The organism is Arcicella sp. GW822-FHT02H01 (assembly GCF_058802005.1).
The window spans coordinates 115,344-173,014 of the sequence record NZ_JBXANT010000002.1 but is presented as its reverse complement, the minus strand read 5'-3'; the positions used below and the strand labels follow the sequence as shown (position 1 = coordinate 173,014).

At 35.8% G+C, this 57,671-nt stretch carries 41 protein-coding genes (2 of these 41 cut by a window edge); 14 read left to right on the top strand and 27 right to left on the bottom strand.

The genetic code is table 11. The annotated features are described in order from the left end of the window. Window positions 1–144, top strand: the 3' portion of a protein-coding gene (locus tag AC1RNE_RS21040) for a helix-turn-helix domain-containing protein (protein ID WP_492803888.1). It extends 738 nt beyond the left edge of the window; 144 of the gene's 882 nt are visible here — the last part of the coding sequence; the start codon falls outside the window, past its left edge; the stop codon is at window positions 142–144. A gap of 166 nt (window positions 145–310) precedes the next feature. Further along, the gene (locus tag AC1RNE_RS21035; RefSeq protein WP_492803887.1) at window positions 311–1,831 is read left to right on the top strand and encodes a gluconokinase; all 1,521 of its coding nucleotides are present in this window, start codon (window positions 311–313) and stop codon (window positions 1,829–1,831) included. Between the two features lie 52 nt (window positions 1,832–1,883). On the opposite strand, the gene AC1RNE_RS21030 is transcribed toward AC1RNE_RS21035, so the two are convergent. Next, window positions 1,884–2,117: a hypothetical protein gene (locus AC1RNE_RS21030; protein WP_492803885.1), complete on the bottom strand. Its 234-nt coding sequence runs from the start codon at window positions 2,115–2,117 to the stop codon at window positions 1,884–1,886. 279 nt (window positions 2,118–2,396) lie between these two features. On the opposite strand from AC1RNE_RS21030, the gene AC1RNE_RS21025 reads away from it, so the two are divergent. Next, window positions 2,397–2,879: a DinB family protein gene (locus tag AC1RNE_RS21025; RefSeq protein ID WP_492803883.1), complete on the top strand. Its 483-nt coding sequence runs from the start codon at window positions 2,397–2,399 to the stop codon at window positions 2,877–2,879. Window positions 2,880–2,946: 67 nt separating this feature from the next. Here the strand turns inward: AC1RNE_RS21025 and AC1RNE_RS21020 are convergent, their stop codons facing one another. After that, window positions 2,947–3,576, bottom strand: a complete 630-nt coding sequence (locus AC1RNE_RS21020; protein WP_492803882.1) for a 3-keto-disaccharide hydrolase — start codon at window positions 3,574–3,576, stop codon at window positions 2,947–2,949. 336 nt (window positions 3,577–3,912) lie between these two features. Here AC1RNE_RS21020 and AC1RNE_RS21015 point away from each other — a divergent pair, with 336 nt between their 5' ends. From AC1RNE_RS21015 to AC1RNE_RS21005, 3 genes are all read left to right on the top strand, one after another. Next, window positions 3,913–5,292 carry a cytochrome ubiquinol oxidase subunit I gene (locus AC1RNE_RS21015; protein WP_492803881.1) on the top strand — a complete coding sequence of 460 codons (1,380 nt, stop codon included), beginning with the start codon at window positions 3,913–3,915 and terminating at the stop codon, window positions 5,290–5,292. Between the two features lie 50 nt (window positions 5,293–5,342). Further along, the gene (gene cydB, locus AC1RNE_RS21010) at window positions 5,343–6,377 is read left to right on the top strand and encodes a cytochrome d ubiquinol oxidase subunit II (RefSeq protein WP_492803880.1); all 1,035 of its coding nucleotides are present in this window, start codon (window positions 5,343–5,345) and stop codon (window positions 6,375–6,377) included. A 475-nt stretch (window positions 6,378–6,852) separates the two neighbouring features. Continuing rightward, window positions 6,853–7,368, top strand: a complete 516-nt coding sequence (locus AC1RNE_RS21005; RefSeq protein WP_492803878.1) for a hypothetical protein — start codon at window positions 6,853–6,855, stop codon at window positions 7,366–7,368. A 6-nt stretch (window positions 7,369–7,374) separates the two neighbouring features. On the opposite strand, the gene AC1RNE_RS21000 is transcribed toward AC1RNE_RS21005, so the two are convergent. The 3 genes from AC1RNE_RS21000 to AC1RNE_RS20990 form a co-directional block, all read right to left on the bottom strand. After that, entirely contained in the window at window positions 7,375–7,740 is a 366-nt protein-coding gene (locus AC1RNE_RS21000; RefSeq protein WP_492803877.1) for a helix-turn-helix domain-containing protein, read from the bottom strand. Window positions 7,741–7,825: 85 nt separating this feature from the next. Continuing rightward, window positions 7,826–8,773, bottom strand: a complete 948-nt coding sequence (locus tag AC1RNE_RS20995) for an SGNH/GDSL hydrolase family protein (RefSeq protein WP_492803875.1) — start codon at window positions 8,771–8,773, stop codon at window positions 7,826–7,828. A 12-nt stretch (window positions 8,774–8,785) separates the two neighbouring features. After that, the gene (locus AC1RNE_RS20990) at window positions 8,786–11,491 is read right to left on the bottom strand and encodes an alpha-L-rhamnosidase (RefSeq protein ID WP_492803874.1); all 2,706 of its coding nucleotides are present in this window, start codon (window positions 11,489–11,491) and stop codon (window positions 8,786–8,788) included. A gap of 511 nt (window positions 11,492–12,002) precedes the next feature. On the opposite strand from AC1RNE_RS20990, the gene AC1RNE_RS20985 reads away from it, so the two are divergent. Further along, window positions 12,003–12,308, top strand: coding sequence for a hypothetical protein (locus AC1RNE_RS20985; RefSeq protein WP_492803873.1), 306 nt, complete (start codon window positions 12,003–12,005; stop codon window positions 12,306–12,308). Window positions 12,309–12,419: 111 nt separating this feature from the next. Further along, window positions 12,420–12,782: a VOC family protein gene (locus tag AC1RNE_RS20980; RefSeq protein WP_492803871.1), complete on the top strand. Its 363-nt coding sequence runs from the start codon at window positions 12,420–12,422 to the stop codon at window positions 12,780–12,782. 100 nt (window positions 12,783–12,882) lie between these two features. Here the strand turns inward: AC1RNE_RS20980 and AC1RNE_RS20975 are convergent, their stop codons facing one another. The 4 genes from AC1RNE_RS20975 to AC1RNE_RS20960 form a co-directional block, all read right to left on the bottom strand. Further along, window positions 12,883–16,380 (bottom strand): M1 family aminopeptidase, encoded by a 3,498-nt coding sequence (locus tag AC1RNE_RS20975; RefSeq protein ID WP_492803870.1) that lies wholly within the window; start codon window positions 16,378–16,380, stop codon window positions 12,883–12,885. Between the two features lie 4 nt (window positions 16,381–16,384). Then, window positions 16,385–17,260 carry an ABC transporter ATP-binding protein gene (locus AC1RNE_RS20970; protein ID WP_492803869.1) on the bottom strand — a complete coding sequence of 292 codons (876 nt, stop codon included), beginning with the start codon at window positions 17,258–17,260 and terminating at the stop codon, window positions 16,385–16,387. 89 nt (window positions 17,261–17,349) lie between these two features. Further along, window positions 17,350–17,556 carry a helix-turn-helix domain-containing protein gene (locus tag AC1RNE_RS20965; RefSeq protein WP_492803867.1) on the bottom strand — a complete coding sequence of 69 codons (207 nt, stop codon included), beginning with the start codon at window positions 17,554–17,556 and terminating at the stop codon, window positions 17,350–17,352. 2 nt (window positions 17,557–17,558) lie between these two features. Beyond that, on the bottom strand, window positions 17,559–18,074 hold the full coding sequence (locus AC1RNE_RS20960; RefSeq protein ID WP_492803866.1) for a hypothetical protein: 516 nt from the start codon (window positions 18,072–18,074) through the stop codon (window positions 17,559–17,561). A 135-nt stretch (window positions 18,075–18,209) separates the two neighbouring features. Between AC1RNE_RS20960 and AC1RNE_RS20955 the strand changes: the two genes are divergently transcribed. Continuing rightward, on the top strand, window positions 18,210–18,392 hold the full coding sequence (locus tag AC1RNE_RS20955) for a DUF1572 family protein (protein WP_492804076.1): 183 nt from the start codon (window positions 18,210–18,212) through the stop codon (window positions 18,390–18,392). Between the two features lie 78 nt (window positions 18,393–18,470). Here the strand turns inward: AC1RNE_RS20955 and AC1RNE_RS20950 are convergent, their stop codons facing one another. The 4 genes from AC1RNE_RS20950 to AC1RNE_RS20935 are packed head-to-tail and all read right to left on the bottom strand — an operon-like array spanning window position 18,471 to window position 26,664. Continuing rightward, a complete protein-coding gene (locus tag AC1RNE_RS20950) occupies window positions 18,471–20,768 on the bottom strand; it encodes a DUF5703 domain-containing protein (RefSeq protein WP_492803864.1) in 2,298 nt (765 codons plus the stop codon). A 13-nt stretch (window positions 20,769–20,781) separates the two neighbouring features. Further along, on the bottom strand, window positions 20,782–21,891 hold the full coding sequence (locus tag AC1RNE_RS20945; RefSeq protein WP_492803862.1) for an NHL repeat-containing protein: 1,110 nt from the start codon (window positions 21,889–21,891) through the stop codon (window positions 20,782–20,784). 27 nt (window positions 21,892–21,918) lie between these two features. Further along, window positions 21,919–23,439 carry a DUF1501 domain-containing protein gene (locus AC1RNE_RS20940; RefSeq protein WP_492803861.1) on the bottom strand — a complete coding sequence of 507 codons (1,521 nt, stop codon included), beginning with the start codon at window positions 23,437–23,439 and terminating at the stop codon, window positions 21,919–21,921. A gap of 3 nt (window positions 23,440–23,442) precedes the next feature. Beyond that, window positions 23,443–26,664 carry a DUF1553 domain-containing protein gene (locus tag AC1RNE_RS20935; RefSeq protein WP_492803859.1) on the bottom strand — a complete coding sequence of 1,074 codons (3,222 nt, stop codon included), beginning with the start codon at window positions 26,662–26,664 and terminating at the stop codon, window positions 23,443–23,445. A gap of 140 nt (window positions 26,665–26,804) precedes the next feature. On the opposite strand from AC1RNE_RS20935, the gene AC1RNE_RS20930 reads away from it, so the two are divergent. Next, window positions 26,805–27,680 (top strand): helix-turn-helix domain-containing protein, encoded by an 876-nt coding sequence (locus AC1RNE_RS20930; protein ID WP_492803857.1) that lies wholly within the window; start codon window positions 26,805–26,807, stop codon window positions 27,678–27,680. Window positions 27,681–27,694: 14 nt separating this feature from the next. Here AC1RNE_RS20930 and AC1RNE_RS20925 read toward each other — a convergent pair whose 3' ends face one another. Both AC1RNE_RS20925 and AC1RNE_RS20920 read right to left on the bottom strand, forming a co-directional pair. After that, window positions 27,695–29,359 (bottom strand): PepSY-associated TM helix domain-containing protein, encoded by a 1,665-nt coding sequence (locus AC1RNE_RS20925; RefSeq protein WP_492803855.1) that lies wholly within the window; start codon window positions 29,357–29,359, stop codon window positions 27,695–27,697. Window positions 29,360–29,367: 8 nt separating this feature from the next. After that, window positions 29,368–29,649 (bottom strand): hypothetical protein, encoded by a 282-nt coding sequence (locus tag AC1RNE_RS20920; RefSeq protein WP_492803854.1) that lies wholly within the window; start codon window positions 29,647–29,649, stop codon window positions 29,368–29,370. A gap of 388 nt (window positions 29,650–30,037) precedes the next feature. Here AC1RNE_RS20920 and AC1RNE_RS20915 point away from each other — a divergent pair, with 388 nt between their 5' ends. The 4 genes from AC1RNE_RS20915 (at window position 30,038) to AC1RNE_RS20900 (ending at window position 34,994) form a co-directional block, all read left to right on the top strand. Further along, entirely contained in the window at window positions 30,038–32,350 is a 2,313-nt protein-coding gene (locus tag AC1RNE_RS20915) for a TonB-dependent receptor (protein WP_492803852.1), read from the top strand. 6 nt (window positions 32,351–32,356) lie between these two features. Further along, complete coding sequence (locus AC1RNE_RS20910) at window positions 32,357–33,664, top strand: DUF4374 domain-containing protein (RefSeq protein WP_492803850.1); 1,308 nt, start codon at window positions 32,357–32,359, stop codon at window positions 33,662–33,664. A 4-nt stretch (window positions 33,665–33,668) separates the two neighbouring features. Then, a complete protein-coding gene (locus tag AC1RNE_RS20905; protein WP_492803849.1) occupies window positions 33,669–34,076 on the top strand; it encodes a hypothetical protein in 408 nt (135 codons plus the stop codon). A gap of 423 nt (window positions 34,077–34,499) precedes the next feature. After that, window positions 34,500–34,994 (top strand): Fur family transcriptional regulator, encoded by a 495-nt coding sequence (locus AC1RNE_RS20900; protein WP_492803847.1) that lies wholly within the window; start codon window positions 34,500–34,502, stop codon window positions 34,992–34,994. A gap of 66 nt (window positions 34,995–35,060) precedes the next feature. Here the strand turns inward: AC1RNE_RS20900 and AC1RNE_RS20895 are convergent, their stop codons facing one another. From AC1RNE_RS20895 to AC1RNE_RS20840, 12 genes are all read right to left on the bottom strand, one after another. Beyond that, a complete protein-coding gene (locus AC1RNE_RS20895) occupies window positions 35,061–35,999 on the bottom strand; it encodes a dihydrodipicolinate synthase family protein (RefSeq protein ID WP_492803845.1) in 939 nt (312 codons plus the stop codon). A 155-nt stretch (window positions 36,000–36,154) separates the two neighbouring features. Next, window positions 36,155–37,705 carry a sodium:solute symporter family protein gene (locus tag AC1RNE_RS20890; protein WP_492803843.1) on the bottom strand — a complete coding sequence of 517 codons (1,551 nt, stop codon included), beginning with the start codon at window positions 37,703–37,705 and terminating at the stop codon, window positions 36,155–36,157. A 168-nt stretch (window positions 37,706–37,873) separates the two neighbouring features. Further along, a complete protein-coding gene (locus AC1RNE_RS20885) occupies window positions 37,874–41,389 on the bottom strand; it encodes a malectin domain-containing carbohydrate-binding protein (RefSeq protein WP_492803841.1) in 3,516 nt (1,171 codons plus the stop codon). Next, window positions 41,389–44,205 (bottom strand): glycoside hydrolase family 95 protein, encoded by a 2,817-nt coding sequence (locus AC1RNE_RS20880; protein WP_492803839.1) that lies wholly within the window; start codon window positions 44,203–44,205, stop codon window positions 41,389–41,391. Before AC1RNE_RS20880 ends, AC1RNE_RS20885 begins: the two co-directional genes overlap by 1 nt. Before the next feature lie 129 nt (window positions 44,206–44,334). After that, the gene (locus AC1RNE_RS20875) at window positions 44,335–45,885 is read right to left on the bottom strand and encodes an MGH1-like glycoside hydrolase domain-containing protein (RefSeq protein ID WP_492803838.1); all 1,551 of its coding nucleotides are present in this window, start codon (window positions 45,883–45,885) and stop codon (window positions 44,335–44,337) included. A gap of 52 nt (window positions 45,886–45,937) precedes the next feature. Further along, window positions 45,938–48,703: an alpha-d-galacturonidase gene (locus tag AC1RNE_RS20870; RefSeq protein ID WP_492803836.1), complete on the bottom strand. Its 2,766-nt coding sequence runs from the start codon at window positions 48,701–48,703 to the stop codon at window positions 45,938–45,940. 329 nt (window positions 48,704–49,032) lie between these two features. Then, entirely contained in the window at window positions 49,033–51,216 is a 2,184-nt protein-coding gene (locus AC1RNE_RS20865) for an alpha-L-rhamnosidase-related protein (RefSeq protein ID WP_492803834.1), read from the bottom strand. Between the two features lie 26 nt (window positions 51,217–51,242). Then, on the bottom strand, window positions 51,243–52,829 hold the full coding sequence (locus AC1RNE_RS20860; RefSeq protein ID WP_492803832.1) for a sodium:solute symporter family transporter: 1,587 nt from the start codon (window positions 52,827–52,829) through the stop codon (window positions 51,243–51,245). Beyond that, window positions 52,826–53,914: a Gfo/Idh/MocA family protein gene (locus AC1RNE_RS20855; RefSeq protein ID WP_492803831.1), complete on the bottom strand. Its 1,089-nt coding sequence runs from the start codon at window positions 53,912–53,914 to the stop codon at window positions 52,826–52,828. The genes AC1RNE_RS20860 and AC1RNE_RS20855 overlap by 4 nt, the downstream gene beginning before the upstream one ends. Window positions 53,915–54,143: 229 nt before the next feature. Next, window positions 54,144–56,666, bottom strand: coding sequence for an L-rhamnose mutarotase (locus AC1RNE_RS20850; RefSeq protein WP_492803829.1), 2,523 nt, complete (start codon window positions 56,664–56,666; stop codon window positions 54,144–54,146). Further along, window positions 56,667–57,545, bottom strand: coding sequence for a sugar phosphate isomerase/epimerase family protein (locus AC1RNE_RS20845; protein WP_492803828.1), 879 nt, complete (start codon window positions 57,543–57,545; stop codon window positions 56,667–56,669). It lies immediately after the preceding gene. A gap of 4 nt (window positions 57,546–57,549) precedes the next feature. After that, window positions 57,550–57,671, bottom strand: partial view of an alpha/beta hydrolase gene (locus AC1RNE_RS20840; RefSeq protein ID WP_492803826.1) — the end only. 1,267 nt of this gene lie beyond the right edge of the window; only the last 122 of its 1,389 coding nucleotides appear in the window; its start codon lies off the right edge, out of view; the stop codon is at window positions 57,550–57,552.

Below are 57,671 nucleotides of genomic sequence, written 5' to 3'. Positions count from 1 at the left end.
GCCATTAAATTATTAAGTCGAAAAGATTTAAGTTTGACTGATATTGCACTAGAAACAGGTTTTTATTCATCACAACATTTTTCGTCGACATTCAAAAAACTAACTGGCTATACGCCTCGGGAGTTTAGAAAAAATACTGATTAGCTTTTGAGCTGTGAGTGATGAGCTGTGAGCCTTGAGCTTTTTTGTTATTATTCAACATAAAGCTCAAAGCTTATGGCTCATAGCTTAAAGCTAAAATTTTACCCAATTTTATAAACTTAAAAAAAGCTCACAGCTGATAGCTTACGGCTCATAGCTTAAACATACTATGGATTGTCTTATTACCATCGACATTAATACTTCTGCTGTTAAAGTTCATGCTTTTGATATGAATGGGCGACTGCTTTGTTGGAAAAAAGGTTCCTACCCAACCTTCCATCCTCAGCCAGATTATAGTGAACAAGACCCCGAGCAAATTTTTATTACTACCCTTTATATTCTCAAAAATCTATTGAACGAATATGTTCATCCTAAAAAATATAAAGTAACGGCTATTTGTTTTAGTTCGTCGATGCACAGTGTATTGGCCGTTGATAAAAATGGAACGCCCCTCGGGAATGCTATTATTTGGGCAGACAATCGAGGAGTAAAAGAAGCCGAAGCCTTAAAGCAATATCCTAAAGGAGAAAGTATTTTTAACACAACGGGAACGCCCATTCACCCTATGTCGCCCATTGTAAAGATTACTTGGATAAAAAACCATGACAAAGAGCGTTTTGCACAAACACATAAATTTATTTCGTTAAAAGAATATGTTATTAAACAGCTTACGGGCGAATATGTAGTTGACCATAGTATCGCTTCATCAACAGGTTTATTTGATATCCATCAGCTTAAGTGGAATCAAGATTCGTTGGATTTTGCAGGCATTACTGCTGACCGACTTTCTGAACCGCTATCTGTATTCAACACCAATTTATTTCTGAAAAAGGAATACTGTTTTACCTTGGGTTTGCCTGCCAAAACTACCCTGATTGTTGGGGCAAGCGATGGCTGTTTAGCTACGTTGGGAGCAGGCATTGTTGGGTCGGGCAGAGCTACCATCACCATTGGTTCGAGTGGCGCTGTACGTGTGGCTGGTAAAGAGGTACTAAAAGATGATAAGAACCGCTTTTTTAATTATTTACTAGCAGATGGCTATTATGTTTCGGGTGGGCCAACGAACAATGGTGGAGTAGTTTTTGAATGGTTTGCTCGACAATTCGGTGATTTCTCTGGTGACTTAGATTTTGAGGATGTCGTGAATGATTTATTCAAGGAAGCAGCCCAAGTAAAGGCAGGTGCTGATGGCTTATTGTTTTTACCTTATTTATTAGGGGAAAGAGCACCTCTGTGGAATGCCAATGCTCGTGGGATGTATTTTGGGCTGAATATCAGTCATGAACGAAAACATTTTGTACGTGCCACATTGGAAGGTATTCTTTTTGAAATTTATAGCATTGGTAAAATTCTTGAAACGCATAGGAATTTTGATAGCCTTTACATCAACGGAGCCTATGCGTCTTTACCTCTATGGACTCAGATTTTGACAGATATGTATGGTAAAACTATCTATGTAAACGACCATCATGATAGCGTAGCGTTAGGGACAGCTTTGCTAGGGCTGACACAACTAGGGGCTTATAGAAATTTGGAAGCGGCGGCAGCCACAGTAAAATCGAGCGAAACTTATCAGCCAAATCTTAAAAATCATGAAACCTATATGAAGTACTTCGAAATTTTTGAAAATTTAAGTTATAAGCTAAAGAGTGAGTTTGAGCAAATAGTGACGTTACAACAAAGCCTTTAAGCTAGAATCTCTCGTTCTAATAAATGTATATTAGAACGAGAGATTTACATTTTTATTCAGCTTTTGTCAAATACTTATTAGCGACAAGGTCTGCTAAGAAAGCTCCGTACGAAAGCGTACTAATTTTTGAACCATTTGATTTAAGATGTCTATTAGCAAAGCTAACCATAAATTCCAGCGTTGTTTGGTTGGCTGGAAACTCTAATCCATTACGAAATCCAACAATTATGTCAGGATAAGTCTCCCCTTCAAGCACCTCTCCATTTTGTGTTACATACTTCATCATAGCCAATTATTAAATTATGTTTTAGATATTGTAGGACAAACATAAGATTCTAAAGTCAGTGTGTCAAGTAAGGATTTATAAAAATTTCAACAATTACCTTATTAAATATTTAAAGACCACTATAAAGTAGCTTCAAATAGCTTGGGTTTTAGTACCAACGATACCATTTAAAAACGTACTTTTACGTTTTTAAATGCATATTTTTCAATTCAAATTTTTAAAGACAAAACTATGAAATCAGTTAAACTGTTAATGTCCCTAATATTTACTTTAGGTGTCATGAATTTTGCCCAAGCTCAAACATCAGTTGATGAAATTGTAAAAGAGTGGGAAAGAGCCAAAACGTATACAAAAGAATACCTAGATGCGATGCCCGAAACTGGCTATGCCCTGAAACCAACGCCTGAAATGCGTTCATTCGCTGAACAAATGCTCCATTTAACTGATGCTAACTATGGTTTTACCGCAGCGGCAACGGGCGAAAAAAGTCCAGTAGGGATGGGAGAATCGGAAAAGAGTACTGACAAATCAAAAGCAAACGTTACGAAATTGGTAATGGCAGGTTATGATTTTGTAATAAGCAGTGTAAAGAAAATGACTCCTGCTCAATTGAACGAAAATATAAAATTGTTCGGAAGATTTGAAATGACCAAAGGAATGGCATTAGCTAAGTGTTTCGAGCACCAAACTCACCACAGAGGACAAACTACTGTTTATATCCGCTTGGCAGGTGCAAAACCACCACAAGAGAAATTGTTCTAACGATAAAGTATTAAAACAGTAAAAGCCAACTCAATGGGTTGGCTTTTACTGTTTTTAATCAAAAATACTATTTCAAAAGCTTGATTTTAATATCTTTAAAATAGGCAACACTTTTAGGATCGTGTCCTTGTAAAGCGATTGTTCCTGAACTAAGTTTTTTCAAGCCACGGTCTGCTGGAAGTGTTTCTGGCTCAGTGTAATCAACAGCTACTTTATCATCAATTTTGATGATAATCCTCTTATCCTGCACAATGATATGATACTCATACCATTCATTATCTTTCGCTAGATTTTCTTTCACATCATTGATACCGTACAAACTACCTGTTTTACGCCAGTCGCCATGCGTTTGATTCACTTGCACTTCATAGCCTTTTTGTGGCCAGTCTGATGCTTGATAAGCCGTATGGATAAAAATACCAGAGTTTGAGCCAGGTAAAGTTTTTGCTTTTAATTTCAGTTCAAAATTCTTGAAATCATGATTTCCAACAGCACCTTCATAAAATAAGTGAGCACGTTCGCCTGCTACTTTTATCGTTCCATCTTCAATTGTAAATGTAGAAGGGTGTTCTTCATTTACATGCCAACCTGCAAAAGTTTTACCATCAAACAGAGAAACCCAGCCTTTTTCTTTTTTCTGAGAGAAAGCTAAATTAATTGATAATAAAAAACATAGTAATAATGATAGTTTTTTCATGATTGAATTAAGTTGAATCCCTTTTTGAGGAATGAATTTTATTAATAATCGCTAATTTACGAATTCATTTGGTCAGTAAACATCTAAAGTTGTTGTATAGGTTCCTGTAGGGTAATTCCATCTATACACATGGAATAAACTTTTGTATTATTCTCTATCCTCTGGTCGCCATCTAAACATTAATATTCCTATATTTTCTTGGGTCTGTCAAACTTAATCAGCCATGCTAAAATCAGCTATAAAATAGGTAAAAAAATACTTATATTTTTAGGCATTTTAAGCTAGAAATGATTCTTTAGGTCTTACTTTTGAGGAATCTTTTAATACACACAGCTTATGGAAAATGTAGAAATATTATCTCGGATTCAGTTCGCTTTCACCATCGCCTTTCATTATATCTATCCCCCTTTAAGTATTGGTTTAGCCCTCGTGATGGTTTGTATGGAAGGCTTGTATTTAAAAACAGGTGATAAAGTTTATGAACAACTAACACGTTTTTGGATTAAGATTTTTGCCCTAATTTTTGGTATTGGTGTAGCTACAGGCATTGTAATGGAGTTTGAATTTGGTACAAACTGGGCTTCTTATTCACGCTATGTAGGCGATATTTTTGGTTCTGCTTTGGCGGCAGAAGGTATTTTTGCTTTTGCTTTGGAATCGGGCTTTTTAGGCATTTTGATTTTTGGTTGGAATAGAGTAAGTCGAGGGGTACATTTTTTTGCTACTATTATGGTCACACTAGGTTCTATGTTTTCAGCCGTTTGGATTGTAGTTGCTAACTCTTGGCAACAAACCCCAGCGGGTTATCACATTGTGGGTGAAGGACTAAAAGCAAGAGCAGAAATTACAGATTTCTGGGCAATGGTTTTTAACCCATCTTCAGTAGATAGACTATCGCACGTTTGGATAGGTTCTTTCTTAGCAGGCTCGTTTTTAGTACTCAGTGTTCATGCATATTATATTTATAAAGAACGCCATGTAGCGCTTTCTAAAAAAGCCTTTAAAATTGCCCTTACAGTAGCCACTATTTCAGCATTAGCACAGTTATTTACAGGGCATCGGTCAGCTGATGGCGTATCTATAAATCAACCTGCTAAACTAGCAGCTTTTGAAGGTCATTATGATAGTTCAGCCGTAGCGGATATGTATTTATTCGGTTATGTAAATACCAAAACAGAGCAAGTATCTGGTCTGAAAATACCCAAAGGTTTAACATTTATATTACACCAAGACTTCACCACACCTGTAACTGGTCTCCGAGCATTTCCTAAACAAGACCGACCATCAGCAGTAAATTTTGTATTCCAGACATACCATTTAATGGTTTCAATAGGAATGGCTCTAATTGCTCTTACTTTATTAGCCTCTTTCTTTTGGTACAGGGGCACTTTATTTAAGCAAAAATGGTTGATGTTAGTCTTTTCTTTTTCGGTACTATTACCACAAATTGCCAATCAAGTAGGCTGGTATTCCGCTGAAGTAGGTCGGCAACCATGGGTAGTATATGGATTACTAAGAACCTCTGATGCCTTATCAAAATCTGTAAAAGCCAATCAGGTATGGTTTTCATTGATTATGTTTACCATCATTTACGTGTTACTCTTCTGCTTGTTTATTTATCTTTTGAATAAAAAGATAAAGCACGGCCCTGTTGAACATCATCACACTGACGAGATAATCCATTCGTCTAAGCGTAACAACCCTATTTTAGATTAAGAGATTTCTACAACTCTTTTAAATACAAAAAATTTAAACTCAAAAAGCTTATGGCTACTTTTTTAGGAATAGATTTGCCCACTTGGTGGTTTGCCGTCATTGGGGCAGTTTTTACTGGATATGCTATTTTAGATGGCTTTGATTTAGGGGCTGGTGCTATTCATTTACTCTTTAAAAAAGAAGAAAGTAGAAGAATTGCCCTCAATGCCATTGGCCCTGTTTGGGATGGCAACGAAGTCTGGCTAGTCATTGGTGGTGGTGCCTTGTTTGCAGGTTTCCCTGAAGTATATGCTACCTTATTTTCTGCCTTTTATATTCCCTTCATGTTATTTCTGATGGTATTGATTCTTCGTGCTATTGCCATTGAATTTAGGAGTAAAGAAACGATGCTTTGGTGGCGACAAATGTGGGATATTGTTTATTCTCTTGCCAGTACGCTGATTGCATTTTTATTAGGTGTTGTATTGGGTAACCTTATTCAAGGGATTCCGATTGATGAAAATTTTGAATATCAAGGAGATTTTCTGCAACTGCTAAATCCTTATGCTTTGCTGACGGGTCTTACTACTTTGGCATCTTGTACGATGCACGGTTCTATTTATTTAGTGATGAAAACCGAAAGCAGACTTTATACAAAGTTATCTATCATGGTGCGTGATACTAGTCGCTTTTTTGTGATTTGTTACATTATGCAAACGATGGTGACTTTGGTGTATTTTCCAAGTATGGCTGCTAAATTTAAGGCTCATCCTACGCTTTTTGCAGTACCGATGCTTACGGTTTTAATTATTATTAATACCCGTAGATTATTAGAAAAAGGAAAATATATGTTGGCTTTTTTGTCATCTGCTTTTACGATGGCTTCTCTTTTAGTAACAGTAGCCATCAATCTATTCCCTAAAATTATCCATTCTACGCTAGACCCTAAGAATTCTATTACCATTTATAATGGAGCTTCTTCTGAAAAATCCTTGTCGATTATCTTACTCTTTGCTGCGATTGGTGTCCCTATTGTAGCAACCTATACCTTTTTTGTATTCTGGACTTTTAAAGGGAAGGTGAAATTAGATGAGAGTTCTTATTGAGGATTGAGTGAATTGTGAATGAGTGATTTAGTGAATATTTTATACTTACTTTTTATAAACCCTACTCATGCCATGAGGAATATGGTAAAATATTAATTTGTCTAAATAATTTTAATTGTAGCAGTAACACTTGTGTTTACCGCTACCGTTACAAAGTAATAAATTTTACACTTGTCATAGGCAAACCACATAAATAATATGCAAAGATTTTTAATAGTAGTGATTTTATTATTTGGAATTACTATTTGTAATGGACAAGTTATTAGTAAAAAGGATAGTCTTTTAGTAATAAGAAACAACTTGGAAAGCCAATGAGTATGCCCTTGGGCATGAAGGAGCGCAGCTAGGTATTTACTTTTTAAAGGTTGACGAAGAATTTAAGTTTTCTGGCTTGGAAACTATTCCATAAATATCCTCAATAATTCAGCTCTCAGCTACACAACTATTACATACAATAGTCAATTTTAAAAATCGTATGAGAAAAAAAAACCTTATTGGTATTTTCTTTACTATTTTGTTCGCTTCTTGTGATGCAAATAAAATAGTAACTGGTCGGTATTGCTCAAGTTTTGCTCAATGGGGATTTTTTAAGACTGAAATTATATTAAAGCCAAATAGCACGTTTCATTATCAATTCTCAGGTGACTTAGTAAATACTGAGCTTGAAGGAATTTACAAAACTCATGAAAATAAGCTCTATTTACGATTTTATAAACTTAAAGAAGAGCCAAAAGACGCAATAAAAATTGTAGGAAAGGATACTATTGTTGATTTTGAAAAACTTTATAGTACCCATCCTTACGAATTAAAAAGAGAAAATGAAATTGAATATCACTTAAAGTTTAAAATATTAAAAAATAAGTTACAATCATATCGTATTGATAATAACAAACTTGTTAAAAGAATTAAAACTTATTCAGGTAGAAAATATATTCTTTTTTGGAAAAAGAATCATAGTAAGAAATATTTTTTAAAGAGAGTAGAAGTATAAAAATTCTTACATCGAAATTAAACTATTAGCAGAAATGCCTAAATTTTGATGCAAATTTTTAATCATTTTAAGGCTTAGCTGTCTTTTGCCATTTAACACTTCTGATACTCTATTTTCCCCTCCAAAATATTTAGCCACATCTTTTTGACTAAGCTGTAATTCAGCCATTCTATATCTTATCGCTTCAATAGGATTTGGTTTGGGCAATGAATAGTTTTTCTTTTCATATTCACTTGCTAAAATAGTGACAGCCTCTAATATTTTTTCTTCTTCAGAACATTCTGGACATTCTAATAGCAACTCAATAAGCTCATTTGCTTCAGCAAATTCTTTATCATTAGTAATTGGCTTGATTTGAATTTTCGTTTCCATTATTTTAAATATTTGAAATGTCTTTTATCTTGTCATATTCCTTATGAGTACCTAAAACACCCCATAAAAGTCTTCGTTAATTTCCTCACTTTATCATCGCTCGAATTTGTAATTCTATTTCTTGTGCTTTGGCTTGTGCTTCTTCTAGCGGTAAACCTTTATTCATTTCTGGGCGACGGTGTCCAATGCTTGTAAGCCATGCATCTTTCATGATATTTTGGCGTTGTGTAATCAACTTAATAAAAGCCTCTGGTTCAGTAATATTATTGAGCGTTGCTTGAACTGTTGGAGCTTTGGCAACGTCTAAAGCTCCTAGCTGCATTAAAATACTTTTTGCCATAATCCAGTGTCCTACTTCACCTGGATGTATACCATCATTTGCCAAAGTAAAATAACTTTCAATGCCTAATCTCTGGTCTAATCTTCGATGGGCATCTACTACTCTTTGCATGGGATAATGTACGTCTATCACTTCCCATTTTTCTTTTTTTCCTTGACTTAACAACCAGTCGGAATAGGCATCTAACACGTCAGAATAACCAATCTTTTTACCTCTTGCTTCATCATACATGGGTGGTGTAAGGTGAATAATTTTGGCTCCAGAAGCTACTACTTTATCATGCAACCATTGAATACCTTCTTTGAATTTTTGAAAACGAACTAAATCCAGAGGCAGATAAATACCATCATTCATGCCATAAGAAGCAAATACTAAATCTGGCTTGGTCTGTGCTAATACCCTCGACAAACGTTCATGCAAGTCAGGACGAGGAAATCGACCATCCGCATGCCCATCTTCCGAAAGACCAGACACCGTCTCACTAGGTAAACCAACATTGATAAATTCTATTTTCTGATTAGGGAAATGTGCTATACAATACGCTTCAATATCATTTACATAAGAACCTGCATAGGTAATACTATTTCCTAAAAACAACACTTTTTTTACTTCTGGTTTGAACAAAGGTGTTACTTGTGCAAAAGCTGTTGAATCTAATAAAATAAGGAATAAGAAGAAAACGCTTTTTTTCATAACTTAAATTATTTACTGAATCTCGAACTGATAAGTTCCTGCTGTTAGTGTATTAATTTTTAATTGCTTATGAGTATCCGACACTACTTTTTCTTCAACCGTATATTGTTTTTGAATATGCTGTGCTTTGTTTACAGTAAGTAAAACTGTTGCTGTGGCATTAGCTGGAATTGTAATATCATACAAAATTTTTGTGCCTACTCTTTTCCACGAAGAAACTATCTTCCCTTGTGGAGCATCATGTGAAGCTTCAAATTGCTTAAGATTTTCTACAAAATTAGGTGCCAAGATAATATTCTTAAATCCTGCTTGCGAGGCATCAGGTTTAATCCCTCCAATGCCTTTATACAACCAAGCCCCGATTTCTCCAAACATAATATGGTTCATCGAAATATCACTTTTAGCATCAATTGGCCAGTTTTCATAAAGGGTAGTCGCTCCATTGGCAATCCACCAACCCCATGAAGGAAAGGTTTCTTGCGAGGCTACTTTGTAGGCAACATCCGCATAACCATTCTCACTTAAAGCATTTAAAATGGCTTTTGTACCCAATAAGCCTACATCTAAATGATTATTGTCGGCTTCTACTCGCTTGGCTAAATTGGCGGCTACTTTCGCTTTCAATTCCTCAGGCACTAATCCCCAATATAGCGGAACACTTAATTCTGTTTGGACGCCATTACCATAAATACCCGTTGCTTTGTTTAAATATTTGTCGTTAAATGCTGTTTTAATCTTATCCGCCAAAGCTGAATATCTTTCATAATCAGCGGTTTTCCCGAATAATTTTGCAGTCTTTGCTAAGATGGTGACATCTACAAAATAATAGGCAGACGACGTTAGTTCTACAGGTGTTTTAGATTTAACAGGCACCCAATCGCCCAAGCCCCAAGTGGTTAAACCAGTTGGACTGATAGATTCTATGTGATTGACATAACGTTTAAGGTTTTCATAATTATCGGCCAAAATCTTCGTATCGCCATAAAACAAATAAATATTCCAAGGGATAATGGCGATGGTACTTGTCCAGTCTGGGCCATTTCCCCATTCATAACCCCAACCATCTGTAGGAATGATAGAGGGTAAAACACCATTGGCTTGTTGCTCGTCGCGGTGGTCAGCGAGCCATTTTTCATAAATTGTGATACCGTCAAAATTATACAACCCTGTTTCGCTAGCAATGTGGGCATCCCCTGTCCAACCGTTTTTTTCTCTTTGTGGACAGTCGGTTGGATAGCCAAATAGATTTGATAAATAAGCATTATTGGTAGCAGACCAAATTTTGTTAATCGTCGGGTTTGATGAATTAACTTTTCCAACAATAGGCACATCGCTATGCATAAAATAACCTACTAAACTTTCTTTTTTCAGCGTTATTGGTTCGGTGCTTGTTACCTCTACATATTGAAATCCTTTATAATTAAAATGAGGCATAAAGCTTTCTTCGCCTTTGCCTGATAACGTAATAATATCTACCTGAAAAGGGTCTTTATTATCAGTAGGGCGATAATGCACATCAATATTCGACAAATCAGCACGTCCATCAGGATACAGTCTCTCAGCGTATTTTAAGCGTAAAACTGTTCCTACTTTTCCCGAAACCTTGATTTTACTTACGCCCGAAATATTTCTGCCTAAATCAAAAACATAGGTAGTATCATTGATTTTATTCAAGCTTTTGGTCGTAATTTCTTCTACATTTCTAATCGGCTGCAAAGCCTGAGCGACGATATTATTAGAAGGAGCTGTTCTGAAAATAACATCTTTCCATTGTTTATCATCAAAATTGGCTTTGTTCCAATCTAGTTGCTCCAATCGGGCATCGTAGTGTTCTGCGGTGTAAATGCTATTGAAAATAATTGGACTCAAAGATGTTTTCCAGTCTTTGCCCGAAGCAATTACTTCGCTAGTACCATCGTCATATTTCACTCGAATATCCATACAAAACGTTGGTCGCCCACGCCAAGGTGCTTCGTGAAAATACCACACCGCAGTAGATTGATGATTATACCAACCATTGCCCAAGAGTACACCAATAGCATTTTTACCAGACTGCAATTGCTTCGTTACGTCATGGGTAACGTACAACGTACGTCTATCAAAACGCGTGTACATGGGGTCTAGGCGGTGATTACTAATTTTTTCACCATTGATATATAACTCGTACAAACCCGCTACGGCAATGTAAGCACGAGCAGAAACGATTTTCTTATTAGCATGAAAGGTCTTTCTAAAATAGGGAGCAGGCTTGGTATTTACATCCCTTGAATCGCTAATCCAAGCACCTTGCCAGTTGCTCATATTCATCATCCCCGTTTCAAAACTGGCTATTTCCGAACTGGTTTGCTGACCGTCCTTGTCCCATGCAATTACTCGCCAATAGTATTTTGTAAAAGGTTGCAAACTTTTACCTTGATAGCTTACCAAGGTTAGTGATGTCGTCTTTTTACCAGTATTCCAGTCTTTGCCAATGCCTTTTGTTAAAGCCAACGAATCGGTATTCACCAAAATTTGGTAAGCCGTCTGTTTTGCCCCTTGTCTGGCATCTATCAAGTGCCAAGTAAAACGTGGAGAGGTAACATCAATACCCAAAGGATTAATCAAATATTCACATTGCAGTCCTGTGACTTTGCAAGAGGTACTTGCAAAAATGGTTTGACCAAGCAATAAGAAATTCAAGAAAAGGAATAGACGAAAAGGTATTAATTTGTGCCTCATGGTTTTGGTTAAGAATGCGTCTGAATTAAAGAGGGAAATTACGGAGTAAATCTGGATAAACTATTCTCGGTTATGGGTTAGGGTTTAACTAATTAAATGTTGAGTTTTTTATTGAAAAATAAAGTTGTATTTTGGGAATTTGAAAATTTATCTATTTCAAGAATACAAAAAATATAACAAAATTTTCGGATATTGACGGTTACTTCAATTTTAATACGACTACAAAATGAATCGATATAAATATAATGACTTGATAATTGAAGTAATTGATTAATCGACCTATAATTTTGTTTCAACGGATAACACTTTCAAGTACGGTAAATATCACTTCGGTATCGGTGAACAGGAATATCATCCTACTTCTAAACACGGGGTTAAGATTTATAAAGACGACCAAATAATTAACAGCTGCTTAATAATAGGTTCAAGCGGTGCAACAGGTATTCATCAACAATCATCACTTATAAACTACAACAAATTATTAATTTGTTGTAGTGACACGGTCTTTTGTTTGACACTTACAAGCCTCAACTTAAATTGGAAGACACAAGTTGACCCAATAACCTGTTTTAAAATATTTAAACAACAAGAGGAATATATCATACATGGCGAACTTCAAATCACGAAACTTGATAAACAAGGAAATATTAAGTGGGAATTCAGTGGTGCGGATATTTTTGTATCAATAGACAATGAAGAAGAATTTAAAATTGAAAGTGATGGAATTCTTCTGACAGACTTTGCAAAGACAAAATACAAAATTGACTTTGACGGGAAGTTAATATGGGATTCCCAAGCTGTTTCAAGTCTTATTTGACTTGGAACGACAAATACAATTCAGTCTGAGACTGAATTGTATATTTACCACGAAGTCTGAGACTTCGAGGAGCTAAGAATAACAACTTCTAAATTTTAACAATATCACTCCATGAATTTTGAAAAATTAGTTCCTAATATTTTTTATGTTGACATTAATGATGGACTGACATTATTTGTAGACTGTTTAGGCTTTACTGTAGGTTACAATGAAATAAAATCCATCAATCCATTTTGTGTATTAGAAAAAGATGGTTTACGCATAAATCTCTTTCAAGATGCAGCACTTGCCAAGGAACATAATCCCGAATTTCGATTAGTCACAAAGAATATTGAGGAAGTTTATGAGAGAGTCTCTAAGTCTCATCCTCAATTCCTTCATCCAAATTTGAAAGTAATTACGCTTCGTCCATGGGGTGCTAAGGAATTCGCTTTGATGGATAAACAATTGGGGGTTATTATTCAAGAGTGGTAAACAAAATATAGCTAACAGCAGTTCTAAGTATTACGACTGTTCCCGCCATTGTTGGAGTTTGTTCTCCAACAACACGAGCGTAAGCAACCCAGCAATACTCCTACTCAGTAGGTTTTATCTCCAATGTCTGCTTTACCGATTCCTTCTTAATAAATTTAACATCGGGGTCAATTTCAATTTCTATAGGCTGTTCATCTAAAAGCATTTTGCCCAATATCTTATTGTTAATAACTGGGCACATCCACTTTTTCTCTTTCCCTTTTTTAGTATGAATGGATATTTCTATACTGTCATTCATAATTTTGGCAGATTGATGTCCCTTACCATCTTCATAGTATTGCTGTACATCGGCATCAATTATTAACTCGTATTGTTTCCTATTTTTCTTTACTGATGCATTCTTAATTTTAAAGTCATACAACGTAATTCTTTTAAATAAATCATCAATTTTATCATGTAATTTTCTATCAGTAACAGCATATAGTTCCTTGATAAAATCTGTTGAAACTGGCTTGAGGTTTGGATAAGCGTGCTTTTTTAGTAGTTGTCTCAAAGCCAAATTAATTTTTTCTTCCCCAATTAGCTCCGAAAGTTGATACATCACTACTAAACCTTTCGAATAGCTTAAATGAACATTCTGAGCTTGCATCTTAAATAAAGGTTGTTCATCTGTAAAACCTCTTTCATTCAAATACATTCCTAAATGCATATTAACATTTTCCATCACCCTAGCTTTTCTATGCATTCGTTTCACCAACATCAGTTCTGTATACATCGCTAAAGTTTCAGTAAGCATTACATCACCTTCTCTACTATCGGGTGCTATGGTATTATTACCCCACCACAAGTGGGATAATTCATGACCAGCCAATTCATTAATTACATCTTGTTTTTTATCTGCTCCAATGTTGGCATTAAAAATCATATCCTCCGTCATATAAATTGTAGCTGGATAAGCTGTTGCTGCAAAACCCTTTGTAAAAGCTGACATTTCTGCAAACCGAATGGTCTTAAAAGGCAACTTGCTAAAATTTGTATTACAATAGTCCATCGTTAATTGAGCGTTCTTTAACAAGTGGTCAACATTTTGGTAATGCGTAGGATGGTAATATACTTCTATTTTTTGTCCCTTGTATAAAGATGTTTTTACTGCATACTCAGCAGAGGAAACTGCAAACCGAAAAGGAACTGGGCGAGAAGTCTGATAACGAAAATAGTTCCTGTCGTTATCTTTCCAATGTTTTACTAAATCTCCCACGCCAATTGCTGTTTGTTGTTTATTAGTAGATATTGTCATGTCTAAGTTTATAAAATCATCCATCGAATCTTTCGGAGCATCAACTATGCGTAATTGAGTAGCTTCACCCAGATTAAACCTATCTCTGTCTTTTTTATGCTCTATTTCCTTGTCAGTAATATAACCTAGCGTTGGGAAATATCGACTAATGCGCATAAACGAGCCATTGGCTTGGATAACATTAAACGATTGGTGCCCATTCACTGCCGACCAATGATATGAAAATTTCGCTTTCAATTGTGCCTTCTCTTTTGGCAATAATGCTGTATTCAATTCAACAACTGTGTATTGATTAGTAATCTTAAATACTCGATTGCCTTTGATTAAATTCGTTTCTTGAATGGTTATACCTTCAGCAAAATTCACCAGAATCCTTTTAATAGGTTGCGAAGTTTTATTTTGTAGGGTGTACAAACAAGCAACTTGATAGCTATTTTTTTCTGGGAATAAATCAACCGTTGTTTTAACTTCCGTGATTGTTGGCTGTGCTTGTTTATGAAAGACACGATACTTTTTCTCGTAGTCGATTTGCGCTAATATATTAGCTTCTTCATCTTTAGGTTGATAGTCTTTTATTATTTTATCTGCTAACAAATAGGCCGTTCCCATCAATATGAGCAAACAGAGTGATGGCACGACTTTTAGTTTAAACCCTTTCAGTTGTGTTATTAATATTGCAAAAATAAGGACTATGGATAATCCGAAAAGGTGTTTCCAACAATACACAGTAAGATAAGTACCAAACCCATTCATATCGCTATACAAACCATTATAAGGCGTCTGAAACTTCAACAATGGATGTTTTAGAAGTTTACTGCTCAATGAGGTTGCTGAAAAAAATACAATGACAGATGATATGACTAAACCAACATATTTGTAGCTAATTAACTTCTGAATAATCAGTATTATACCAGCACTGACAATTAAGGGTAAGCTGTTAAAAAGATATACTCCTGCATAAGCCTGCCAGTCGATAGATGGATAGTTATATGATATTTGAAAAACAATGCCCAACATAATCATTAACGTTGTAAAAAAAACGATAATGAGACTGAGTGTAACCCATTTTGAGAAAAACAAAGCAGTATTGCTGGCTGGTGTAGCATTTTCAATCAATTGAAAGTTACTATTCCTACTGCGCCAAACAATTTCGTTGGCATAGTACAACAGAACGATTAAACACAAACCGTGAAAATTATCGATAATGGTTTTTGCCATTAAACCAGATGTAGCATATTTCTGAGGTAATCGGATACCCTTTTCGATAGAACCATATATTTCCATCCCCAAAGCAAATAACAAAGCAACACACGTTAATACAAAGGGGATACCTCTACTGATATATTTTAAATCAAGTTTTGTAAATGACATCAAGGTTAACCAATGCCTCAACCAGCTTTGTGATGGCTGTATATGTTTAAGGGTGGCATTCAAAAAAGAAGTTTTTTCTTCTTGATTATGTAATAATACTTTTCGCTTAACATTATCATTCATTGAAAATGTAAACGCTTTGAAAGTGACTATAAGTGAAAGTAAAGAGATAACTATTACGCCAAGTCGATTGAACAATAATGTACCAGAAAGTGGAATTAAAGCTGTATTTCGTTGAACAACTGACCATGTACTCGTCTGCATAAAATACGCCGAAAGTCCGAATGGATCTAACCTTGCTGAAAGCAAAATGGTTTCTGGCGACTGTGGCATCCCTTTAGCCATCAAGGGCGACCCCGAAAATATCAGCATCACCATATATAAGATATACAGCAACAGACCTGATACATATACCATTAATTTATTTTTACTCAACCAAGCGATACTACAAAGCATGGCTGAACAAAAAAAGCTATTTACCAAACCAAATACGAGCAGAGGATTCAAATAAAACATTAACCTAAGATCAGTGTATTGTCCTCTATCACTAGGCATGGTTTGCCCAACAGCAAAGCCTAATACAAACAACGCAAAACAGAAAAAATTCATTGAAAAAACAGCAATAAACCTACTTAATAAGAAATCACGCTTTCGTATAGGAGTGGCATAGAGTATTAGCGTAAAATTGGCATCGGTTTCTTTAAACAGTATTTGGGTAGTAAGTATGGTCGAAAAAAATATACACAATAAACTCATTATTCCTGTCATATAAGCTACTGTATAAGATGAATTTTTGAATATCTCTGGACTAATCGATATTGAAAAATTGGCTCCAGAAAATACCCCAAACAAAACAGTAAGTAACAAGACACCGTAGAACCATGTTTTTCTAAAAAAATGGTTCCATTCAAATTGTAATAAAACTTTCATGGGATTATTGGTGGCGGTTTAAAATCGAAAAGTAGGCATCTTCCAAACTTGGCACTATTGCTTCAAAATCATTCAGGGGATTAGCTTCTGATTGAATATGGATATTCAATTTGCCCATATTAAATTGTGTTGAAATCAACTGATAGTTCTTTTCATATTCGGGAGTATCATTTTTACTAATGGCTTTTCGCCATAATTTACCATTCAGTTCATTCATAAAATCAATAGGTTTGCCATAAGCTAAAACAGAGCCCTTGTCTATTACAGCCATTTCTGTACATAATGTTTTTACATCTTCGACCAAATGTGTAGAAAGAATAACGATAATATTTTCGCCTATTTCACTTAGTAAACTATTAAAACGATTGCGTTCTTCAGGGTCAAGAGCCGCAGTGGGTTCATCAACAATTACAATTTGTGGATTCCCCAATAAAGCTTGGGCTATGCCAAATCGCTGTCGCATACCTCCCGAAAAAGTATGGACATCTTTCTTTCTATATGAATATAGATTTACTTTATTTAATAAGGTTAATACCTGTTCTTCACGTTGTTTAGTATCAGTAAGTCCCTTTAAAACAGCCAAATGAGTCAGTAAATCATAGGCTGAAATTTTAGGGTATACGCCAAAATCTTGCGGTAAAAAGCCCAACTGCTTTTTTATAAATGTGGGGTCATTAAGTATATCTACCTCATTAAACAATATAGTGCCACTATCAGGATTTTGTAAACCTGCAATGGTTTTCATCAATGACGATTTACCTGCACCGTTTGGCCCAAGTAAACCAAACATTCCATTTTTTAATTCAAGACTGATATTATTGATGGCTTTAGTACCATTGCCATATGTTTTATTAAGATTTGTAATTTTTAGATGGTTCATGTTCGTATACTTAAAGTTTAGACAATATATTTCCATGCTCTCTTTCGAGTGCTTTTTTTTGATTCTGTATGTTGAGGATTTATCTTAGCTTATTCGGCTACATATTCTAATACATCACCTGGTTGGCAGTTTAATATTCTGCAAATGGCCTCAAGCGTATCAAAACGGATACCTTTGGCCTTTCCAGTTTTTAGAATAGACAAATTGGCTGGTGTTATTTCTAATTTTTCAGCCAATTCTTTGCTTTGCATCTTGCGTTTAGCAAGCATCACATCCACATTTACAATAATTGGCATGTTTATATAATTAAATCTTGTTCGTTCTGTAGGTTCAACCCTTGTTTAAAAATAGCAGCTAAAAAATAAGCAAACACCCCTATTATGGCATGTAATACTGTTACTACGATAGCATCATTTTCAGGGTCATCAATCATACTTACAACTAATACCATGATTCCCGGTACGAAAAGGTTGCCTAAATAAAATCTTTTTAAATGCATAATACCATTTTCGGTAAATAATTTAGGTTGAAAAAACACTTTAAAGACGTTGCTCAACCATAAAAAGAAAAGTCCATATAGACTTAAGGGCATTAAGAATTCAAAAATGATATAAGGTAAATTGTTAACGCCATTTAAAAATGGGGTTTGACTAAAGGGGAAGGTTACCTGAAAATATTTACCTCCCTCCCTTATTTTCAATGACCATCCACTGAGTAAAGCTATGGCAGCATGACTAGTCATAGCAAAATAGCCAATGGCAATAAGTCTGGTAAACCAGAATAAGATTTTAGAAACAATTTTTACATTATTCATTGTTAGAAGTTTAATTTATAGTGCAAAATTAATAATTAATTATTGTTTTACAATAATTAATTATTAATTTTAATTTTCAGGCACATGATTGTCCATACCTTAAATAGATATTTTTATTAATACAAAAAAGTAAGCATTGTAATTGGGCATTCAAATACTCTGAAAACATGTGCAGAACTTTTAGATAAATGTAATGAAGGATCGGTATGTTTGTTTAAGGCTTTAAATGATTTGACATCTGAAGATTTGCAAAAGGAAATTTACATTCGCAATCAGGGGCATACTATCGTCGAAGCTATCAATCGACAAGAGGTGTAAATTCTCCCGAGTTTATTTATTTAGATGAATTTGAGACTGGGTTTTGTAGAGGTTTAAATTATGAAACCTTATTTCTTTTTACTCTATAAGCACCAAATCACCTTTCCTAACCTCAGGAATTACTATCAGCTTCTCAAGCTTTCCATTTTTTACAATACCTTCAATCGTAGTATTATAAGGTGCATGTAATTTGAATTGAGCATTCCAGTCCTTTGGCCAAGCGGGTAATAGGTATATTTTTTTACCATCTACTTGCATCAACATTTCTTGCAACCCAATCATTGCCGAACCGCCCCAATTATGGTCGGGTGTCCAGTCGAAAGCAGGCCCCCAGAAAGTCGGGAAACGATGATTTGAGTCTTTGAATTTTTCTCTAGTAAGTTCCTGAGCTTCTTCTTTTAGTCCGAGACGTGCCGCAAAAATGCTATACTGACGCCAACCTATATGGCTTCTATATTTTTTCACATGTGGGTCTAACTGATAAGTATTGACAGCTACATCTAAATTAGGTTTGCCAACGCCATAAATCCCCCAAGGGAACACAGGATATAGTTGTGGGGCTTCTGAATTTTGTACCCTAGCCCAAGTTTGTGCAGGAGCAAGGGTTTTATGTCTTGCCATTTCCTGCAATGGAATAGGTGGAATGCGTTTTAACATTCCTGTCCACTTTTCTTTTCTGGTACTATCTAAATATTTTTCAGGTAACTCAACGACTCTTGTTAAAATCACTTTCAATGCCGAAATCACTGTTGTTGAATTGTAGGTCATCTTAAAGGTTTCGGCAGCAGAACTTGGATAAAAAATATACTGACCTTGCTCATCGAATGCTTTTACACCTCGTTTTTTCGCTAACAGTTGATAATGTTCATCATAAAATGTCAGGCAACTTTCTATAAAAGGCACATATTCCGAAATATCTCTTCCTTCATATCGCTGTGTTTCTAGCATCATTAAGCAGAATTCCAACACTGTTTCCCATTCATATTCAAGCCAAGCATTGTATTCCATACCTGCGTCATATCCTTCGGGACGCTTTAGTCCATATTCAAAAATATTAGGTAACCCAAAGTTCTCAACTTGTTCTGTAAAACAAGCTCCCGCATGATTCCAATAGACTTTACTGCGCAATTCTGCATTTTTGAGCGAATGTAAGTAAAAATCAAATTGGGGTTTCATCATATCAAAATCTCCACTTTTTATCATCGGAAAATAAACCAATCGTTGATTTTGTGCCGTCATCGTTCCGCCACCCCAAAGCCTAAAGTCAGCAGAAAAAGGATAGGTTTTATCGACATGAGTAGGGTCAAAAGTAAATAGCCCACCATTGAATTTAGTAGGCCATTTCCCATATGCATTACAAGCTAATTGATATCGGAAAAGTTGATAATTGCGAGAAATTGTGCTGTCGTTACCTTCGATATAAATGTAGCTCCTGTTCCAAAAATCCTTCCACCAAGCATTCGTTTTTGGTAAAGCTGTTTTGCTATTAATTGTGGCATCATTCAAAATATCATCTAAACCTTTTTGCCATTCCTCTAAGGTATTGGTCTGGGCAACATGCAAGGCAATATCTATCTGCTGTGAACGAGTACCTTTGATACTTTCGAGCGACCAAGCCTTAAATTCTGTATCTGCATATTTTCCTATGGAAGTATTTGAAGCTTTCAGGTTTTTTCCTGTTATTATTCCCCCAAAAGTATTATTTTTAATAGGGTCAAACAGTTGGTCTTTTACCATGTTCATTCCTTCCATCTTCACAGTATAATCGAAGACGTTTTCTATATCACTCCTATTTCTGTGGTAGAAAAGTATATTATTACCTTGAAAATCAATATTATCTTTAAAGGTGGTGACATCAAATTTTTGCTTGCTTTTATAAGAGTTAGCTCTTAATTCTTTGGCTTCTGTAATAACATGTTCTTCATTTCGCCACGATTCAAAAGAGGCTTTTATTTTAATGGCTTTTTCGCTCTTTAAATCAAAGTGTATTACTGGGCGAAAAACATCTACCCATATTTTCAACAATGTTTTGCCTGCACTGATGCTGACATAGCCTTCTTCTAAATGTAATTCTTGTTTAAACTCAGAGGAGTTAAAGGGGTTAGATGATAATTCTAAACGAACTCGACCTAGTTTTAAGAATGCATTATTTTCATCAAAAGTCCCACTTCTGGAAAGATACACCAATACATCTCCATTTTCCACCCAAACATTTAGCCCGATGTCTCCACCGCCACAAGGCATTGATTCAGAGGAGTTTTTACTCTGGCTATTCCAAACTACGTTGTAGGCTTTTAGCTGTTTGTTTTGTGCTTTACTGCCAAATGACAAACCTATCAAAACCAGAAAAAGGATACTTTTTATGATATAATACATTCCAATTTTTATTTTATACGCGAGTCAATTTTACGGGTGGCGTATGATTGGCATTCCATTGACAGATATAAAGATTCTTATCTTCGTCCACACACACATCATGCCCATGCTGAAAAATAGCGTTGGCTTGTTGAAGCGTAGGTTGCAAGATACCATTTTTATATATTGGGGCTGTCCCTCCTGGGCTAGCTACCACTTTATTGTTCTTATCCAGAATTGTCACAAACCCAGAATCTCCTCCTAATTTTTGCCCATTAGCGTCTTTCGACCAACATACACCTGCATAAATATTTTCTGCATCAAGTACGGGGCGACAAACGTACATACCGGGCAAATCAACTCTTTTAATAAACTTACCATCTAACGTAAAGAATTTAAAAGCATTTTCTTCTCTGGAAGTACAAATCAACACTGGTTTATTTTTATCTCGTAAATCAATGGCAACACCATGCGCATTATACAAATTATGTTCTTTATTAGCATTATGCTGTCCGCCAAAATGACGGATGTATTGCCCTTTGCTGTTGTATTGAATGATATAGTCAGAACCATAACCATCGGCTACATAAATATCACCGTTAGGTGCAACAGCCGTTTCAGTAGGCATAAAAGGTTCATTATCTTTATAAATACCTATCGTGCGCGGGTGACCAATCGTAAAAATTAGCCGACCATTTAAATCTGTTTTCAGCACTTGCCCTGCCTGAGGATTCCACTTACCAGTTTTGTCTTGATACCACCCACAGTCTACAATCAATAAAAAATCTTCTCCACCTTCTTTGGTTAACGTCAAACCATGTCCCCCAGGAAAAGCCGTTCCCCAAAAATCAAGGAGCTTGCCCGATTTATCAAAAATCAAGATATTATTTCTAATATCATCGCCCAACATAATCAATCGCCCTTTGCTGTCTTGCACCATTTCATGGCAATTGAAAAGCGGATTGGAGTTGGCACTAATTTTCGCCCAACTTTTATCCACTTTATATTGGTAATCTCCATGACCAATGATTAATTCTTCGGCTTTTTTGTCATTATGAAGGATAGAAAAACCAAAACTTGAGTTTGATAGCGCTGTTGCTGAGACTAAAGCTGTATTTTTAAGGAAATGTCTTCTAGTTGTCATCGTATTTTAGGTACTGTATTATTCAAATTAAGCTAATATATCTTTTACAACTTTCCCATGAACATCTGTTAAGCGAAATCTTCTTCCTTGAAACTTATACGTCAGCCGCTCATGGTCAACACCCATCAAATGCATTAATGTAGCTTGAAAATCATGTACATGCACAGGGTCTTTTATGATATTATAACTAAAATCATCTGTTTCTCCATAGCTCAATCCTGCTTTTACGCCTGCACCTGCCATCCACATGGTAAAACACCTTGGATGGTGGTCTCTGCCATAATCATTGGCACTTAGTTTCCCTTGAGAATACACTGTTCTACCAAATTCACCGCCCCAAATAACGAGGGTATCTTCTAACATTCCTCGTCTTTTCAAGTCTTTAATTAAGCCCGCTGTCGCTTGGTCAGTGCTTTTACATTGCTGTGCTATTCCTTGTGGAAGACTACCGTGTTGATCCCATCCTTGGTGATATAATTGTACAAACTTTACATCCTTTTCCAATAGTTTTCTTGCCAAAAGACAATTGGCTGCATACGTTCCTGCATCTCGGCTATCAGCACCATATAAATCAAATACTTCATCGGGTTCATCAGCAGTACTCATTACTTCTGGCACAGAGGTTTGCATACGATATGCCATTTCGTATTGTGCAATTCTCGCTTCAACTTCTGGGTCGGCATAGTTATCATTTTGTAACTTATTGAGTTTGGATAGATAATCCAACATCTCTTTTCTGTCTTTTCCATCATAACCTTCGGGGTCATTTAGAAATAAAACAGGGTCTTTACCCGACCTAAATTGTACTCCCTGATGTTTGGATGGCAAAAAACCATTTCCCCACAGACGAGCATAAAGTGGCTGGTCTTTTTGTCCATTTTTAGACACTAATACAATAAATATTGGTAAATTCTGATTATCAGAACCAAGTCCATAACTTACCCAAGAGCCTATTGATGGTCTCCCAGGAAGTTGATTGCCTGTCTGAAAAAAAGTAATGGCAGGGTCATGGTTGATGGCTTCTGAATGAATAGATTTTATAATACATAACTCATCCACCACGGCGGCAGTATGTGGTAATAGTTCGCTCACCCAAGTTTGATTTTGTCCATGCTGATTAAATTTAAAGGCAGACGGCACCATTGGTAAAGCACTTTGGTTGGCACTCATACCTGTCAGACGCTGTCCTTTTCTAACGGAGTCTGGCAAATTTTGTCCTGCCAAACTAATCAGTTTGGGTTTATAATCAAAGGTTTCAAATTGCGAAGGCCCACCACTCATGAACAAATACACTACCCTCTTGGCTTTAGGAGCAATATGTGGTAAAGCCTTTAGAATTTCTTCTTCCAAATTGGAGCTAGTATTTTCTTTGAGGCTCTTCTTAGGAGAATCAAAAAAACCACTTACGCCAGTCAACAAAGAGCCTACTGCCAGCGAACCTAGCCCCAAAGATGTTTTAGTCAAAAAACTTCTTCTGTCTAATTTATCATGTAAATGATTGAATTCGGGCGTATGAAGCCTAAATTCTTCGTCGTGATGATGTGCCATTTTCTATCTTTTAGTTAAAGTAGCATCTGAATTTAAAATCGTATTGGCCACCACAGTATTAGCGGCAATCATCGAAGTATCTAATTTCTTATCCACTACATACTGTCCCGCTTTCAATATTCCTTTTGCTTTTTGAGGATACTGTTGGAATTTAGCTCGCGACACTCGTTGCAACTGCGCTAATAAAGCTACCTCTTGGGGTTGTGGGGTTCTTCCTGTCAGTTTTCGATAAATGTAAACGATTCCCTTATTTACATCTCCTATTCTAGCCATTTGCTCACCCATTACTTTGCTTGCTTCCACAAAAGTTGGGTCGTTGAGAGTAACTAACGCTTGCAATGGTGTATTGGTTTTTTGCCTTCTTACCACACATGAACTTCGTGAAGTGGCATCAAAAGTAGCCAAAGTTGGATTCGGAACTGCTCTTTTTACAACCACATACAAGCTCCTGCGATAAACAGATTTACCAGAATCCGCTTTATAAGTGGTGTTGTTAATTTCCCAAAGCCCTTCTGGTTGATAAGGTTTCACACTCTTTCCGCCAATAATTGGATTCAGCAAACCACTAGCCATCAGCGCATTGTCACGAATCATTTCGGCAGTCATTCTATTAACAGGACCATGTGCTAACAACCGATTCTCTGGGTCTTTTTCTCGTGTTGCTTTGTTAACACGAGAATCCTGTCTATACGTTGCTGACATTACAATCAGCTTATTGAGTTTCTTAACATCCCACCCCGACTCTCTGAAAGTAATGGCTAGCCAATCTAAAAGTTTTGGGTGACTTGGCATTTCACCCTGATTACCAAAATCTTCGGTTGTTTTCACTAAACCTACACCAAAGAAATTTTGCCAAAAACGATTTACTGCCACTCTTGCAGTCAGGGGGTGATCTTCATGCGTAAGCCACTGCGCCAAGCCATAGCGATTTTTAGGTAAATCATCAGGGTAAGGCAATACCGATTCGGGGGTATTTGGGAAAACCTCTTCGCCAAAAGCATCATAATTCCCTCGTAGTAAAATATGGGCTTTTTTAGGTTTAGGCATTTCTTGCATTACCATTAATTCATCAATGCCTTCCGTAGAATCCGCCAACGTAGTTCGCAACTGTTCAAGTACTTTTTTTGAATGTTGTAATGCTGGATAAACAGCCGATAAATAATATGCTTTTAAAGATGATATTTCTGGAGCTGAGAGCTGATTGTTATTTTTAATAGCAATATTAGTCCAGCTAGCTTTTTGAGCAAGCACACTTATTTCATAAGGACTTAGTACGCGATTATACACAGAAATATCATCTACCTTTCCATTTTTAAATCCTAATCCACGCCACCAACCCCCAATTTGCAAACCAGGTTGTATGGCAGTGCGAAACAGAATATCTTTTTTCAATTGGTCTGTTTTAGTCTCCATACTCATTTCTTGCCCATTTTGGTATAGCCTAAAACCATTGGCTTTTGATGACCCATCATAGGTAATCGTCAACTGAATCCATTGATTACGAAGAACAGGTTGTTTGCTAAATTTAGTGATAGCATCGGATGGTGCCGTATGAGCCATATTTAGCTCTAATCTGTTGTCTTTCAGATACAAATGATACCCTCTGAAATTATACAAACGTTCCGCTTGACTTTTGTGTAGAATTACTCCTTCTTTCAATTCCTTTGGAATATTGACCCAAATGCCGACTGTAAAAGCTTGTGATTTACGAAAAACACCTACTTCGATCAAATCCAGAAAAACATCCCCATTCATTAGCATCATTTTTCCTTTTGGTGTGTTTTCCAAAACAGGCTTATCTCCCGTCTGCCCCGACTCCCTTTTCATTACAGCTACTTGTTTTGGGTTAACAGTATTTTTCAATGTGCCGTCTTCAAAAGTGTAAAGTGCTTGCAAGCCTATTTTGGGAATATTTTCTTTGGCTAATGTTTGATAGCTCTTATCGGCTATCCATTTTTGAAAACTACCGTCAGCCTCCTTACTTTGCTTGTCAATGGTTTTTTCTTGCTGAGCAATTTTAGTATTGATATAATGCAGTATCTGTTCCTGTCGCTTCGTTGGCAACATAATGGTTGGGGTGGGTAGGGCATCATCCCACGAAATTTGTCCAGCTTCTTTTACATTATTAAAAAAGCTAAACAACTGATAATAGTTTTTCTGCGAAATAGGGTCATACTTATGGTCATGGCATTTGGCACACCCCACCGAAAGTCCTAAAAAAGCATCTCCAAAAGTATTCGTCCTATCAATTACATATTCAGTTTGAAATTCTTCTTCAACAATACCGCCTTCCATATTTTGTTGATGATTACGATTAAAGGCAGTAGCAATCATCATTTCTTTGGTTGGTTTAGGCATCAAATCGCCTGCCAATTGCCAATGCACAAATTTGTCGTAAGACAGATTCTTATTAAATGCATTAATCACAAAATCCCGATAAGGCGACATATCTCTCAATCTATCTACCGTATAGCCGTGCGAGTCAGCAAAACGAGCTAAGTCTAACCAATCAACAGCCATTTTCTCACCATAATGTGGTGAATTCAACAAGCGGTTTACTTGTTTTTCATAAGCATTCGGGGAATTATCTTTCATGAAAGCATCCATCTCTTGTACTGATGGTGGCAAACCCGTTAAGTCGAGAGACAAACGACGCAGTAAAATTTCTCTGGAAGCTTCTTTTGAAGGGCTTAGTTGTTCTTCTGCCAACTTTTCTTGGATAAAATTATCAATCGGATTTTTCACCAATTCCTCCTTTTCTACTGCTGGCACATCAGGTATGGTTGGTTTTACAAAAGCCCAATGAGGTTTATATTCAGCTCCCTCTTTAATCCATTTAATCAATACAGCCTTTTCTTTGGCTGTCAAACTTAAATGCGATGAAGGTGTGGGCATTACATAATTGGGATCATCAGAAATAATTCTATGAAAGAATTCGCTTTTTGCTAAATTCCCTGGATTAATCGCTACTTTATTGGGGTTTTCTGGCAAATCGGCATAGGCAAATTCGGCTAAATCTAACCGTAAGCCTGCTTTTTGTTTGGCTTTGTCTGGTCCATGACAAGCAAAGCATTTATCTGAAAGAATCGGTTTTACATGAATGTTATAATCTAATGCTGCTGGGACTTCACGCATCGCTACCTCAACCTCTTCAGGTAATGTTGGCGAACATGAAAACAGCGCTAAACTCGCTAAAAAAATCAACAATATAAATATCCGTGTCATTATCATAAAATTGGGCAAACAATCTTACAAATGTATAATACAATATATTATTAATATTATACAAAACTGACCAATATTTTCACAAAGCCGACTTTTATTAATAGCTTTATGGCTATTATCATTCTCTTAAAATACTAAATATGCTTAGGAAATCATTGAAAAACACATTTTCGTTACTGAATGCAGATTATGTACAATTGAACAAAACTTGGAATTTCAAACATGTAATTAGTCCATTTTACAGAATGTATTTGATAGACGAGGGAGAAGGCATACTTTTTAATGCGCATGAGTCCCAAGTATTAGAACCTAATTATTTGTACTTAATTCCAAGTTTTACGGTTTGCAATTATCAATGTGAACGTTTTCTGAGCCAATATTATATACAATTTATCGAAGAATCCATCGACGGGAATGCCCTATTTTCAAACCATCAAAAAATCATCAAAGTACCTGCTCAAACGATAGATGTTGAGCATTTCAAAAGAATATTAGCATTGAATAAAGGACGAGGATTGACGCAATCAAACGACCCTAAAGATTATGAAAAACATCCTATTCTACAATCCTTCAAACAAATGAACGAAGCCTTAGATGCCTCGGCATTGATGGAAACACAGGGAATTATTATGCAGTTACTTTCTCGGTTTATGACCAAAGAATATTTCGATATTGAAGAGAAAAATGTAATTCCCTCTAAAATATTAGAGGCTATCAATTACATACAAACACATCTTAATACTAATTTAACGGTAGAACATTTAGCAGATAGAGCTAATTTAAGTCCCGATTATTTTTCAAGGATTTTCAATGAAAATACAGGAGAAAGACCTTTGAGCTATATTCAATATAAGCGAATAGAAAGAGCTCAGTTGCTGATGATTACAACTGAGCTCTCAATGAATGATATTGCTATCAAAACAGGTTTTGATAGTCTTTCTTATTTTTCTAGGATATTCAAACAAGTTATCCAACAAACTCCTAGTGAATACAAAAAGAACAACCGAATAATGTAATTCCTTGTTAGATTTTAGCTAAGAATAGGCTTTTCTAATACAGTACTGCCCTTTCTAGTCTTTTCTACTTTAGCCGATTTCCCATAAATACTCGTTGCAAGAAAGAAACTTATTGAGGCAATCAGTAACCAAAAAATATCTACAGCGGCTACATAAAATTGTTGATTAGCGAGTGACTTCCAAAGCCAGTCTCCTGTCGTAACCCCATTAGCAATAGGGACAATCAATGACAAAAATCCATTAATGTATAAATATCGCTTTGTTAAAACCGATTCATTTTTGCTAAATATGCCCACAATCATCAGTATCAACCATGATACAAAGAAAACAGTATTCACTAATGAACTATGGTTATTTAACGCCATTGGTATTACTCTTTCAGAGATAAATAAAATAGCTGTGGCTGGAAACAATCCAAAGCAAATAGCTAAATACCCCATTGTAATGCGGTGATGAAATCTTTTTTGTTTGTCGGTATATTCTTTCTTGTTCCTAGCTTCTTTCCAGATTAATACGCCACTAATAATGATAAAACAAGTAATGAGTGCTAGTATAAAAAACATGACTTTCAGGGCAATTCCTCCGAATTCTGCAAAGTGTATTGCCCCTATCGCTCCTAAAACAGCTTGTGTATAGGTTTTTTCTCTTGGCAATACTTCCATCACTCTTTTGCCATCTTTCAATGTAACGCCCAATACTCCATAGCCATTAAAAATAGTTTCGTCTTGTACATAAGCTGTTAAAATAGCATCTTCTCGGCCTAAATGCTTTACTGTTACTCTAGTTACTTCAATGTCAGGAATAGTCTTATAGAACTTATTCACCACACTATTAACACTCTTTAGGTTTGTATTGATGGGTGATTTCTCATTCACTTCAATTACTCTATCAGGTCTGAATGCTGCAAATGCCGCTTTTTGGTCCCCATTAAAAAACACAATCGTAGCAGGTGCTAATAACAAAATAGACAAACAATAAAATGCTCCAGTAACGGCGTACATCATTTGGAAGGGTAATCCGATGAGTCCGAAAACTGTGTGTGCATTTGTCCAAATTTGTTTCCAAGCGCCTTTGATAGAAAATCCATAAAACTTTGTAATGATATTTCGCCAGTGGATTAATACTCCAGTGATACTGGCAAATAGAAAGAAAAAAGCAACGAAACCAGCTAGGTACATTCCAATGATGGGAATTTGACTGAAATAATGCAAGCGAAACAATGTCTCACCGATGGTTGTTGGAGAGCTTTCGTGATTTTTCCCTTCATAAACTTGTAAGGTTTTGTTCACTGGGTGATATCCTAATTCTAAGAATTCGGCTCCTGTCTTTTTAACTTCCTTCTTTGAGTTTATATTTTTTTCGACCTTCTCTTTCATTGAAACCCAGACTGTCGTTAAAGGTTCTTTGGCTGTGCCAGGTTTGATAATAATGTCTTTTTCAGTATCTACCTCAGGGTATTGCTGCTTTACTTTTTGTATTATTTGGTCATATTCAAGACTATTTTCGGTCAATTGAATCCTTGCATTAGGGTTTTCCCACTGATAAAACTCCCCTCTAAAAATGGTAAATGCACCAGCAAAGAAAATAATATACAAGGCAAAGCTAATCACGATACCAGCAACAGTATGTGTATGGAAAAATATATTAAATGCTCTATTTGATAATCCTTTTAACTTCATTGTATGCTTTAGCGAATTAGGTAAATGATTGATGAACAAATTAGAATGCCTGCCAGATAGATACCCCATATTTTCCAACCACTTTTAGCTAAAAAAGCAATTGAAAGCAAAGCAGCCCATAATAAAAATGCAGTAAAAGTACCCGTAAGCATTACTGCCACCTTGTTTTGAAAGAGTATTCCTAATAATAAATGGATAGCAACAGATAGTAATAAACCACCTAAGATTCCTGCCGATACCTTCAAAAATCTTTGTCCTGAAGTAGATAAATATTCTTTTTTAGCTGGCATGTGTAAATAGGTTTATAATAAGGGTTACATGTATTAAAATCAGAAAACTATAAAACCATTTTTTCCCCAACACTGCAAATAACTGCACAACACTAGCAGATAAAATAAGGCTTGTGAGGTACATCAAACAACCAATTGTTCCACCCCATTGATATATAAAAACACCCAAGGAAACAATGAAAAGAAACAAGCCTATTGGCTTTTCATAAGAAAACGGAATTGTTAAGAGATCTTTTGGAAAGTATTTTCCCTTTGAATAGTACAATAAAATTCCGATTAAGTTAAAGTATATAGCAATCATAAAATATTTTTTTGCAAATATTATTTTTATTTAGACTATTTCCAAATTAAAGTCTAATTTTGTTGCACAATAATCCTAATCCAAAAAATGAGACTAATTTTCCTTTTTATGTTAATGAGCTTTCAGCTATTTGCTCAACAGAGCGCGGTTGATGGCGTAGTAAAAGATGCTCAAGGGCAGGCATTACCCTTTGTTACAGTATCGTTGAAGAATACGAAAAATGCAATTATTACCAATGCTGATGGGTATTACAAACTAACCAAGATTCCACATGGTGAGCATATCTTAGTTTTTAGTGCTGTGGGTTTTCAGACCTTAGAACATAAGTTCACAGTAAGCACTTCTTCTAAAACGGTTAATATTCAATTAGAAGCATCATCTAAAGAATTAGACGAAGTCACTGTCAAAGCAGCTGCGCAAGCTAAAGTGCAAGAAACAAAACCGCTTAGTATTAAAAGCATTGAAATTAAAGATGTTGTTAATCAAACTGTATTGTTAACAGACGTACTTGACAAAATTTCGGGCGTGCGTATTCGTAGGTCAAGTTCACTAGGCGAAGCTTCTGATATTTCAATTAACGGCTTGAGAGGGAATGCTATTAGGGTATATATCGACGGCATTCCAATGGAGTTTATGTATCCTTCATTTGATATTTCAAACCTACCCTTAGGAAATATCAAGCGTGTAGATGTTTATAAGGGTGTTTTGCCTGTTGACGTTGGTTCAGATGCCCTTGGTGGTGGTATTAATATTATCACTGAACAAAAGGCTTACAATACCTTCAAAGCTTCTTATAACATTGCCTCTTTCAATACCCACTTGACGGACATCAACCTTGGTCTGGCCAATAAAAAGAATTATTTCTTGAATGCTTCTTTCGGCTATAATTATTCAGATAATAATTACAAAATGAGAGCATTGGTGTATGAAACCAACAAATATGAACAAGTAAAACGTTTTCACGATACTTATCGCTTTTTGTATGGTAGCATTACAGTGGGTACTCATAGCAAACCTTGGGCTGATGAATTCAGACTTTCACTAAATTTATCGGGCGGAGACAAAGAATTACAGAATGGTGCAAGAATTACGAATACTGCTATAGGCGAAGCAAAATATACGGCAAGAAATTTATCTGCTGTATTAAAATATGAAAAGTCGTTCTTGAATGAAAAAATATTGTTGCGTACGCTTGGCAATTATACTGACCAATCTTTAAAATTTGTAGATACAACAACCAACGTATATAGTTGGAGCGGTAGCATCGTTGGTAAAAACCAAGCAGGCGAATATTATCTTGGAAATACTATCAATTATACGCAGGGGCTAACCAACAGAACGAGTATTGAATATCGAATCAATGACAAGCATAAATTGTTATTGTCGAACTTATACGCTAACCAGAAGTTAACGGGTGTTGATTATTTGAAAGAAAGTAGTGAAAGAGACTATTTAACGATACCGCAGTATTTAACTAAAAATATCGCTGGCTTACAGTATGAAGGGCTTTTCGGAGAAAAAACTACGTTATCTGGAGCCATCAAAAAATATGATTATATGTTGGATGGAGCAGAGAACAATACCTTCGCATTGGTCAAAAAGAATGGAAATTTTTGGGGTTGGAACATGGGTGCAAAGTATAACTTTAATGAAAACACTTTCATGAGGGCTTCCTTTGAAAGAGGATATTTAATCCCCCTTTTCACCCAATTTGTAGGAAATGGAGGCGATATTCTTAGAAACACTGATTTATTACCTGAAAGTAGTGATAACCTAAATGTGGGGCTTTCTAATAATCATAAAATAGGCGACAATATTCAGTTAAGTACCTCATTAAGTGGTTTCTATCGCCAACAATACAATATCATTTACCTAGGAAGTTCAGTATTTAGAAGATATGAAAATGCTGACCAAGTTAGAACCTTAGGTGGTGAAGGAGACATTTCTGTTTGGTATAAAAGAGCCGTTAATCTGAAAGCAAACCTTACTATCCTTAGTAAAACCTTTACGGCTGTTTTAGATACACGCAATAATTATTTAATTGGAACGGCTTTTCCAAATTACCCAACCACCTTTGGTAATGTAGAATTATCATGGCAACAAGCTAATTTCTTATCACAAAAAAACCTGATTCGCTTCTATACTTTTTATAACTATATCGGAGCATTCAATCACATTTTAGTAGCAGCGAGCAATTCTCCTACAACAACCCCAGATGCCTATGTACCCGTCCAGCATCGTGTTGATTTGGGTTGTTCTTATAAATTAAGCAAACAGAATCTTACCCTATCATTCAATATTCAAAATCTATTGAATGCAGAACTTTATGATAATTTCTTGGTGCCTAAGGCAGGTATCAATTTTAACGGAAAACTAATTTACGAAATCAATAATTTTTAAATCCTTATGAAAACGAATAAACTATTACTTTCTGTTTTACTTTTTGCTTCAGCTATCGCTTGTAAAACTGATGAACCCGTAGTAACAGAGGAATCTAAATATTTGGAAGAAGGCTATGTCCTTAGTACATTATCACAATCTACTGCCAGCAATGCTTTTTATATTGGTCATTACACCACTATCCCTGGTGATAATATGGATATGACGGCAAAGTCTTCTTATGAGTATTTTTATCCTAGAGCTACTTGGAAAAACTTTATGTTTGGCCAATCACTTAAAAATGAACAAACTCTTTCAAAGCAAGCTGTTTTAAAGTCAACAGGTTTAATGACCGAAGTTGCCTCTATTCCACTGCTAAGTTATGTTTGGGATGTTGAAATCATTAATGAAAACTTGGGTGTTTATACAACTGGTGTAAACCATTCGGTCCATTTATTTAACCCAACTACTATGGAAAAATTGGGTGATATAGATATGTCAAAAGCGATGGATATTCCAGCCAACGATCGTAATAACTATAATACCATTATTTACAGAAAACAGGATAATAAGCTATTCCTTCCATTATATACTGACAATTCTAAAACTGGTAATTTTTATGATTCTCAGAATGTTTATGTAGAAGTAATCAACCTGACAACTAAGCAATGGGAAAAAACATTGACAATAGAGCAAGCAATGTATCCGATTTCGAGAGGTTTGGAAAATAGCATGGTTGATGAATCTGGTAATATTTATATTCTTACACAAGGTTCGTATGGACTTGATAACCAATTAGGGCCAAATGCAGCGAAACGTTCTCGTCCCCAAATTTTAAAAATTCCTGCCAATACTACAGAATTTGATGCTACCTACAAATTCAATCCAGTTGATGGTATTGGCTTAAATAACCTATTAGTTCAATTAGCAATGGGTACTATTTATCATGAAAATGGTATTGCGTTTGCTGCTATATCAGGTCAATCAAACTCTGCAAGGGTACTTGAATTGGTTGGAAAATTAGCGAATGGCACTATCACAGCCGTTGAATACCAAGAATTATCTAACAGCGTATTCAATGACCCAGACCAACGTTGGGTAAAACTGGATTTGAATGCTAAAACAGCTGCTATTATTCAGGATATTCCGCTTACAGCCGCTTATGCTTATCCTTTTTCTTATAAATATGATAGCAAATTTTACTTCAATGTAAACAATGCAAATTTAGGATTAAACGGATATTACGTATATGACCCTGTTACGGGTAAGGCATCAAAAGCTATCAATATTGCTAAAGGTGGCGTTGTAAATCATTTTATTAAACTGACCAAATAAACTAATGAACAACGTACAAAAAATAATTACTCTCTGGATACTATTCGTAGTATGTATGATTCTCCATTTTAACTACCATGTTGGTGAACTGTTTTATGGAATAGAGATTAAAAGACCTAATGCTACAGGAGTTGTACCGCCTAGTGCTGCCATCATTAGATTTATCTTTGAAATTTTGCCAATGTCGTTGATAACTTTTATTCTATTTATCGAAAAGCCTATCATTCGTAAAATCAATTTTGGTATTGCTGTAATCTTTGCGTTGGCTAATTTGGCTCATTTAGTTGAAGAATTTATGAGTCCTAAGTTAGATTTATCTCAGTTGAACCTACTAAGCTTTGTATTCATTAGTAGTTTATTACTAACCCTAGCAAGCTGGAGATGGTTGAAAGAAGAAGATTTGAATGCTTAACAATGACTTAAAAATCATTGGGTTTGTTTTTCAGAAAGTTGTTACTTAAAATAAGTCTAAATAATTTTTGTTGTTTATTTAGATTTAGTCTAATATTGCATAATAATTAAAAGACTTATTTTAATTAACAGTTTTTAAGCTGAATCATTCTTAAACCAACATTTATGAAAAAGTTAACTTTCCTACTTACCTCTATTAAAGACTTGGTTTATGCATAAAATGCCCTTTAGATTTTAAAGGGCATTTTATGCATCCTTTTTGCTTTTTAGTCTAAATAAGGTTGTTTATTACGAACACATATATTCATAATATGCTGATTGTCAATTTATAATTTCTTTAATGGATAGTCTATCAACCTGATTACATTCTTCCCCTATTTTCCAAAAATAAGCAATTATAGAAAATCAACACGCAAACATTAATATGGCTCTCTCAAATTTAAATACTGTTAAAATCTTCTTTAAAGAATTTTTAGATGCTAAAGGCTATCGTAAAACACATGAAAGATTTACGATTTTAGAACACATCTATGAAAGGAATGACCATTTTGAAGCCGAAGAACTTTATATTGCCATGAAAGCCTTAAATTATCATGTCAGTAGAGCAACAGTTTATAATACCTTGGAGATTTTGGTTGAGGCTGAACTAATTATAAAACATCAGTTTGGCAATAAAATTTCATCAAAATATGAAAAAGCTTACGGTCGTCGACAACATGACCACGTAGTATGTACTGATTGTCAGAAAGTTACAGAGTTTTGTGACCCAAGAATACAAAATATTCAAAATATGGTTGGTGAATTTTTTAATTGTGAAATCCTTCATCATTCCCTTACTTTTTATAGCAAATGTAAACAACAAGATTGCAGTGAAAAGCTAAAAATGAATGTTAAAGAAGATAGAAAGAAAGGCGAATAATATAAATAATAGCATCTTTAAATCATTCAGTATTACTACTTTGATTCAAAGATGCTTGGCAAAATTTTAATAATTTAAGGCAGGTTTTAAATCAAGTTCATCTTGCAAAACCCCATAATTACTGTATAATTTTTCTATCTCTTTCGTAATAGTAGATGTAAATGTACCTACTTTTCTACGCGTAAAAGTAGAAATATCTAAACCTCTTTTTTGAAGGAAATATTTTGAAACTATAGGATATACGTTGTGCATTACATCCATGTTATCTATCAAGAATTTTTGCACTCGCGCTACTTCTTTTTGCTGTAATACATCGTCATAATTATCACACAACCATACTATCAATTCAGGAAAATAATTGCCTTGTATACACGAAAGCCCCGCCGAACCCGCCTTTAATGATTCTACTGCATGACCCATATAGGCATCATAAAGTCCGAATTTACGTCCCGCAGTCAGGCTTATTTTTTCATTTACTTGGTCAATATCCAGACAAGTATCTTTATGATAAATTACCCTGCCAGTCGCTACAAAATCTTTTAATTGGCATGGCGAAAGTACTCTTTTATAGGGAACAGGACATTCATAAAAGCCCACTGGAATTGAATCCGTTTTCGCTAATAAAGAAAATACCCTCTCGTTGAATACTTCATCCGCTTCATTTTCATCCGCTAATAAGCTGGTTATCAAGATGACAGCCTCTGTACCTGTGTCATTTACTTTTTTGACAAAGTCTGCTTGCTTTTCGATAGCACCGCCAAATGTTCCCGTGGCTACTACTGGTACAGCACCATTCACAACCTTGATCACGTGTTCGATTGACTGTATTCTTTCTTGATCTGAAAGCTCAAACATTTCACTTGAAAGACAATTGGCAAACAAACCACTTGCACCAGCCTCAAGATAAACTTCTGTTAGTTTTGTTAAAGCATCAAAATCTATATACCCATTGTCATTAAAAGGCGTAAGCATGACTGGGATAAATCCTTTTTTCGATTTTTCCATTTTTATTAAATTAGATAACCTGCTTTACCGATTCTTTTCAACAATAACAATGCATATAAGGCACGAAATCTTTGAAAAAATGGCACAGAGATTCTGGGGGGTAAAACAGTATTGTTTACCCCAAAAAGTTTAAAGTGAAAAAAAATATATTGTTTTTAACCTTGTTTTCTGTACTTAGTAATAAGAACTCCTGTGAGAAAAATGCTCAGAGTACCTATTACAATAATCATATTTTTATGTAGCGAACTTCTTAAAAAAACATATTCTTCTGGAATACTTGATGAAAAGGTCATCCAAACAATTACTAAAATCCCTACTATTGTAGCAATCAATGCTTCATGATTTTTGCTTTGGCGACTAATGATTCCTAACAAAAACAAGCCTAACATTCCTGCTGCAAAAATGCCTGACAACTGCCACCACACATCCAAAACACTCTTTACGCCAATCATCGCAATGCCCGTTCCCATCCCTAATAAACCAAACACTACTGTTGCGATATGCAATATTTTCATCTGTTGTTTTTCACTAACGTCTTTCTTGATATAACGTTGAAAAATATCAACAGAAAAAACCGTAGCCGATGAATTCATTCCTGAACTGATGGTACTCATCGCCGCAGACAAAATAGCTGAAATAATTAAGCCCATTAAGCCCACTGGTATTTTTGTTACCATAAAATGTGGCATTACTTTATCGCCATAATCTGCTGGCTGTAAAGTTGCCATGATTGATTTAATTTCCGTCACTGAACCATTAGGAAAGCGTTCTACTGCTACTTGATGCTTAACGGCTTCAATCAATTCAGGATGTACTTGATAATAAGCAAACAAACACGCCCCTATTATAAAAAAAATCAAAGACGCGGGTAAGTATAACCATACACAAAGCCAAAGCGATTTGGAAGCCTCTTTCTCTGACGACGTTGTATGATAACGTTGTATATAATTTTGATCCATCCCAAAATTATTGAGGTTGATAAAAAAACCATACAACAAAACCACCCAAAACGACGACTGTACAAAATCAGGAGAAAAACTCCCTAAACTAAATTTATGATTTACTTCGCCTATTTCTACAATTTTACTGACACCGCCCGGCATTTCATTCACAATCAGATAGAGTATTAATAATGCTCCAAATGTCTTGATAACTGCCTGAACTACTTCTGTCCAGATAACTGCCTCAATACCGCCTAACACGGTGTAAATAATAATACAAACACCCATTACTAGCATGATTAATTCCATAGAATAACCCGTCAGTGCTTGTAAGCTAAGGGCTATCCCAAAAAAGATTGAACCCATTCTAGCCAATTGTGTTAATAAAAAACATACTACCGCATAAGTCCGTGCCCAAGCACCAAAACGGTGCTCAAAGTGTGTATATGCTGATACTTCGCCCGTTTTTCGGTAAAATGGCACAAAATATTTTGATGCTACCCACGCTGCTAAAGGCATGGATAAGCTAAACACAAAGGCATTCCAATTACTCCCAAACGCTTTGCCAGGTACGCCTAAAAAAGTATTGCTACTCAAAAAAGTAGCATAGATAGATGCCCCTATTGCCCAACCTGGAATTTTACCAGAGGCTGTTGTAAATTGCTCAGCGTTTTTATTCTTTCTTGAAAAATAAAACCCTACCAAAACCATTCCTATCAAGTAAATAATAATAATGGCTAAATCAAAAACTGGAAGGTTTTTCATGTATTCTTAATACGGGATTGTATGATTATAAAACTGTATTTGGTTCTATATTCAACAGGACAAATATACAGTAGTATTTCTCTGATTATTTATAGGATTTTTCTTTAGTATTATACGATATTATCTTGTTACAAGTTTTTGCAAAGATTTTTTCAATAAATCAGCAATTTATTGCACATCAAGGGCGTCAATTGACAGGTTTTCAGCATCTTCCGAGGTCAGTTTTAACTGATAAGTCCCCGCATTTATCATCGTTCCTGTACTAGTATTATAGTAACTCCATTTACCTTTTTTGGAAGGAGGAAAAACAATCAAATCACCTTTTTTGATTACTGTACCATTGGTCGTAACCATATCAAGCCTAACTTTCAATGATTGTTCAGTAGGATTATAATACTTTATGGTTAAAGAATATGTATCTGCCACACCAACGCCAATGGTCCATTCCATCGCACCTGCGGAAGGCTTTTTGAAAGAAACTCTTTCCTTTTCCATTAAAAATTCTTTTACTATCCCTGCTCCTGATAATTGAGCATTGATAGCTTTATAACTCTTGATGGTTTTTAAGTCATAAGCTGGTTCTATCGTACTAGTTTGATTAATCATCACTAAATAATGTGGTGACTTTTCTGAATTAGCCCCAAGTACAACCTTCTCTCCTTTCAAAAAGCGTTTTCTCAATACTTTAAATGACACTCCATTTTGATACGTTGTTTGAATCAAAAGTCCTGTTTCTTCAAAGCTAGCAAGCCACGCTGGTTTTTGCATTACTGTTTCAGCTATCGCCACAAAAACATCAACATTTTCGTTGACTGTAAAAGTAAGCTTTTCTGATGAATCATTTTTCGTAAACTGTAAGGATTCTGACCCGAACAAATTGGCTGGTAATGATACTATTTTCGCTTCGTCATCGGCATATAGTTTGTCACCAGTATCTAGCCAATGCTGAATTTTGATTAAAGGTATTTCTTCCGATTGAATTAAACTCGAATTAGTAGCAGTTGCTTTTAATTTTTTATCTAAACTGGCTATCGCTATCGCTGAAATCAATGCTTGACCAGATTTGATATTCGGGAATGAAATGATTAATTGACCACCTGATATTTTTACTTTTATGGTTTTCTTCAAGGCTCCGTCATGCCCAGCTTCTTTCCAAATATCTAGGTTTTTCAATACTGTTTTTTCGTTCACTGCTACATCAAACAAACGCCAGCCTGTGCAATCCATTCCGCCTCCTGTACCCAACCAAGGTTCTGTAAAATATAATTCTACTAGATATTCTCCATCAGGCACATCAAAATGGTATTTTAATTTATCACGACCATAACGAAAGGTCTGGAATAATTTCCAATCAGACGTACCCTTAATTGGGTCAAATGTTCTTCGTTGACTTGCAAAAAAATTAGGGATTCCCTTAAAATCATCCGTCCATGAACTAGAGCCCCAAGTATTTTTATTTGTCTTGTGCTGATCTGCCAACCACTTATTCCCTTGCTTATCCGTCAATTGGTTTCCCCCACAGTTTACTCTGTATAAATAATGATAACCTTTTTGTGAGCTTACTAAGTCTTGTTTTCCTTGATAAAGTACCTTAAAATGTGGTGCCTCTGGAAGATGATTTAATACGATATAATCTTTGGCAACGGCTTTTCCATTAACATAAGCTACAGCACACAAAACATTGTATTGTATATCAACACCATCCCATTGAAAATGGCTACCTATTCCATTTCGTTTTCTTTTTCCCAAGGAAACATGATTTACGTCATTGAACAATTCTACTTCATCAGCATTAGAATATACGATGATGCTATCTTTTTTACCTGTAGTTGTCCAACGGTCTGGCCAAGTATGCGAGGCAATATAAACCATTGGCTCTGTTATTTTAGAAGCATAGTTTGCCCGAAACATATAAAAAACATCCAATGGTTCTTCCCAAGGCGTTAATAAGCCTTTGTAATTAACAGGCCCAACACGGTCTAATTCACGTAGACCTTCACCGCCTTGTACTCTCCCAGGATTTTCGTGCGAATTAAAAAGCCAAAAGAAGTGACCCGTGGTTTTATCTTTAGCAGCTTCTGCTAAACGCACCTTCAATTCCATCAAATTGGTCATTTTATCTTCACTAAAACCCTCGTTTTTATGCAAATCTAGGGTTCGCCAAGCACCGTATTCACCAATTAATACTTGTCTTTCTACATCCTGACCATATAAGTTAGGGTCACCCCCATAAGTACCTGTCCAGTTCTGAGGAACATCCCAATCAGTCCCTTTTCCTCCATTACAAGTAGTTATCTTGCGTTGTGAAGATGCTGTCGGGTCAAGTTGGCGAATAATATCGCTACATTCTCTGGCAAAATCCTCGGGTAAAGTACTTTCATTTTCTAAACCCCAGAGTACTATAGATGGACTATTTCTACGTTCTTTAATCCAGTCTTTTAAAAGTATCTTGAAGTTTTCTCTAAAAGCAGGTGTATCATACCACACATGAGCCGCCATTTGTGGCCACCAAAGTATACCCGATTTATCCCAATATTGTTGATAAGCTAAATTATGTGGTTGGTGAGCATCTCGAAAAGCATTAAACCCAGCCGACTTTATTTGCTGTACCCTAGCATAAATTTGCTCTTTGCTAAAGGCATGGCTATTTCCGATTAGGTGCTCATATTCAGCAATACCGTTGATAAAAACTGGCTTTCCGTTCAATAAAAACTGTTTTGAATCTTTTTTCCCAATTGGCCAACTAATCGTGCGGATACCATAATCTGTTTTTATTTCATCTATTTTTTTCCCATTTTCAAATATAGTTGTCCGTAATTGATAGAGATACGGGTCGGTTAAAGACCAAAGATGTGGGTGATTGATGGGGAAAAACTGTTGGTTAATGGTGACAGTAGCATTCGAAGCAACTTTCTCTTGCGTCTCCGCTTTTGTTATGGTTATACCTGTTTTATCGATTAGTTCATTCAGTATCGTAATCGTTGCCGATGTTTTTCCATAATTCTTAATCTCTGTTGTTAATTTCAGCGTAGCCGATTTTTCTGAAGCAGTTGAATCATTCCAGATATGAATACCAAAAGGAGCTATTCGTACTTCATTAGTAACGATTAAATGAACTGGTCGGAAAATACCTATGGGTTGGGAACCCTCAGAAAAGCCCCGTTCAGGCGAGCATCCCCCACAAACCCAAGGTAAATCTTGGATATTAGCAGGGTGGTCGGCACGAACTGCTAATGTATTTGGCTGATTATACGATAAAATATGTTCTGTAACATCTAATGTAAAAGTAGTTCTTCCACCCGAATGCGTACCCACTTTTTTACCATTTAACCAAACAGTGGCATAAGAACTCACCCCTTCAAAATATAAGAAAAAACGTTTCCCCAGTTTTTGTTCTTTTATTTTAAAGCTTTTGCGATACCATGCATAACCGTGCTTATTGCCATGTAGCATTCGTCTATATCCTTCGTACTGGTCCCAATTATGCGGAACATTTACATTTTTCCAAGTTGCGACTGAAAATGTATTTTGCTCAAAATGGGCAAAAGCTTTGCAAAGGGTATCGTTTGCTGTAGTAAACCAATTGTTATCTAATGAAATATCCTTGCGAAGAAGTGTTTGTGCTTCGGAATGATGGGACAAAAAAAGTGTCAGAATTAAAAAACGATATATGAATATTCTCATTATTGCAACGCTCCATTAAATGTATAAATTTTACCCTTCGTGGTTTTAAAATCAAGCACTTTATCCCCATACCTCAAAACACATTTTTCTCCTGCTTTTGATAATATTTTCAGACTTACCAACTTTCCTTCTTTCCAAATAAAATCTAATTCAAAGCCACCTCGTGCTTTGATTCCCTTTACAGTTCCTTCTTTTAAATCACTTGGTAAAGCAGGCAATAAATCAATATATTTTGTATGGCTTTGAATGAGCATTTCAGCAATACCTGCGGCACCACCAAAATTACCATCAATTTGAAATGGTGGATGCGCATCAAACAAATTTACATACGACCCTCCTGCTCCACTCGCTGGACGAATCAGCATTTTAATCATTTTCATGGTATGGTCTCCATCTTTGAACCTAGCCCAGAAATTGATTTTCCAAGCCAAACTCCATCCTGTTCCTTCGTCACCACGATAAATTAATGATTGTCGCGCCGCCTTCATCATATCTGGCGATGTTTCCCAAGTAATGTCATTGCCAGGATGAACTCCCCATAAATGCGACACATGACGATGTTTGCTAGTGGTATCATCTTTGTCTTCTAGCCACTCTTGCAACTGTCCGTATTTCCCAATTTGGTTAGGGGCTATCAGCTTATATTTAGTTAATAAAGTATCTCTAAAAGCCTTGTCAATTTTCAATACTTCACTGGCTTCAATACAGTTTTTGAATAAATTCCGAATGATTTGATGGTCCATCGTAGGACCTGCTACCAATCCCCCATTTTCTGGAGAATTAGAAGGCGTACTGATTAACCAACCCGTTTTAGGGTCTTTTACCAAGAAATCTACGAAAAACGCTGCCGCTCCTTTCATGATAGGATAAGCACGGTTTTTCAAGAAAGCTTTGTCTTGGGTAAATAAGTAATGTTCCCACAGGTGCTGACTCAACCATCCGCCCCCACTCACCCAAATACCATGATTTGAAGCATTGATAGGAGCCGTTCCACGCCAAATATCAGTATTGTGATGCACCAACCAACCTCGAGCATTATAATGCATTTTAGCAGTTTCAGCACCTTTTTTAGCTACTTCATCAATCATCTTGAAAAGAGATTCATGCATAGGCGATAGGTTCAACACTTCGGCTGGCCAATAATTCATTTCTGCATTAATGTTGGTGGTATATTTACTTCCCCAAGGTGGTGTCAGCAAGTCATTCCAAATGCCTTGTAAATTAGCAGGATTCGTTCCTAATCTGGATGAAGAAATTAGCAAATACCGCCCATATTGAACATAGAGGGCTGCGAAAGATGGGTCTGAATGATGTTGAAATTGTTGTATCCTTTCATCTGTCGGCAACTTGTCCATATTATCTTTTCCAAATTCAATCGAAAAAGTATTATAATATCGTTGGTATTCTTTCAGGTGGTTTTGTTTGATGGTAAGAAAAGCTTTTGGATTGGTAGCGGTAAGTTGTTGAATACTTTTTAACCTCTTTCTACAAATTTCTATTGGATTCGCAGATGTATTTGCATAATCAATAAAGTTGGTCGCAGCTACTAAATAGAGCGTTACATCATCTGATTGTTCTACTGAAATTTTATTGTCATTGACACTAATTTTCCCATTTTTAGCAACAATCAAGAGATTACTTTCTCCTTTCAAAACACCATTTCGAACTTTTACAGATAAGGATAAGGTATGATTATCAATTTTGTGAACTTCAAAGTATTTATGCGGACTTGTCAAACTAGCTTCAAAACTAATACTTTTCAGTTGACTGGCTGAAAGATGTACCACTATTGCCTGATTGGGTTCACTGGCAAAATATTCTCTGGTAAAGTTTACTCCTTTTGATGTATAGCTTGTTTTAGCAATAGCCTCTGATAGCGATAATTCTCTTTTATAGTTGGTATAATTTTCAGTTCCTTTAAAATCAAGGAATAAATCTCCAAAAGGTTGATAATCTGCTTGGTATTTTCCAATAGCTGGTGGCTCGTCGTTTTGAATAAAATATTTCCAATCTTTCACTAAAGATATTCTTTGAACGCCATTCTCTCCTGCTGGATAAATCCCGATATGTCTGGTAGTGTCTTTATACCCTGCTATTCCACCTTTATCAAAGTAATTAATTACCTGAATAGCGATGCTATTTTTTCCTACTTTTAATACTTCAGCAGGAATCTCATATTTTCTAATATCTATGCTATTGGTTGTATCGATTAATTTTCCATTTACATAAGTAAAATCATGGTCACGGACTCTGTTTAAATCTAATATCAAGTTTTTACCTTGCCAATTCGCTGGTAAATCAAAAGTAGTCCTGAACCAAAGAGCCCCATCTAGCCCTTCCAGCCCTACCGTTTCCCAACCTTCATAAGTTGGCACTTTGATAGTCTTCCAAGCAGTATCATCGAATTTTTCGTCCGCAGGATTTCCAGAAAATTCCTTTAATAACTTTAATCCCTTTAGCCAGTCTTCCCGTTGCCCTTCATTACTTTTCGTGCCCATGAATTTTTCTTGAGCCAACAGTTCAGCCTCTTTTTGCTTTCCTTCTTGTATTAATCGACGAATTTCGGCTAAGTGCTGGGCAGCATTTGGACGATTATAATTCCTTGGTTCACCTGTCCACAACGTTTCTTCATTAAATTGTATTCTATCTTTCTCTACTCCTCCAAAAACCATTGCACCCAATCTACCATTTCCGATTGGTAAAGCGTCCGTCCATTTTTCCGCAGGCTTTTTGTACCAAAGTTTATAAGCTTGGGCATTGGTAAGCAATGGTAAAAAAATAAAAAGAAGGCTTTTGAGTAAAGAAGTGGATTTCATGATGAATAGTCTATGGATTTGTCAGTTAAGGGATTTAAGTATAACATTATGTATAAAAATATTACTCAACTCTTACTATTAGGGGGCGACTTAAGTCGCCCCCTAATAGTAAGAGTTGACACTGATAACTTATAAATTCACCTTTAAATGTTTTAATTTTTTAGCTTTGGCTATTTGTTTTCCTTCCACAAATACTACAAAGCCTTTGCCTTTGGCATATTTTTTTCCTGTCTTATCCCAAAGAATTGTCAGATTTTTCCCGTGATAAAAAACGTTGTCTAAGCAAAACCAATCCCATTGTTTTTCAGGAATTAATGGATTGATTTCTAATATATTATCGGCTCTAGGCTTTAACCCTACCAAGTCATTAATAATCAAATCTGCAAAACTAGAATGATTGTAAAACTTACTTCTAGGATTATCTCCTTTTAGCCATTCTCCATTTTTTTCATCCTGATACTCACCCAAATACAACTTGCCATTCATTTGATGTGAATTGGCATATTTGAATAACTCATCATAAAAAACCTGTGAACTCATCGTTCCATGGTTTTTGTAATTAGTAAGCAAATTAGATAACCCTTTCAACGTTTGTGTGGTAGCGTAAGGCCAAAGAGGGCCGTCCCATTCACAACCATGACCAGAACCATGCGTTCTAAATAATGGATGACGACGTTCGGCAGTCGTTAATCCCCAAGGAGCTTTAAAGCCCAAAGTATCTGTCAATTGATTCCATGCACGATTAACGTTGGGTTTGTCTTCGGGTAAATTAAAATACCAAGGAATAAAACCGATAGCCTCGCGAGCATCCGAAAAATCGCTCGTTTTTTCAAGTTTCACTTTGAAGAAAGATGCCTTTTCGTCCCATAAATTATCGAGTACCAATTTTCTAAGTACTATTGCTTTTTCCTCATATTTTTTTGCCATCGTATCATTATGAACGAGGTTTGCCATAGCAGTTAATGCTTTGGCATTTCCGTACATATAGCTATTAATGGTAGGGCGAATATTCTTCTCTTTTCTTCCGCCACTGATAGATTCTTCCATGGCATCTTTTACGTCAAATTGGTAGAAAAGCTGATTAGGTAATTGTTTTTCCACTTCCCATTTTCGATAATCAGCTTCCAGTGTCAAAAGATTCTTTTCGATAAAAGCCTTGTCTAAATTTACCAAATAACGATTGTAGACTGCATTATCTATCCAACTACTAAATCCATGAAAGCGTTGGACAGTATGCTTAGGGTCGACATCCAACCAAAAAGTAATGTAATCGTTAATGTATTGTTGATTTCGTAGCCAACGTCCCTCATATATATGATGCCCTAAAGCACTACTGACAGCATTGTGTTTACCTGCATGGTTTACTTTGGTAATAAATTCTGTAAAGATAAATCCATCAGCAGTTTGTTTAAGATGCTTCCGCAATGCCCACCAACGATAATAATATACTTTCTGAATGACCGAATCTGGACATTCAAACAATGGAATATTCTGAGAAAGCCATTCAAAAGATTGAGCATTTGGCACATAATTTACCACAGCTTCATCATCTGATGCATTAAATTCTGTTACGAATCTTTTTAGCTTATCTGTTGATAATATGGTTGCTTTTTGAGCAGAAGTATGATACCCTTGCCAAAGCAAAATCATTAATAAAAAAGAAAATTTTAATTTCATCATTCAAATCTATGTTTAAACCAATAAGGTTTTTGGATTAAAAACTCAAAGCTCTTTACTCAAATAGCCAATCTATATTTTTCTTGTTGCCAGCCAAACCTGCATCTGAGATTGGTATTTCTTGATTCCCTTTCATGAAACCTAGTATTAAGCAAGCTCCTTTGCCGAGATTCAAGGTATGAGTTCCTGCTTTGAACGAATAAGCATGAATATTAACAGCTGGAAATCCAGCGATAAGTAAAGCATTAGAAATCTTAATTTCCGACTGTCCGTAATCATTAGCACTGGCATCTGTTTCTAATTCGGGTGCTTGCAAGAATTTACGGTTTTTATCATTAAAAAATCCTACTAACAACTTTACAGGTTCTGTCGTGGTAAAAGTTATGCTTGTGCCTACTGTTCGTTGTTTTTCTTTGCTAAACTTTATTCCTTTTAGTTTTTTTAATTCAACAGCCAAATCGCTAATAGCTGATAAAGTATCTGAAAATACCTGCTGACCTTTTTCATTTTGATACAAGCCTTCAATAGTTGAGGTAATTTTTACTTCAGCATTTTCGAAAAGTATAGGTTGCTTGATGGCAATATTTTTCTGAGACTTTAGCGAGTCTATCGAAAATTTAAAGCGTGTTAATTCTTTTTGATAAACAGGCAACATTTCTTTCCAATGGATAAATGTTGCATCAACACCACGCATCGGTATTTTACGCTGTTTAGTTTGCATACTATTGGCATACAAATACGCATTTTGGGTGTATTTCACTAAGTCGTCAAAATGTTTTACGCTACTTTCTAAATAGGGTAATGCCTTTTCTAAATCTTTTACATCATTAGAATTTTTATAGCGAAGTACAGCTAAGGATGCTCTTACTTTTTCTGCATAGAAATTTGCCATGGCATCATAACAATAGGTATCATTTTTCAAGCGAGCAAATTCTGCTTTATCCTTTGTTACAAATTTTGAAGCTTTATTGATGGCTACAACGGCTTTTCTACCATGTTCTACTACTTCATCGGCCACTCTTACGGGTGTTTCTCCTATGTGTTTTTCATTTTTCCACTCCTTTTCAGCATATTCAATAATCATTTCGCCTTCGGGTGCTTCCGATTCATACAACATTGTGAATAATCCATAGCGGAAAGGATTAATTAATTGTGTCATTAACATCCCCAAAGTAAGTGTTTGACGGTTACCGTCGGTAATACCATAACGTCTAAGCAATTTTGGTGAAATTTCTCCAACTTCTTCCATTGCTTCCAACACATTTTTTGCCTTTTCTTGTGGCAAACCATATTTATTGGCTAGTTCTTTTCCCCAATAATTTATTTCAGTATCACGTTTCCTGTGGGAATCCCATGCATACCTTGCCCAAGTTTTATACCACATCCAATCCCTGTCAATTTGCATCAAACGCTTGTTGCCCACTTTATCCGCCGCAAATGGCCAATCCCAATAAGATGCTTGTGGGTACAAATGCAGCCCATTAGCCTCATAAGTATTATGCATTGCCAATACTGATTTTTGGATAAAGTCTGGTGAGCTATAACGAAAAGGCTCAAGATTCGCTAGAATATGGACATTCTCTACATGAACCGTTCCGATTCTACTTAAACTTCTGTGCAATTCAGCCCATGAACCTCGTGGGGTATAAGTAGTCAGTGCTTCTCCGTTGAACTTTGCCATGGTGTATAGGTTTTTATATAACGGCAAAGCTACTTTCATTACTCTTGGTGCATCGGTATCATGCGCACGTAAAACGATAGGTGGCTCGGTGGTTTGTCCTAATGCCTTTAAACCATCTTGCACCCCAGGAATGATTGTCTTGGTAAACCAATCAACATCATCTTGCCCTACTCCTTCCATCGCTTCTCCTAACGTGATTAATAAACCTACATTTGGATATTTCTCCACAAAGGCTGCTATTGATTTACGCGTATAATCGGCAATAATAGGAATGATGGGACGATTACGGTCTTGTGTTTCTAAATGATGTTTTTCAGCAAAAGGTTTAGGAATAATAATGTTATAAAACATCTGTATTACCCAAATACCTCTTTTATCAGCTTCCTGTGTTAGAAAACGAAAAATCTCTTCATTCTTTTTGAAAGTTTCATCATCAACTTCTACCGCATATGGATATTCTTTTAGCTTCACTAAAGATGAAAAAGGGTGTCCATTCCATAAATACAAAGAATTATAACGGTTTTCTACCATCATATCTAAATACTGAATCCACATGGCTTTATCATAAAACCAAGGAAAACTCTCTGGCGTATACGGATATTCATACGTTCCCCTTCCTGGCAATAAAGTTGGCTTTTGTAAGCCTATGCAAGTACCACGCAAAACCATTTCTGGCTGTTCGGTAATGTTAATTTCTTCTGATACTTTTCTTTTTTCTTTGATTTCCTCTGCTAATGCTAAACATCCATACAATACTCCTGACGCATCTTTTCCAACAATTGAGATTGGTTTATTAAGTGCTTTAGCAATTGAAAAGCCTTCTTTCCTAAGCTCTTTATTATTGTCAAGATTGTATAAAGAAAACGCTTTTTGAAGCTTTTCATCAGATAAAGTACCTATCAAGATGACTGTTCCTTGTTCTTTTGTTTCAGAAACAAGCTTTACCGCTACTTGATAGCCTATTGCTGACAAACTTGTTTTGAGCTTATCAACACCAAATTTGACACGTACTTGACTAGAGTCAGCCAATAAAATAGTAGCTAACCGTTTTTTTTGTGGACTTTGCGAAGCTAATATTTGTAAAGAAAAGCTACAGAAAATCAGTAGGTTAAGGATAATATATTTCAAAAAATTATTCATACGATGATATAATATATTGATAAAGCGATTGGACAACTTTTCTATTTTCAAGAAAAATCTAATAAAGTATTAATAAAATTCAACTTGCCTAAAATAATGATACAAATTTATTGTTAAACCAAGACATTTTTTTCTATCATTTTTCCTAACTATTATACAATTTTATCTTATCTAAATAATGTTCAGATGATGTGAAAAATTATAACAAAACTATCTTTTACATTTATTAAAGAGGATTCTTTATTTAAGATACTCTTCTTTATGGTTTTTATAGGGATAAATAAAAAAACGGACGATATTCGTCCGTTTTTAATCAATACTCCTAAATATTATAATCCATAAGTCACTTCGTATGATTTACCTTTTTCCAAGGTTAACTCATACATATCGTTTGCTAACGCTTTGATAGTTCCTTCTTGGCAAGTTGGTTTTATTTGGCTTTTAAAACGTAAAGTACCTATTCCACCAGCTCCTTTTATTTTGATTTGTTTTGTACTACAATACACCTTTACATCGCCATCAGGTGTCGGCACAGCGCCTTCCATCCACTGCAAACCTCCTAATTGTGGTTCAACTAAATAAGTCTGATAACCCGCAGAGGTAGGCTTTACGCCTAAGTAATATTTACCTAATAAATAAATCGGACTTGCTCCCCATGCGTGACAAAGGCTTTTTCCGAAAGGACGACCATACATGGCATAATGTTCATCGCCTTTTTTGTTAGGATTATATTCTTCCCAGAAAGAAGTCGCTCCTAAATTCAACATCCCACCCCAATAGTCTTTCATTTCTTTCAACACATAGCTTTGTTCACCCAAGGCACAGAGCGCTTCTAATTCATAAAAACGCATGTATGGTGTTGTAATTTTCTGTATTTTGTCATTCAACAAAACATGTTTTTTAACATCTTGCTTTTTTGCTTCATCCAAATAATTAAAGAAAATCGCAAACATATTGGCATAACGAGTTACGTTATCAGTCTGTTTTCCTTCTACTCGGCTATGTACTAAAGCGTGCTTTTCATCATTCCAATAATTTGAGAAAAGTTTCGCTTTCAACTCCACGGCCAACTGATTGTACTTCTTTGCTCCTTCAGTATCATTTACAATATTCGCACATGTTGCCATTGTTTCCAGACTTCTCGCTAAAAGCAATTGCTCAAAACTCACTTCTCCTTTTTTACTTAAACCATCCGCCCAGTCAATAAAAACCCAATCGCCCGTTAACCCTTCCATCATGCCATTTTTATTTCGGCGTGATAAACAGTAATCCATCAAGCTTTGCATTCTTGGATAAAACTGTTGAATAAATGTTTTATCGCCCGTATATTGATAATAATCGTTGATACCGATAAACCAATAAAAGGTATAATCCATGATGGTATTCACGTGACTAGTCACTGGGTCTTTTCCTCTAAGCGCTAACAATGTACGTGTAACCGAAGGAGAATCGAACAATAAGTAGTAGTTCATCAAATAACTCTGATAAGCATCTCCCGACCAAATCCAGCGGTCACGCTTGATACCGTCAATAAAAAATTCACGTGTATTCAAGTGAAATGTATAATTTGAAACATCATAGATTTTATTAATCTGTTCATCAGAACAACGGAATCCACCACGGTCGGCTACGGGTAAATATTCATACAACATCGATACAGAATCAAGCGAAACAGTCGCGTCAAATTTTATATTGACAAACCGAAAAGCCTTTGAAAGCTCCATAGTCATATTGCTTTTCTTAGCCTGACTTACGTCAATATCATCTAAGGTTTCGCAGGTTTCTGTAGCTAAGGCTTCCTCTTTCGATTCTCCATAATAAATCTTGATTTTACCTTTTCCTTTTAAACCATGTAATTTGATAAAACCAAAAGTTTCTTTGCCAAAATCAGCTAAAAGGCTTTGTGATTTCTTCTCAACTTTTACGGCATGCTGAACCTTCGTTTCTAATTTAAATTTAGAAGGAGGTACTTGTGGTGAATTAAAATTCCAAAATCCTGCATTGAGCCATTTTGTACCCGATTGGTCAGACGCCTTTCCTGTTTCATCAATCCATTCTTTATCTTCAAAGGTTACTAACCAAGAAGCATCCGAGACAACTCTTTTACCTTGTACAAAAATGGCAGGCACACGGTCTTGGCAAAATACTTTTAAACTCAGCTTATGCTTTCCAGCTGGTACTGTGATTTTTTTAGGGAATCCGCTGATTGCTTTTCCATCTATCTTCACATTAAACTGACCTTCTACAAAAAGGGACACTTCTTCAGAGGCAGGCAAATCAAAATCTTTATGAAAATCAACTAAGTTATAGTGACTATCCAATTTCCAAAATGGAGGAAAAAAAGAACCACGTTCTGTTCTCCTATTTTGCATTTTGTTGCTCAGCCAAACTTCAAAATCGCCTGGATACCAAATCCAAGTAGCTTGATTTTGTGCCAATACTGGCGAACAAAAAGACAAAAAAGTTAGGATAGCCAGTAACTTCGTTTTCAAAGAGATTTTTGTGGAAAGCATATCAATATGATTAGATTAAAAGTTCATTAGTTAAAAAAGAGGTAAAGGGCAATCATTACAATCGTTAGCAAAATCCATGAAATCCATACTTTTTTTGTTGGTTTTTCTATGCTGTTTTTTTCTTCAAAGGTTGCTAAATAAACTGTAGGCTCATTATCTAACAGTGATATAATGATGGCAAACACAAAAAGAAAAGCAAAAATTAAAAATGACAGTAAAAGATAGTGTGGCCAGATAGGATATTTGTCAGGTGTGAAAACCCACAGATACATTACTCCTATCCCTAAACTCACGACCGAACCTGCCGAAAGCGTAAAGTTTACCGCTTTTTTGGTAGTTCTTTTCCAGAAAACAGTCAGTAAAAATACAACAGCCAAAGGTGGTGCTATAAAACCTAAGACTGATTGAAAAACATCAAATAAATTCAAGCCTTTGATGCTATCAATTGCCAACGCCATCATAATGGCAAAAATACAACCTGCAATAACCGTGTATCGTCCTACTTTAATAATTTCCTGATTGGTCGCATGTGGATTTATTTTCTTTAAATAAACGTCCATTGTAAAAACTGTACTCAAGGAATTTAAAGAAGAACCTATTGTACCAACAAGCACAGCGATTAAAACAACAATTACTAAACCGTTCATTCCAGGAGGAAAAAGGTTCGTTACCATCGTCATATAGGCCTCAGATGGGTCTTTTAAATTGGGGAAAAGGATATAACATAAAATTCCCGTTAGAATAAATAAAGGCAGAGACAGTATTTTTAACCAAGCAATAAAGTTTACACCTAACTGACCTTGCTCTAAATTTTTAGCCCCTAATACCGACTGTACCATTGCTTGGTCTGTACAGAAAAAAGCTACCGCCGCTACGGGATAGCCCAATAAAATAGCATACCAAGGATATTTTGTATCGCTAGCAGGATGAATCAACGTCCAATAATGAGCAGGTACTTTATGATAAACTTCTGAAATACCACCCACTTTAATGACCCCTAATATGGTAAGTGTTAAAGATACAGCAATCAGTAAAATCATCTGAAATACATTTACTTTCGCAATTGCCTTTAGCCCTCCTGCAAAGGCAAATATGCCCGCAAACAAAACCAAGACGATCACAGATTGCCACATAGGTATTCCTAGAATTTGCCTCACTAAAAAGCCTCCTGCAAACAAACCAAGCGATAACCAAGAGATTAATATTTTGATTAAGGCATACCAAGCCAAAATAGTTTGAGTAGAATCACCATAACGTTTACCCATAAATTCAGGCATGGTACTTACATTGGCTGCAATGTATTTAGGGGCAAAAACGATAGCAAGCAAAAACAAAAAGACAAATGCGTACCAATCAAAATTAACGGCTACAATACCCGTGCTATAACCTATGCTCGCAAAGGCAAGTAGCATAGAAGGTCCCACGTTAGTACCCCACATATTAAAACCGATACTCGACCATCCTAACGATTTATTAGCCAGAAATAGGGTTTCATCCTTGTTAGTTTTGTCTGAAAAACTTGCTCTGTAACCAATCACTATCAAGATAATCAGATAGGCTACCACAATACTATAATCTAAAAAGGTTAGGCGTTCTACGATGTTTCCCATCATCTAAAGTTATTTAAAATGTCTGCACTAAGATGATGTGTAGCCAAAACGTCCGCAATTTTTACAGGGACTCCTGTCTGTAAAGACTTATCCATTGCCTGCAATAATGCCACCGTTCCGATACCTTCTTTGATATTTGGATAAGCCGTTTCACCATTTTCTAAACAATCAGCAAAATATTCTAAATAGTTTTGGTATTCGCCAGCATGATGGCTTTTGCCCTCAAAACGGAAGTAATGTTTAAGTTTGTGCTCCCAAGTTTGTACTCTTTCTTCTCCTGTATTGGTAGTAACGGCATAGCGTAAATCCATATAATCAGCTTGGCTACAACCTTCTGTCCCTCTTAGGATACAGCTCATTTCACTATCGCGAACTACTGGTTGAACAGGCCCTGTATAAGCTCCACTTACTCTCGCAATTCGTCCATCAGTCGCTTTAAAAATAAAGTGCATAGTATCGGCATTTTTCAAGCCTCTTTTTAAGCCATTCGAGCTTAACATGCCGTAACCCATTACTTCTTCAATATTGGGCAAATACCATCTGATAAAATCTACTGGGTGACTCAATCCCCCATAAAGCCATTTGAAAGCATTCTCTAACGACCATCCTTTATCCAGAAACCATCTGTGGTCAGCGTGGTAATAACCTTCAATAGTGATTAATTCTCCGATAAGTCCTGCCTCAAAGTCTTCTCTTTGTTTTTTCATTGGTTCAAAAAAACGAGAACTTTGTCCGACAAAAACCTTTTTGCCTGTCCTTTCTGAAAGCTCAATTAATTCTTTAGCCTTTGATAAATCGTCAATAAAAGGTTTAGTACACACTACATGTTTGCCATGTAATAATGCTTGTTTAGTATGTTCTGCATGGAATTTATCAGGCGTATAAATCGCAATGATGTCAATATTTTTATCATCCAATAAATCTTGATATTCGGTAGTATAACGATGAAAGTCGAACTCCTTCGCTCTTTGCTTACATAAATCAATATTGCGGTCGCATACTTTAACTAATGCTAATTTTTTGCTAGCCAATGCAGCCGACATGGTACTTCGACCTTCTCCTAAACCTAAAATTGCTATTTTCAACATTTTTATTGCTATTGGTTTTTAATCTTAAATATCTTTATCGTTTGAAAAATCATTTAGTTTATTTCTTCTGTTAAGGCCTTACTTTTCTTGTCTTGATACAAGAAAAGTAACAAAAGAAAATCAAGAAATTCCGAAACTCGCTTCGCTCAAACAGCGGAATTTCAGAAAATACTTATCCTATTTTTTTATTAAGTACTAGTTTACAACTTATTAAATTTTTAGCTTTGTTTTACTGCTTATTTACAGGTTTCAGAAAAACCCATGTTTCGTCCTTTTTTGTACCTGTAATTCCTTCTTGATATTTTTTCATCAAGGTATTCCATTCTACTACTCTAGGATTGTTCTCAATGGTTTTTGGATTGAGTTTATCTAAATTTTCGCCTTTGGGAATACTAATAACTAACATCAATTGTCTGCCATTTTTATACAGGAGTAATTGTTGAAAGTCGGCATTACAAAAGCCTTGGGCTACTTCTGGCCATTTGGTAAATTGTGTAGCATGATAAGCCAAATATTCTTTTTGTAACGTAGTATCTGCTACTAGATTGGCTGTCAGTATAGTATGCGACCACTCTTTAGCCACCTTTCCATTCTTACATCTTTCTTGGTTAAACTCATAAAACAAATCGTCATAAGTTTTAATTTGTACTTGAGGGAAAGCATTTTTCAGCCTTTCTCGAAGCAAATACACATCTTGTACTTTATCAAAAATCACTAAATGATTTTCCCATTGAAATAATGCATCTTGCGAAACTTTACTCTTCAAAAGAATCTCATCTAATTTTTTTCTGTCTATTGCTTTATCCTTTTCAGTAATCAATTCTATAATAACAGGCTTTTCTACATTGATTGTCCAAAACTTATCTGCCTGATTTTTATCATTTAGCAGATAGCTGAATTCCGACTGAATACCAGCCTTAACCTTAATACTATCTGCGACTTGTGGCCCATTATTTTGCCAAGTATTCCCTGGTCCATTAGCATTTTGTAGGAATTTTTCTGAGGGAGTCCAATTATCTTTAATCGTAAAATAAGAAGACCCTTCATCTGTATATAAATAAAACCAATGGTTAGGGATATGCGCGTAAGGGGCTTTGTAAATGCTATCGACATAGTTTTCTAAAATAACAGAACCCGGTTGAGCTGACAATGTATAAATTGCTGCTACATCGTACATGTGTTTGGCATAATGATGTATTTTGTTAGCCGTAATTTTATTATTCTTCATTGCGTTGATAGTCTTCGTCCAACCCCAACCCATGCTAATGCCTGAATAAGACACATCCGAAATTTCGTTGTGTTCAATATTGATGCCCTTTACATACCCTGTTCCGATGCCTACACAACCCCAATCTTCATTCGTAACGTCAGTAATTAAATTATTACTAATCAATAAGTTGGTGCATACTTCTCTTTCATCACAAGGATTATAAGGCAAGTGTATTTCAGTAGCTTCGTCTGCAAAGACACCCGCCTGAATTCCTGTTCCGCCTATATCTTTAAAAAGATTACCTTTAATAGTATTGTCGTAGACACCTTTGTGATAATCAAGTCCAGTAGAGGCTAAATGCTCAAAACGACAACCTTCAAAGCCCGTATGATGGGCATAAGAAACTTCAACAGCCGCTTTTGGTCGACCAACCCAAGCTTGATTCTCTAACGTTTTTTTATCAGGTGTGCCTGGTATTTTTAATTTATAGGCATCTAACATATATAAACCCGCTTGATGCGGAACGTGCCCTTGTTGAGAAGGGCGCAACCATGCACTATGGTTGAAAGCAATGTTTTTAAAAAAAACATACGCTACAGGATTATCAATTGTTCCTTCTATTTTAAGTAATGTTTCTAATGACGACGCTATTATTTCCACCTTATCCATCACCTCATTGGCACGTGGGATATAATAAACTTTCTCAGTCTTGCTATCCAAAAACCATTCACCTTCTTGGTTCAAAAACTGGAGGGCATTGCTTAGATAGAATGCAGAGTTTCCTGTTTCTTTTGAAATCCAAGGCGCCGGCCAAGGGTGCTCTGACTGTATGCGACTTTCTGGCTGAAAAAATGAAAGCTTAGCACTATCACCTTGTACTTCCATTTTTTTGATACGCAAACTAGCAATAGCCCACCATTGATGAATGAACATTTCCATGCCATTCACCTTGGATAAATCCCCAAATTTTGGTGCAGGAATCCAACAGGTTTCTTCTTTCTTGTTCCAAGATAAAATACGATTCATGGTTGGATATGGCGTATCTTTAGCTCGAACAGCTTTTTGGTTATTCACCCATAATTGTCTGAATTTCAACAAATCTCCTCCTACTTTTGGCGCATCCGCTACCCAAACTTTCCCGATAGCTTCTTTGGGTAAACCTGCAAGGTTACCCTTTAATTTTGTCCAACCTGTTATGCTTATACCACCACTAATAATGGGTTTTTCGTTAGGTGCTGCTTCGATAATAGTCGGACTAACAGCCGTTCCAGCATCTTCTGGTCGAATTACAATTGGCTCATACAATTGATAATTCCCTTTACGTACATAAATATGTATGGCTTTCGTCAAGTTACCATCCGATAGCCTACGCATCTCGCGTACTTTCCGAATAGCCATCGCTACTGATTGCAAGGGCTTATCTTGGCTACCAATATTTACATCAAGTCCATCAGGAGATACCCAAATATCCGTTTGTGCCTGACTATTTGATGAAAAAGCAATGATTAAAAAAGAGAAAACTATAAAAAAATATTTCATCATTTAGTTTTGAAAAACTGTTTTCAAGAAAGTTGTATTAGCACCAAAATTTCCTTTTACATCTCTGGGCTTATTAGCATCTCTCGAACGTTCTATTACTAGCCAGCCACTCCATTTCATTTTATCAAGCGTAGCTTTTACTTTCTTCATGTCTATTTCAGGGTCATTCTGTAGCCATACACCATCTTTATTGGTACAATGAATCATACAGATGTTATTTTTACCCAATATTTTTAATTCTTTATATAAATCACGCCCTTCTTTTAGAGGGTTAGAGAAATTGAAATATATTTTAATACCGTCAGAACCAATCTCTTTCAATAGCTTTACTTCTTCTGTAGCATCCAACGCCGTTTCTATTCCAATCACTACGCCTGCTTTTTTAGCCATTTGTCCTGCTACTTTTAGTCTGGCAACAACTGAGTCTCTGACAGCAGGGTCTTTTTTCAAATCACATTGAACACCTAATGGCAAAAATGCTACTTTGATATTCATCAATTTCATTGTAGTAATACAATCCTCAATTGATTTTTTGTACTCTTCTCGTCCACAAAAAGATTGAGCATAATAGCCAGTCATCGCTAACGAGAACATTTCAATATTCAACTCTCTGGCTTTTGTCAGAAAAACATTTCTGATAGAATCGTTAGCTAACTGATTATCAAACGTTGGTCGTTTGCCTAATCCACCCATGTCTATTTCTACGCCGTCTGCTCCAATTTCTTTCGTAAGGGTTAAAGCTCCCAGTTTTTGTCTCTTCAAAAGCATCAAATCAATTAGCCCAATTTTATATTGATGATTTGTTTGGGCAATACTCTTCAATGGCAACGAGCATAAAATTGTCATACTCGTTACAAAAATTGCTATCGGTAGCTTTTTCATTTATTTAATTTTTAGGAGCTTCTTCAAACATTTTTTCTAATGTTTCAAAACTTTTCTCTGCATTACTAGGAAGATTTTCACCCTTTTCTCCGAAAACATACATGGCTGGGAATGGCTCAATTGTCA

Coding starts and splice junctions, on each gene's coding strand:
- AC1RNE_RS21035 (WP_492803887.1), top strand. CDS start 311: ATGGATTGTCTTATTACCATCGACATTAATACTTCTGCTGTTAAAGTT.
- AC1RNE_RS21030 (WP_492803885.1), bottom strand. CDS start 2,117: ATGATGAAGTATGTAACACAAAATGGAGAGGTGCTTGAAGGGGAGACT.
- AC1RNE_RS21025 (WP_492803883.1), top strand. CDS start 2,397: ATGAATTTTGCCCAAGCTCAAACATCAGTTGATGAAATTGTAAAAGAG.
- AC1RNE_RS21020 (WP_492803882.1), bottom strand. CDS start 3,576: ATGAAAAAACTATCATTATTACTATGTTTTTTATTATCAATTAATTTA.
- AC1RNE_RS21015 (WP_492803881.1), top strand. CDS start 3,913: ATGGAAAATGTAGAAATATTATCTCGGATTCAGTTCGCTTTCACCATC.
- cydB (WP_492803880.1), top strand. CDS start 5,343: ATGGCTACTTTTTTAGGAATAGATTTGCCCACTTGGTGGTTTGCCGTC.
- AC1RNE_RS21005 (WP_492803878.1), top strand. CDS start 6,853: ATGAGAAAAAAAAACCTTATTGGTATTTTCTTTACTATTTTGTTCGCT.
- AC1RNE_RS21000 (WP_492803877.1), bottom strand. CDS start 7,740: ATGGAAACGAAAATTCAAATCAAGCCAATTACTAATGATAAAGAATTT.
- AC1RNE_RS20995 (WP_492803875.1), bottom strand. CDS start 8,773: ATGAAAAAAAGCGTTTTCTTCTTATTCCTTATTTTATTAGATTCAACA.
- AC1RNE_RS20990 (WP_492803874.1), bottom strand. CDS start 11,491: ATGAGGCACAAATTAATACCTTTTCGTCTATTCCTTTTCTTGAATTTC.
- AC1RNE_RS20980 (WP_492803871.1), top strand. CDS start 12,420: ATGAATTTTGAAAAATTAGTTCCTAATATTTTTTATGTTGACATTAAT.
- AC1RNE_RS20975 (WP_492803870.1), bottom strand. CDS start 16,380: ATGAAAGTTTTATTACAATTTGAATGGAACCATTTTTTTAGAAAAACA.
- AC1RNE_RS20970 (WP_492803869.1), bottom strand. CDS start 17,260: ATGAACCATCTAAAAATTACAAATCTTAATAAAACATATGGCAATGGT.
- AC1RNE_RS20965 (WP_492803867.1), bottom strand. CDS start 17,556: ATGCCAATTATTGTAAATGTGGATGTGATGCTTGCTAAACGCAAGATG.
- AC1RNE_RS20960 (WP_492803866.1), bottom strand. CDS start 18,074: ATGAATAATGTAAAAATTGTTTCTAAAATCTTATTCTGGTTTACCAGA.
- AC1RNE_RS20950 (WP_492803864.1), bottom strand. CDS start 20,768: ATGTATTATATCATAAAAAGTATCCTTTTTCTGGTTTTGATAGGTTTG.
- AC1RNE_RS20945 (WP_492803862.1), bottom strand. CDS start 21,891: ATGACAACTAGAAGACATTTCCTTAAAAATACAGCTTTAGTCTCAGCA.
- AC1RNE_RS20940 (WP_492803861.1), bottom strand. CDS start 23,439: ATGGCACATCATCACGACGAAGAATTTAGGCTTCATACGCCCGAATTC.
- AC1RNE_RS20935 (WP_492803859.1), bottom strand. CDS start 26,664: ATGACACGGATATTTATATTGTTGATTTTTTTAGCGAGTTTAGCGCTG.
- AC1RNE_RS20930 (WP_492803857.1), top strand. CDS start 26,805: ATGCTTAGGAAATCATTGAAAAACACATTTTCGTTACTGAATGCAGAT.
- AC1RNE_RS20925 (WP_492803855.1), bottom strand. CDS start 29,359: ATGAAGTTAAAAGGATTATCAAATAGAGCATTTAATATATTTTTCCAT.
- AC1RNE_RS20920 (WP_492803854.1), bottom strand. CDS start 29,649: ATGCCAGCTAAAAAAGAATATTTATCTACTTCAGGACAAAGATTTTTG.
- AC1RNE_RS20915 (WP_492803852.1), top strand. CDS start 30,038: ATGAGACTAATTTTCCTTTTTATGTTAATGAGCTTTCAGCTATTTGCT.
- AC1RNE_RS20910 (WP_492803850.1), top strand. CDS start 32,357: ATGAAAACGAATAAACTATTACTTTCTGTTTTACTTTTTGCTTCAGCT.
- AC1RNE_RS20905 (WP_492803849.1), top strand. CDS start 33,669: ATGAACAACGTACAAAAAATAATTACTCTCTGGATACTATTCGTAGTA.
- AC1RNE_RS20900 (WP_492803847.1), top strand. CDS start 34,500: ATGGCTCTCTCAAATTTAAATACTGTTAAAATCTTCTTTAAAGAATTT.
- AC1RNE_RS20895 (WP_492803845.1), bottom strand. CDS start 35,999: ATGGAAAAATCGAAAAAAGGATTTATCCCAGTCATGCTTACGCCTTTT.
- AC1RNE_RS20890 (WP_492803843.1), bottom strand. CDS start 37,705: ATGAAAAACCTTCCAGTTTTTGATTTAGCCATTATTATTATTTACTTG.
- AC1RNE_RS20885 (WP_492803841.1), bottom strand. CDS start 41,389: ATGAGAATATTCATATATCGTTTTTTAATTCTGACACTTTTTTTGTCC.
- AC1RNE_RS20880 (WP_492803839.1), bottom strand. CDS start 44,205: ATGAAATCCACTTCTTTACTCAAAAGCCTTCTTTTTATTTTTTTACCA.
- AC1RNE_RS20875 (WP_492803838.1), bottom strand. CDS start 45,885: ATGATGAAATTAAAATTTTCTTTTTTATTAATGATTTTGCTTTGGCAA.
- AC1RNE_RS20870 (WP_492803836.1), bottom strand. CDS start 48,703: ATGAATAATTTTTTGAAATATATTATCCTTAACCTACTGATTTTCTGT.
- AC1RNE_RS20865 (WP_492803834.1), bottom strand. CDS start 51,216: ATGCTTTCCACAAAAATCTCTTTGAAAACGAAGTTACTGGCTATCCTA.
- AC1RNE_RS20860 (WP_492803832.1), bottom strand. CDS start 52,829: ATGATGGGAAACATCGTAGAACGCCTAACCTTTTTAGATTATAGTATT.
- AC1RNE_RS20855 (WP_492803831.1), bottom strand. CDS start 53,914: ATGTTGAAAATAGCAATTTTAGGTTTAGGAGAAGGTCGAAGTACCATG.
- AC1RNE_RS20850 (WP_492803829.1), bottom strand. CDS start 56,666: ATGATGAAATATTTTTTTATAGTTTTCTCTTTTTTAATCATTGCTTTT.
- AC1RNE_RS20845 (WP_492803828.1), bottom strand. CDS start 57,545: ATGAAAAAGCTACCGATAGCAATTTTTGTAACGAGTATGACAATTTTA.